We start from the raw sequence: 57213 nt of genomic DNA, 5'->3' as shown, positions 1-57213 counted from the left end.
CTCACCCCCAGCGAGCGGAAATAGGCGAGCCCGTTGATGCGGTCCAGTTCATCGACCTGCTCCTCGCCGAAGCGCATGCCGCGCCAGCCGGTGGGCAGCATGGTCAGGTAATCCTGCATGCCCAGGCCGGGCGCGCCGAGGATGCTGGGACCGAGGCTGAGCGGCGCCGGCAGCGGGTAATGGCGCAGTACCGTGGGCTTGGGCTTGCTCGCCAGCGTCAGCACCTTGCCGGGCTGCCAGCAAATCAGGTCGCGCGTGCCGAGCCGCTCGAGCAGCGCCAGCATGTTGTGGTATTCGGAATGGAAGATGTGCGGGCCGATATCGACCACGTCGCCGGTCACGCGGTCGCGCCAGCAGCTTGCCCGCCCCCCGAGCCGGTCGGCACGTTCGACGACCGTCACCGCGATGCCATGATCCGCCAGCGCGACGCCGCACGCCAGTCCCGCCAGCCCTCCTCCCACCACCGCTACCTGAGTCATCCGTTTGCTTCCCTGGTTGCCGCATATGCGTGTCCCGCAAGTGTAGGGAAGCGGGCGCTGCCATCGGTTAGCGCACGCACATAGGGGGCGGATTCACGCACGCCCTATCGCAGGTAGGGCATGACGTTGCCGGCGACGCGCGCCGCCTCGGCATCGGTGAGCGGCAGGCCGCGGAAGGCCGCCCAGGCCTCCCCCGGCCGCACGTCCGCGCCGGCAGCGGCATCGGAGCCGTACAGCACCCGCTCCATGCCGACCTGGCGCAGCCTGCGCACCAGCTTGCGCGCCTCGGCCGGCGACAGGCCCGGGCGGGCGAACGAGGCGACGTCGAACCAGACCTGGCGCATGCGCGGGTCCTGGCGCGCGGCGGCGTCGGCCAGCACGGCCAGCGCGGCAATCTGGCGCGCGCTGTCGCCCTGCGCCGCCCCGGAGTACGCCACCTGCACCGGCACGTCGGGCGCGTGCGGCAGCAGTTGCTCGATCAGCAGGCGCGCCTGGCGCGGACCGGTCTCGCGCAACTGCAGCACGATGGCCATGCCGCGCGCGTTTGCAGAACGGAACACGCGCTGCACGCGCTCCAGCTGTTCCGGGTCGTCGGAGCGGATGCCGCCCGGCCCCGGATGCAGCTTGATGCCGCGCCCGAACTCCTCGCTGGCGGCGCAGCGCGCCAGTTCGGCCAGCGCGTAGTCCTTCAGCGGGTCGACGCTGCACAGCGCGACCAGCCGGTCGGGAAACTCGGCCGCCTGCCGCGCCGCCCAGTCGTTCTCGGCGCGCACCCGGGCATATTCCTCGCCGGCGGAATTCTCCGGCAAGCCATACACATGGGCCACCGACAGCACGGCGGCGCGCGCGATGCCGGCGGCGTCGAGTTGCGGGATCAGGTCGCGCGCCGATACCGGCCGCAGGGTTGCCGTCGCCGACAGGTAGGCCGCGGCGGCCGGGCTGTACAGCAACTGGTGGTGGTCGGCGACCGGCACGGTCGCGACCGGCGCCGCGACCGCCACACTGGCGGCACCCAGCACCATGGCGGTGCACAGCAGAACGGGAAGACGCCTCATACATACACCTCGAACGCGAAAATGAGCCGGCCTGCGGGGCCGGGCAAAACGCCATGTTAGCGCATTGGCGGCAAGACCTGTCAAGATTGCATCCTGCGTGCCGCTGGCGTGGATTACAAGCCGCTCACGCTACGGTAAGATGACGGGATTCCCAAGCAGCGAGTCCCCCATGCAAGTCACCCCGAGTCCAGAGTCCCAAGCCGCGCGCGCACTGCAGGTCGCGCAGCGCGTCCACGCCATCGAACCTTTCCGCGTCATGGAAATGGTGAAAGCCGCCGGCGAAATGAAGCGCAGCGGCATCGATGTCATCAGCATGAGCGTCGGCGAGCCCGACTTCACCGCGCCCGACATCGTCGCCCACGCGGCGATGGATGCCATCAAGGGCGGCCTCACCCAGTACACCGATTCGCTCGGCCTGCGCGAACTGCGCGAAGCGATCGCCGGCCACTATGCGGCCGTGCACGGCCTGGACATCGACCCGCGCCGCATCGTGGTTACGGCCGGCGCCTCGGCCGGCCTGCTGCTGGCCTGCGCCGCGCTGGTGGCCGAGGGCGACGAAGTCCTCATGCCCGACCCCTGCTATCCCTGCAACCGCCATTTCGTCTCCGCCTTCGGCGGCAAGCCGGTGCTGGTGCCCGCGTCGAGCGAAGATCGCTACCAGCTGAGCGCCGCCCACGTCGAAGCCAACTGGACCGCGCGCAGCCGCGGCGTGCTGGTGGCCTCGCCTTCGAACCCGACCGGCACGTCGATGACCCCGGAGCAGTTGCGTGCCATGCTGGCCGCCGTGCGGGCACGCGGCGGCTTCGCCATCATCGACGAGATCTACCAGGGCCTCTCGTACGACCACCAACCGGTCAGCGCGCTGGCGCTCGACAGCGATGTCATCACCGTCAACAGCTTTTCGAAATACTTCAGCATGACGGGCTGGCGCCTGGGCTGGCTGGTCGTACCCGAGGCGCTGGTGCCGACCTTCGAGAAGCTGGCGCAGAACCTGTTCATCTGCGCCCCCACCGTCGCGCAGCAGGCGGCGCTGGCCTGCTTCACGCCGGAAGCGCTCGCCATCTACGAGGCACGCCGGCGCGAGTTCCAGCGCCGCCGCGACTACCTGGTGCCGGCCCTGCGCGAACTGGGCTTGCAGGTCCCGGTGATGCCGGACGGCGCCTTCTACGTGTATGCGGATATCGGCGAACTGGCGCACAGGGATCGCGGCGACAGCACCGCCTTTGCCTGGTCGGTGCTGCGCGACGCCCACGTGGCGATCGTGCCGGGTGACGATTTCGGGTTTGCCGCGCCGGCGCGCCATGTGCGTTTCTCGTACGCGACGAAGCTGGAACGCATCGAGGAAGCGGTCGGCAGGCTTGCGCGCCTGCTGGGCTGAATGCCGAGGCTTCAGCGGCCCTGGCGTACCTCGCGCGCTTCGCCGACCAGTTCGAGCAGGGTGTCCGGGGCGGCCGGCTTGACCAGGTAGCGGTCGAAGCCGATGTCCAGGGCGCGCTCGCGGTCTTCGCTCTGGCCGTATCCCGACAGCGCGATGGCGAAGGGGCCATGGTGCGGCTGCTCGCGGCGCAGCCGCTGCATCACTTCCAGCCCGTCCATGCCGGGCAGGCCGATGTCGCAGATGATGATGTCGTAGGGACGGGCCTGCGCCGCTTCCAGTCCCGTGGGGCCGTCGTAGGCAACCGCCACCTCGTGGCCGGCCAGTTCGAGCAGGGTGCGCAGGGTGTCGCAGGCGTCCACGTTGTCCTCGACGAGCAGGATGCGGCAGGCGCCTTCCGCCGCGCTCGGGCCTGCCGGCGCGGCAAGCGCCGGCGCGCCCGAGCACGACAGCGGCAGGCGCACCGTGAAAGTGCTGCCCTTGCCTTCGCCGGGACTCTCGGCGGTCACCGTCCCGCCGTGCATGCCGACCAGGTTGCGCACCACGTTCAGGCCGATGCCCAGGCCGCCTTCGGAGCGCGCCAGCGAACGCGGCGCCTGGATGAACAGGTCGAACACCTGCGGCAGCATGTCGGGAGCGATGCCGGCGCCGGTATCGCTGACCTCGACCACGACTTCATCCACGACGCGCCACGCGCGCAAGCCGATATGGCCGCCGTCCTGCGTATATTTCGACGCATTGCCGAGCAGGTTGGTAAAGACCTGGGTCAGGCGTACCGGGTCGCCTTCGATGGTCAGGGATTCGTCGGGCAGCTCGACCTTCAGGTGCTGGCCGCGTTCGCGGATGCGCGGCGCGATGGTTTCGACCGCCTGGTCGAGCGCACCGGCCAGCACCATCGGCCGCACCGACAGCCTGATCTTGCCGCTGCTGATGCGTGCGGCATCGAGCAGGTCGTCGAGCAGGCGCGCCATGTGGTCCACCTGGCGCCGCACCACGCCGGCGACGTGCGACAGCCTGCCGTTCGAGTCGGACAGGCTTTGCAGCAGGCTGGCCGACATGCTCAGCGGCGCCAGCGGGTTGCGCAGCTCGTGCGCCAGCATGGCGAGGAATTCGGTCTGGCGGCGGTTGGTGGCTTCGGCCAGGTCGCGCAAGGACTGGGCGCTGACGGTGGCCATCACGAGGTTCTCGTTGGCCTCGCGCAGCTGGCCGACCTGTTCCTCGAGGCGGTCGCGCTCGCGCGCCAGGATGCGGGTGTGCGACAGCTCGGCTGCGAGGGCGGCGATGCGCTGCTGGAGCTGTTGTTCCCGAAGCATGGCCGGCAAGCCGCCCTCCTCCCCCATCAGGGAACGTTGCTCGGAGCCGGTAGTCGATTCGTTGAACGTTCCCATTGCTACCTCATTTACCCGAGGTGACGCTGTCGACGCGGCCGTACAGCACGCCGTTCACCATGGCCGGAATGGGCTCGATCTCGATGCCGCTGTCGGTGATCCGGTATTCGCGCACGTCGCTGCTGTGGCTGGAGCCGCGCACCTTGACCACCGAAATGAAGCGCTTCACCACGCCGTCGACTTCCGCGTAGCGCATGGCCACGATCGCATCGGTCAGGTAGGCCATGTCGGCGCGCGCATGGTTCATGTCCGTCGCCCCGTCCTCCAGGCCCGCCGTCACCAGCGCCGAGACGCCGCGCTTGGCCAGGCTGCTCAGGATGCGGAACACCCCTTCGCGCAGGTCCCTTCGGCACTCGGGCGCCAGGTACAGGCTGAACTCGGAGAGCGAATCGATCACGACGCGCCGTGCGCCGGTACGCTCGATGGTGGCCAGCAGTTCGTGCTCGAACTCTTCGACCGTGAGGTCGATCAGGCGGCTCTCGACCACGCTGACGTTCCCGGACTGGACCAGCTCGGCGAATTCCGCGTTGCGCAGCCGCGCCGTGCCCTTCTCGAAACACAGCATGACGCCCTTCTCGCCCAGTTCCACGCCCGCGCGCAGGAAGCTCGAGCCGAGGATGGTCTTGCCGCAACCCGTGGGCCCGACCGCCAGCAGCGAGTGCCCCTGCGGCAGGCCGCCGTGCAGCATGTCGTCCAGGCCCGCCGCGCCGGTCGGGATGCGGCGCGGCTCGCGGTCCACCGGCACACCCGGGATGCGGTCCGCCGCCAGCGGCGGCAACAGGCGCGGAAACACCTGCAGTCCGTCGTCCGAGATCCGGAAGGTGTGCGAACCGGACATGTGGGCCTGGCCGCGCATCTTGACGACGCGGATCTTGCGCACCACGGCGTTGTGGTCGTGCAGCTGGCTCATCGACACCATGCCGTCGGCCACGGTCGTGATCGGATTGGCCTCGACTTCGCTGTGCTGGTATTCGCCGATCAGGAAGGTGGTCGCCATCCAGCTCGTCATGCGGGTGCCGAGTTCCTGCACGAAGAACTGCAGGTCGTTCATACCCTCGATGCCCGGCTTGCCGGTCTGGATCACGGAACGGAAGGAATCGACGAAGACCAGGCTCGGCGCGAAATCCTCGACTTCGCGCGTGATGCGCTCGAGCACGCCGCTGTAGTCTCCCGCGCGCAGGTCCGCCGCCAGGTTGACGTAGCGGATCACGGTGCCGACCTTTTCCATGTCGAAGAACGAATACTGCTGCTGGTAGCGCAGCATCTTCAGCGGCGGCTCGCCCAGCACCGTGAAGAACAGCGCGCGGCAGTCGGGCGCCGCCAGCGAGAACATGATCTGGTGTGCAAGCGTGGTCTTGCCACAGCCGGGAGCACCGGTAATGAGGTTGAACGAGAACTCGTTCAAGCCGCCGCCCAGGAGAATATCGAGCCCTGGTACACCGGTGGCCAATTTCCCCAAGCTTACTTTATCGGACATTTATTTCTGCTCCTGTGCATTCTTCTGCTGGCCTGGCGCCGTATCCGCAGTCGCCGTCGCCGTCGCCGTCGCCAGCAACTGCTGTGTCAGTCTCTCTCCGATGAGTGCGGCGAGTAATTGGGTAAAGGTGCGTAGTAATGCGTCGCTGGCGGCCACCGCGCGTTCTCCGTCGACGAGCGCCATCCGCTCTTCGAGCGAGTTGAATAGCTGGTCGGGCGAACGGCAGGGATGTTGGGGGGCCAGCCAGGCATGGTCCGGACCGATCACGTGCACGGCCCGGCCGAACAGCGCGCAAAAGCCGCTCTCCCCGATCAGCGGGCAGAGCTGGGTGGCGATCCGCCGCCAGGGATGCAGCAGCTCGCCGCTTCCAGCTGTCGGTTCCGGTGCGCCCGTCGTGTTCGTCATATCTTCGTCGTTGAGCAATGAATGCCGCTGAGAGTTGTCTGGGTCTACTGGACCGGCGCTAGTCCACGGCAGGGGAGACCGCAGGCGGCTCCCGATGCAGCGGGCATTATAGCGTGCCATTCCAGCAAACTGATGTTTCCGCCAACGATCTTTCTGAAACATTTCCGGTAGTGTCAATTCGGCACTTAGCCGCTAAGATACATATCGCCAAGCAACATTGGTCCAATGTTGCCCGACGTGCCAATTGGAGGGCGGGAAGACCATGAATAAAAAACTGGGTGCCGTCGCGACGACGGCCTGTGTACTGCTGAGCCTTGCGAGCGTGCCCGCGGGCGCTGCCCCAAAGCCCACGGCCGGCGCCACCGCCGCTGCCGCGACGAGCGCGGACACGCGTTTCAAGTCAATTTACACCAAAGAGTGGAAATGGCGCGTCACGCAGCGGCTTGCCCGTGCCGAAGGTGAGCGCGGCGTCAGCCCGGTGCTGGCGCGCGTCGATGCGCCGGCGCAGGAAGCGCGCCGCCAGTATTGGGAAGGCATCCTGAAGGAACTCGACACGATCCGGCCGGCCGAGCTGTCGCCCGCCGAACGCGTCAACTTCGCGGTGTACCGCGCCCAGATCGCGGCCCTGCTCGACGCCCAGCGCTTCCGCGAATACGAGCAGCCGGTCAATGCCGACAGCGCGTTCTGGACCGACGTCACCTTCGGCGCGCGCCGCCCCTTCACCACCGCCGACGACTACCGCAACTACCTGAAGCAGCTGGCCGCCCTGCCCGACTATTTCGAGCAGGAGACCGCGAACATGCGCGCCGGCCTGGCGCGCGGCTTCACGCCGCCGCAGGTGACCCTCAAGGGCCGCGACGTCGCGCTGGCCTCGATCGCCGACGCCAGGGCGCCGCAGGACGTCGTGTTCTACACGCCGTTCAAGGCGATGCCCGCCTCGATCCCGGCGGCCGAGCAGGAAGCCATGCGGGCCCAGGCCGTCAAGCTCATCCGCGAGCAGGTGCAGCCGGCCTACGCAAAGGTATTGGACTTCTTCCGCAACGAGTACGTGCCGAAGGCGCGCACCACGCTGGCCGCCGAGAGCATGCCGGGCGGGAAAGCCTACTACCAGTCGAAGATCGTCGAGTTCACCACCACCGACCTGACGGCCGAGCAGATCCACGCGATCGGCCTGTCCGAGATGGCCAAGATCCGCGCCGAGATGCACGAGGTGATGAAGCAGGTGGACTTCAAGGGCGACCTGCCGGCCTTCCTGCGTTTTCTCCGTACCGATCCCCAGTTCTATGCCAGGACGCCGAAAGAGCTCTTGATGCACGCTGCCTGGACCGCCAAGAAGTTCGACGCCAAGGCCGACCAGTACTTCGGCTACCTGCCGCGCCGCCGCTTCGCGATCATCCCGGTGCCGGACGACCAGGCGCCGTTCTACACGGCCGGCCGCGGCGGGCCGGGCGCCTACTGGGTCAACACCTACAACCTGCCCGCGCGCGCGCTCTACAGCCTGCCGGCGCTCACCTTGCACGAATCGGCGCCGGGCCATGCCTTCCAGCTGCCGATAGCGCAGGAACAGAAAGGCGTGCCACCCTTCCGCCGCGCCTACATCTCGGCCTTCGGCGAGGGCTGGGCGCTGTATTCGGAACGCCTGGGGGTCGAGATGGGCATCTACGAGACGCCCTACGAGCACTTCGGGATGCTGAGCTACCAGGCCTGGCGCGCCTCGCGCCTGGTGGTCGACACCGGCATCCACGCCAAGGACTGGACCCGCGAACAGGCGCAGGCCTACCTGATGGAGAATACGGCGCTGGCGCAGCACGAGGTGGAGACCGAGGTGGACCGCTATATTTCGTGGCCGGGACAGGCGCTGTCGTACTACCTGGGCCAGATGGCGATCCAGGAAGCACGGGCGCGGGCGGAAAAGGCGCTGGGGCCGAAGTTCGACATCCGCAACTTCCACGATACCGTGCTGCAGCTGGGGTCGGTGCCGCTGCCGGTGTTGCAGCAGCGGATCGACGCGTTCATTGCGGACGGGGGGAAGTCGCCGTATCCGAAGGATTCGTGAGCTGACGCTGCTCGGCCAAACCTGGGTTCCCGCCTTCGCGGGAACGACGTTGGCATGGTTTGCAGTAGCGCTACCGCTAATGATTACCAACAGGCTCGAAACCGTCGCTCCCGCGCAGGCGGGAGCCCGATCTTGCCTGTACTATTCGAACAGCTTGAACTTGAGCTGGAACGAAATACCGCCATACAAGCGATCCTTGTAGGTCGGAATGATCCCCACATTCACACCGACGCGCTTGTAGTCATAGGTCAGCGTCGGAATCGCCGCCGGAAACCAGCCGCCGTCGCGCATGTTCGGGTAGCCGTCGAAGGCTGCCACGGCCAGTCCCACGCGCACCGGTCCCACCGCATACGGCTGCCAGATCACGCCGGCATAGTTGGACCACTGCCGGTCGCTGTTGTAGAAACGCCCGGCGGTGGCGGCCATCGTGCCGCTGAAACGGTATTCAAGGCCCAAGCCCTTGTTGGCGCCGTTCAGGTCCTTGTCGCTGTCGAAGTGGGCCGTCGCGAAACCGCTGTCGAGCCAGAATTCGCTCTTCGGCGCCGAATCGATTTTCGTGAACCAGTCGCCGGCCTGCGCCATTGGCGAACAAAGCAGCAGGAAAGCAGGAATCAAGGATACGCGCATCAGTCGTCGGCCTTCGGGTCGAGATCGGGGAACATCACTTCGGTGAAGCCGAAGCGGGAAAAGTCGCGGATGCGCATCGGGTACAGGATGCCGTTCAGGTGGTCCACTTCATGCTGCACCACGCGCGCATGGAAGCCCTCGGCATCGCGCACGATGCGCTTGCCGAACTGGTCGAAGCCTTCGTAGCGCAGCCTCGTGTAGCGCGGCACGCTGCCGCGCAGGCCGGGGACCGACAGGCAGCCTTCGAAGCCTTCTTCCATCTCCTGCGCCAGCGGCGTGAGCACCGGATTGATCAAGACCGTCTCCGGCACCGGCGGGGCGTCCGGATAACGCTGGTTGCGCCCGAAGCCGAAGATCACGAGCTGCAGGTTGACGCCGATCTGCGGCGCCGCCAGGCCCGCGCCCTTGGCGGCGTGCATGGTCTCGAACATGTCCGCGACCAGCGCGTGCAGCTCGGGCGTATCGAACGCGGCGACCTGTTCGGCCACGCGCAGCAGGCGCGGGTCGCCCATGCGCAGGATCTCGCGGACGGCCATGCCTACCTCCCCTATTCCAGCAAGGCGGCAAGGCTGGCGCGGAAGCCCTCGGCGGTCTCGGGATGCTTCAGTCCGATGGCGGCGGTGGCCTGCAGGTAGCCCAGCTTGGAGCCGCAGTCGTAGCGCTGGCCGTCGTAGCGGTAGGCCAGCACGCGCTCGGCCTGCATCAGCGCGGCGATACCGTCGGTGAGCTGGATCTCGCCGCCGGCGCCCGTGCCCAGGTTCTCCAGGTAGCCGAAGATCGATCCCGAAAGCACGTAGCGGCCGACCACGGCCAGCGTGGACGGCGCCACTTCCGGCGCGGGCTTCTCGACGATGCCGGAGACCAGCTCCAGGTTCGGACGGTAGGACGAGGCGCTGACGATGCCGTACTGGCGCGTGTTCTCGCGCGGAACGTCCTGCACCGCCAGGATGCTCGAGCGTTCGTACGCGTACAGGTCGGTCATCTGCGCCAGCACCGGCTTGTGGCCGGGCGCGGTGTCCATGAAGTCGTCGGCCAGCAGCACGGCGAAGGGCTCGTCGCCCACGACCGGCCGCGCGCACAGCACCGCATGGCCCAGTCCCAGCGGCGCCGACTGGCGGATGTAGATGCAGTTGACGTTCTTCGGAATCACGCCGCGCACCACGTCGAGCAGCGCCTGCTTGCCGGCCGCCTCCAGCTCGGATTCGAGCTCGTAGGCCTTGTCGAAATGGTCTTCGATGGCGCGCTTGTTGCGGCCCGTGATGAACACCATCTCGGTGATGCCGGCGGCAACGGCCTCTTCGACGGCATACTGGATCAGCGGCTTGTCGACGATCGGCAGCATCTCCTTCGGCTGCGCCTTGGTGGCGGGCAGGAAGCGGCTGCCGAGGCCGGCCACGGGGAATACGGCCTTGCGAATCAGGGTCATGGGGTTTCCTTTCATTTTCCCAGCTTATTTTCCAAGAAGCGCCAGCAGGCCTGCTTCATCGAGGATGGCCACGCCCAGCTCCTCGGCCTTGGCGAGCTTGCTGCCCGCCTCGGCGCCGGCCACCACATACGAGGTCTTCTTCGATACCGAACCGGACACCTTGCCGCCCGCCGCCGCGATCATCGCGCCGGCGGCGTCGCGGCTCATGGTCGGCAGGGTCCCGGTCAGCACGAAGGTCTTGCCGGTCATGGGGCCCTCTGCAGCGACGGCGGCTTCCGGCAACTGGGCCAGCAGTTCGGCGCGCAGCCTCGCCAGCGCCGCCAGGCGATCGCGGTTGCCTGGCGTTGCCATCCATTCTTCCAGCGCGGCTGCCACGTTCGCCGGCAGGCCGAAGACGCCGAACACGTTCAGGTGCGCGAGCGAGTCGAGCGTCTGTCCGGCGCCCAGCAACTGGCGCGCGCGCGGCTCGGTCAGTTTCGGGATGCCGAGCGCGGCGAGCAGGTTGACTTCCTCCAGCTTCTCGCGCAGTTGCGCCCTGGGCGGATGCTCGCCCTGCGGCGCCACGCCGGCCGCGAGCAGCGCATCGATCTCGCGCTGGTTCTTCTCTTCCGCGAAGAACTCGGCAATCGCCTCGGCCACGGTGCCGCCGATGTCGGGCAACACCCGCAGCAACGCCGCAGGGGCCTGGCGGACCAGCTCGAAGCGGCCCAGCCAGTCGGCCAGGGTCTTGGCCGTCGATTCGCCCACGTGGCGGATGCCGAGCGCGAACAGCAGGCGCTCGATCGGCGGATGCTTGCTGGCGGCAATCGCCCCCAGCAGGTTCTCGGCCCACTTGGTGGCCACCTTCCCGCCCTTGACGGTTTCGGGGGTGGTGCCGTCGCGCTCGTCCGCCAGCCGCTTCATGGCGAGCAGGTCGTCGAGCGTGAGCCTGTACAGGTCGGCCACGCCATGGATCAGGTTGCACTCGACCAGGCTGTCGATGTAGCGGTCGCCCAGGCCTTCGATGTCCATCATGCGGCGGCCGGCGAAGTGGCGGATCGCTTCCTTGCGCTGGGCCCCGCAGGTCAGGCCGCCCGAGCAGCGCGCCACCGCCTCGCCCTCTTCGCGCACCACGTGCGAGCCGCACACCGGGCAGGTCTTCGGCAGTTCATAACGCATCGGCTCCGGGGACGGACGGCGCTCCAGCACCACCGAGAGCACTTCCGGGATCACGTCGCCGGCGCGGCGCACGATCACGGTGTCGCCCACGCGCACGTCCTTGCGCAGGACTTCGTCTTCGTTGTGCAGGGTGGCGTTGGTGACGGTCACGCCGCCGACAGACACCGGATGCAGGCGCGCCACGGGCGTGATGGCGCCGGTGCGGCCGACCTGGACGTCGATCGCCTGGACCGTCGTCAGCGCTTCCTCGGCCGGGAACTTGTGGGCCAGCGCGAAGCGCGGCGCGCGCGACACGAAGCCGAGCCGGGCCTGGTCGGCCACGCGGTCGACCTTGTACACCACGCCGTCGATTTCGTAGGGCAGGCTGCTGCGGCGTTCGCCGATGTCCCGGTAATAGCCGAGCAGCCCTTCACGGCCTGTCACCACCGCGCGCTCTTTCGACACCGGCAGGCCGAGACGGTCGAACCAGTCGAGCACCGCCGAGTGCGACTCCGGCAGCGCGGCGCCCGCCAGGCTGCCGATGCCGTAGGCGAAGAAGCGCAGCTTGCGCTGGGCCGTGATGCGGGCATCGAGCTGGCGCAGGCTGCCGGCGGCCGCGTTGCGCGGATTGGCGAACTCCTTCTGGCCAGCATCGCGCTGGCGCTGGTTCAGGCGCGCGAAATCGTCCTTGAACATCAACACTTCGCCGCGCACTTCCAGCACCTCCGGCACATCCTCGCCGTGCAGGCGCAGCGGAATGACCTTCACCGTGCGGATGTTGGCTGTCACGTCTTCGCCGGTATAGCCGTCGCCGCGCGTAGCGGCCTGCACGAATACGCCGTTCTCGTAGCGCAGGCTGATCGCCAGGCCGTCGAACTTCAGCTCCGCCGAGTAGGCGACCTGCCTCGCTTCCAGCCCCTCGCGCACCCGGCGGTCGAAATTCTCGACGTCGTCATCGCTGAAGCCGTTGTTCAGCGAGAGCATCGGCACCGAATGCGTGACCTGCCGGAATTCGGGGATCGGCGCGGCGCCCACGCGCGAGGTCGGCGAGTCGTTGCTCACCGCCTGCGGCCAGGCGGCTTCCAGCTCCTGCAGTTCCTTAAACAGGCGGTCGTACTCGGCGTCCGGAATGGTCGGCGCGTCCAGCACGTGGTAGTTGTAGATGTGGTGGTTCAGCTCCTTGACCAGCCACGCCATGCGCTGCTGCACATCCTGGGGGACCGTCATGCCCTCTCCTCAGACGAACAGGCGCAGCGCGCGGGTCGAGCCGGCCGGGATGTCGGAGGCTTCCATCTCCTGGTAGAACTCCTGGACCTGGCCCTTGATCTCTTCCAGCGCCGCGTCCGACAGCGGCTGCTCGAAGTCGTCGACGATGGTGGCGTCCAGGCGCAGGGTCAGCTCCTTCGCGCACTTGACCATCGCCCCAAAACCGTCGCGCGCCGGGGCCACGCACGGCACGTCCAGCAGCAGGGTCAGGCGCGAGGTGGTCTCGGCGCCCAGGGTGACGTTGGTGGAGAGCGTGAACAGCACGCCGCCAGGGTTGCCCGTGCCCTCTTCCTTGTCGGGCATCGAGAAACGGCCGTCCGGGCGCACGTCGAAGCCCTGGCTCTCCAGCGCGCCGATCAGGGTCGAGATCGCCCAGGGGGCGCCGTTGGCGGCCAGGTTAACGCCCAGCTGGGCGTCGTGGCCGGCGACGAAGCGGTGCAGGGTGCGCGCTTCGCTCATCACCTCGATCATGTCCGGCACTTCCGGCTCGGCGCCGATCTCGTCGGCGACGGCGCGCAGGCGCGTCACCAGCTCCGAGTATTCGATCTCGTTCAAGGCGGTGGTGCGGGTCGCCAGCTGTACGCCGGCCTGCAGCCTGGTGTACACGCCGCCATGGACGATCGGCTCCCAGTCGCCGTTGACGGCAACGCCGATGTAGTGGATCGGCTTGTTGCCGACGCGGCGCAGCTTCTGCAGGGCCGGCAGGATCTTGTCGCCGCGGACCGCGCCTTCGAAATTCAGCGGGATGATGCAGTCGATCAGCGGGTCGACCAGGCTCTCGGCCAGTTCGGACGGCGGCGTGTCGGGCTTCGTGCCCGGCAGGGACGCGGCCGGAGAAAGGGACGCAACGGTCGTCGGGGCGCGCGGGCCGGCCGCGGGCGCCGGGGCCGAAGCCACGGCGCCAGGCGCCTCCACGTCCAGCTTCGATTCGCCCGGCTCCACGTCGAGCGGTGCGATCGGGCTTTCCGCGCCGATGTCGAGCACGGGCTCCTGCCGCTCCACGGCCGTCTCGCCGCTGCGCATCAGGACGTCGTCGTGGTCCGATGCGAACGCGCGCTCGACGCTCTTGCGGGCCTTGTACTCCTGCCACTTGTTGTAGGTGATGACGCCGACGACGAACACGCCGCCCGCCGCGATCAGGCTCATTTGGAAATCAGTCATGCTGCTTGTGCCTCAGTAGCGAAATGTGCGGCGGACTCCATGTCCACCGCCACGATGCGCGATACGCCCTGCTCCTGCATCGTCACACCGATCAGTTGGTTGGCCATCTCCATCGCAATCTTGTTGTGCGAAATGAAGAGGAATTGGGTATGGTCCGACATGCGCTTGACCATGCGGCAGAAGCGCTCGGTATTGGCGTCGTCCAGCGGCGCGTCTACCTCGTCGAGCAGGCAGAACGGCGCAGGGTTCAGGCGGAACATCGAAAACACCAGCGCCGTCGCCGTGAGCGCCTTCTCGCCGCCCGACAGCAGGTGGATGGTCGCGTTCTTCTTGCCCGGCGGCTGGGCCATGACCTGTACGCCGGAATCGAGGATTTCGTCGCCGGTCATCACCAGTTTGGCTTGCCCACCGCCGAACAGGATCGGGAACAGCTCCGAGAAATGGGTGTTGACGCGGTCGAACGTGTCCTGCAGCAGGTCGCGCGTCTCGCGGTCGATGCGGTGGATCGCGTCTTCCAGCGTGGCGATGGCCTCCTGCAGGTCGTTGTTCTGCGAGTCCAGGTAGCGCTTGCGCTCGGTGGCCTGGGCCAGCTCGTCCACCGCGGCCAGGTTCACCGCGCCGAGCGCGCCGATGGCGTTGGTCAGGCGCGTCACCTCGGCCTGCAGGTACTGCGGCTTCAGGTCCGGGTCCAGCTTTGCGGCCAGGTCGGCCTCGTCGGCGCCGGTCGCCGCCAGCGCCTCGGCGAACTGCTCCTGGTTCAGGCGCGCGGCCTGCTCCTTGAGCTGCATCTCGGTGATGCGGTCGCGCTGCGGCTGCAGGCTGCGCTCGTTGCCCATGCGCGCCTCCTCGAGCTGGCGCAGCTGCTGGGTGATCTGGTCCAGTTCGTGGCGCGCGTCGGCCAGCGCCTGTTCCTGGGCGCTGCGGCGCTCCAGCAGCGCCTGCAGGCCTTCGTGCGCGGTGCCCGCTTCCAGCGCTTCGAGTTCCAGCCTGCCGGCGCCGAGGCTGGCCGCGACCTGGTCGGCCTGCTGGCCGGCGGTGGCGATGTTGCGGCGCAGTTCCTCGATCTTGCTGCGCTGCGAACGCTCGGCGAACTGCGCCTCCTGGGCGCCGCGCTCCAGCGCGCGCAGCTTCTCGCGCGCCTCGGCCAGGGCCCGCTCCTTGTCGAGGAAGGCGTTCTGGCCGTCTTCGTGCGCGCCCTGCAGTTCGGCCAGTTCCATGTCGAGCTGCTCGAACTCTTGCTCCGCCTCGGCGGCCAGCTGGCGCTGCTCGGCTTCCTGGGCTGCGATTTCGGACAGGTCGGCCGCGATCTGGCCGCTGCGCTGGTTGAAGCGCGCCTCGATCTCGCTCTGTTTCAGCACCTCGATCTGCAGCGCATGCACTTCGCGGGTCAGCGTCCCGACACGCTGGCGCGCATCCTGCAAGCGGCGCGTCAGCTCGCCCATGGCGGCATCGGCACGGGTGGCGCGGCTCTTCGCTTCATCGAGCAGCAGGGCCTGGGCGCGCAGTTGCTTCGCCGTATTGTCGATCTCGTGCTGGCGCGCCAGCATGCCGTCCTGTTCGGCGTCCAGCGCGTGGAAGCGCACGCTCGACTGCGTCACCAGGTGGCCCTGGCGGGTCACGAAGGCGCCGCCGTGCGGCAGGCGCGCCCGGTTGGCAAACGCCTCGGCCGCATCCTGCGCCACGTACACGAGGCGCAGCCAGTCGTTCAGCACGCCGCGCAGGCCCGGGTCGTTCAGGCGCAGCAGGCCGGCAAAGGGTGTCAGTCCAGGCGTATCCGGCGCCGCCGGCGCGGCCGGCTGCGGCGCGTACAGCGCCAGGCGCGCCGGCGGCGCATCGTTGAAGAAGGCCTTGGCCCAGTCGATGTTCGAGATTTCGAGCGCGGCCGAGCGTTCGCGCAGCACCGCCTCCAATGCGGTTTCCCAGCCTTCCTCGATGTCGAGCTTCTGCCACAGGCGCGGCAGTTTGGCCAGTTCGTGCTTCTCCAGCCAGGGCTGGACCTTGCCCTGGGTTTGCACGCGGTCCTGCATCTGGCGCAGGGCTGCAAGGCGCGCTTCCAACTGGGCGGCCGCGCCCGACTCCTGCTGGACCTGCGCGTGCGCGTCCCTGCGTTCCTGCTCGACCGCTTCCTGGCGCGCCGTCGCTTCGTCGAGCAGCATGGCCTGCTCTTCCAGCGCCAGCTGCCGTTCTTCCAGCTGCATGCGCAGGTTGTCGAGGGTGGCGCTGTCCGGCAGGTTCAGGCCGCTGCGTTCCTGCTGCAGGCGCTCGCGCCGGCTCGCCAGGTTCGCCAGGATGCCGGCGGCGTTGCGCTGGTGGGCGCTGGCCAGTTCGATGCGCTGCTGCACCTGCATGATGCGGGCGCGCGATTCGCCGGCAGCCTCCTGGGCCTGGCGCCAGGCGGCTTCCAGTTCCGGCACGTGCTCGCCGTGTGCTTCGACCGCGATCTGGGCGCCCTCGGCGCGCGCGCCCAGTTCCTCCAGCGTGAACTCGGCTTCTTCCAGCTGCTCCTGGTATTCCTGGCGCTGCGCCAGCCACCCGTCGCGCTGCGCCGCCAGGGTGCCGAGCTGGTTCTGCAGCCGGGTGCGCGACTCGACCACGAACTTGATCTGCGCCTCCAGGCTGCCGATTTCGGAATTGGTCTGGTACAGGGCGCCTTGCGCCCCGTGCAGGCGGTCGCCGATGGCGAAGTGGGACTGGCGCATGTGCTCCAGGTCCAGCTCGACGCTGCGCAGTTTCGCGGTCTGCGCCTCGAGGCTCGTCTGCGCCTCCTCCATCTCGCGGAACCAGCGTGCCTGTTCGGCCTTGGCCTCGTTCTTGCGCAGCAGCCAGAGCAGCTTCTGCTTTTCTTCCTGGTCTGCCTGCAATTGGTGGAAGCGCCGGGCCACCGCGGCCTGCGCCTCGAGCTTTTCCAGGTTGGCGTTCAGTTCGCGCAGGATGTCCTCGACCCGCAGCAGGTTCTCGCGCGTGTCCGACAGGCGGTTCTCGGTTTCGCGGCGGCGTTCCTTGTACTTGGAGACGCCGGCCGCCTCTTCCAGGAACACGCGCAGCTCTTCCGGGCGCGACTCGATGATCCGGGCGATCATGCCCTGGCCGATGATGGCGTAGGCGCGCGGCCCCAGGCCGGTGCCGAGGAAGATGTCCTGGATGTCGCGCCGGCGCACCGGCTGGCCGTTGATGTAGTAGGTGGAGGTGCCGTCGCGCGTGAGGGTGCGCTTGACCGCGATCTCGGCATACTGGCCCCACTGGCCGGATGCCTTGCCGTCGCTGTTGTCGAACACCAGCTCGACCGAGGCGCGCCCGGAGGGCTTGCGGTGGGTGGAGCCGTTGAAGATCACGTCCTGCATCGACTCGCCGCGCAGCTCGGACGCCTTGGATTCGCCCAGCACCCAGCGCACGGCGTCGATGATGTTCGACTTGCCGCAGCCGTTCGGGCCGACCACGCCGACGAGCTGGCCGGGCACCTGGAAATTGGTGGGATCGACGAAAGACTTGAATCCCGACAATTTAATGGAGGAGAGGCGCACGTTTGCTTCGGATGGCAGGGAGTCGTCAAAGGCCCAATCATATCATCTGTTGCTTGCCTATCGGCCAATATGCACCTAACAAGCTCGCCCCGCGGCGCATCCGTCCCGCACATTGCTTCCTGCAAGTAATGTGCGATGAGCCCGCCCGACCGATGCTATGCTCGCCGGGACCTGCAACCCGTCGTGAAAGGAGTGGCATGAACGGAGAGATCGTGGTGATCACCGGTGCGAGCGCCGGCGTGGGGCGCGCTGCGGCGCGCGCGTTTGCCGAGGCTGGCGCCGGCTGGGTCGTCCTGCTGGCCCGCGATGCCGACCGGCTGCAAGACACCTGTGCCGAGATCGAACGCTGCGGCGCGCGGGCGCTGGCGATTGCGCTCGACGTGGCCGACGCGGCAGCCGTCGAGGCCGCGGCCGAGCGCGTGGAGCGCGAACTCGGCCCGATCGCTGTCTGGGTCAACAATGCGATGGCAACCATCTTCGCTCCGGTCGAGGACATCTCGCCCGAGGAATTTGCCCGCGTCACCCAGGTTACCTATCTCGGCACCGTATACGGCACCATGAGCGCACTCAGGCGGATGCGCGCACGCAACGCCGGTACCATCGTGCAGGTCGGCTCTGCCCTTGCCTACCGCGCGATTCCGCTGCAGTCGGCCTACTGCGGCGCCAAGCACGCGGTGCGCGGCTTCACGGATTCCATCCGCTGCGAACTCATCCATGACAAGAGCGCCGTGCGCATCACCATGGTCCAGCTGCCGGGGGTGAACACCCCGCAGTTCGAATGGTGCCGCACCTCGCGGACCCACCATCCCCAGCCGGTCGGCACGGTCTACCAGCCCGAGGTGGCGGCCAGGGCCATCGTGTTCGCGGCCACGCACGACCGCCGCGAGGTACAGGTCGGGTTGCCGTCAGTGATGACGATCCTGGGCAGCAAGGTGGCGCCCGGCCTGCTCGACCGCATGCTGGCGCAGCGCGCCTACGAGCAGCAATTCACGGCAGAGCCGATTCCCCGGGACCGACCGGACAACCTGTTCCAACCGGTGCCTGGCGGCTTCGGTGCGCACGGATGCTTCGGGGAGCGCGCGAAGAACGCCAGCCCCCAGCTATGGACCTCGATGCACCGTGATGTCCTGGTGCCGGCCCTGGCGGTGGCCGGCGTCTCGGCCTTCGCCTGGCTGATGCGCCGGCCGCGCCGGCGCGCCCTGCCGCCGCGCCGGTGACGGCAGGGCCGCCGCACGGCCCGGCTCAGGGCCCGGCCCGATCGCCGAAGCCGCCCGGCAGGGTCAGCGGAATCTTCAGGCAGGTGCTCTGGGCCGGCAGGAAACCGCCCCATTTGTCGATCAGGGTGCGATAGGCTTCGCCCACCGGGCGGATCTTGCGGTCGAGATCGAACAGGCCGAGCGGATTGACCCGGTCGTTCTTTTCGCGCAGCGCGACGTCCCAGTCGATCTGGTCGGTCAACGAATACCAGGTGAAACCGAGCACCGGGATGCCGCTGTCGTGCAGTTCGCGTACCGACAACCACTGGCGCTGCAGCCACTCGGTGTCGGGGATGGGGCCGAGCGCCTCGTTCAGGTTGGTCTCGGTATGCAGCATCGGCAACCGGTAGCGCTCGTAGTACTGGCGGCCGATGAGGCAGTAGCCGAACACGTCGCCTGCCGCACTGGTCGTGCCGTCCGCATGCACGTGATGCTCGTTCGTCATGTAGTAGTCGGTCCCGAGGATGCAATGCTGCTTGAACGAGTGCTGCATGAAGAAATCGTATTCGTCCGCGCTCATGCCGTTGTCCATCAGGTAGCGCAGCATGTCGGCACCGACCTCGCGGCCGTAGTTCAGGTCGAGCGACAGGAAGCGGCGTGCGTTCATGAGGCAGGCGTCGGCCACGACTTCAGGCTCCCAGGCGTGATAGAACTCGGTCGATTCGCTCTGCACGAACAGCGCATCGGGCCGCACGCGCAGGATGCTCCTCATCGCCAGCACATTGGCCTTGACGATATGCTTGAGCGCCGTGACGAAGCCGCGGTCGCTGGCCAGCTGCTCGTTCCACCAGCCGTACAGCGCCGAGAATTTCGCACACACGTACATTTCGTTGATCGGCGTGTACAGCTGGATCCACGGAAAACGCTGCGCGAAGGCGTCGGCGTATTGCGCGAACAGGTCCGGGAAGTCGGGATTCTGGAAGTTCCCGATCCAGTCCGGCACGCCGAAGTGGCACAGGTCGACGATCGGCACGATGTCGAGCCGGCGCAATTCGGCGAACGTGGCGTCGGCAAATTCCCAGTCGTAGCGGCCCGGCCCGATGAAGGTGGTATGGAGCGGCGGTCCGTAGCGCAGGAAGCGGATGCCCAACTGCTTGACCAGCGCGAAGTCGGTGCGCCAATGGCGGTAGTGCCCGCATTCCTCCATCTGGTCGCGCCGCAGCTTCCCGTGGTGGATCGTCGGGATGCTCGATTCGATGCCGGTGGCGAAAATAAATTCCGGCGGCCTGATCCTGTGGTCCATTTGTGTCATTGCGCCTCCTTGCAGCCGGGCTCGCGGCGGTCGCGTGCCGGCTGCACGGACGGCGCCATTGCGGCGGCCAGGTCGGCCGCGCGCACCCGAACCTGCATTGTCCATATTGATCCGCTTCACGGGCGCACGGCAAGGCCATCCGGTCGGTCGCGGCCCGCGGATGGCGGTACCGGGCCAGAATGGGCGGCAATGGACGGCGAGCCGCCCGGCTCAGGATCGGGCGGCAGCGGGGCCCGCGTCGTTCTGCGCGCCGCGCGCGACTGCTTCGCCCAGCACGCGGCCGACCACACCCTCGGGCGCGAGCACCCTGATGCTGCCGCTGCGGAAGGCTTCGGCGAGACGCTCCGCGGGAAGCGAGAATGCTTCCTGGCGGCCGGCGCCGGAAAAGATGAACAAGGTGCGCAGTGGGCTGATCCAGGCCAGCTTGACCTTGCGTACGCCCGTGGCGCCGGTGAATTCGACGCGCATGCCGCGTTCGAGCGTCGCCAGCGACGCCGTCACCGGGTCCCGCACCGCCGCCGCCTCGGCCGCCCGCACCTGTTCCTGCTCCAGGGCAATGCGGCGCATCGCATCCTGCTGGGCCGCTTCCACGGCCAGTTCCAGCTGGCGCTCGGGCGAGAGATCGATCGGCGCGCGCACGATGGCGGCATGGCATTCGGCCAGTTCGGCAAAGAACTGCAGGCGCTCGGCATCCTGCCACCTGACCGCGTCGAGCCATTTGTTCAGTGTCGTGAGCAGCGCAGGCAGGCGCGAGATCAAGGCCTTGCGCTGCTCCTGCGTGGCCTTCGGCTTGACGCTCCAGATCAGGTCGTCCATGGCGCGGGTGGCGTTGTCCACCGCGCCCGGCTTGCTGTCCTCGATGGTATAGGCGAGCGTGAGCACCGGCGTCCAGCGCTGCTCGAGGAAGGTGCCGACCAGGGCCACCACCTGCTCGCCGGCCAGGCGGGCCGACACCGCCTGCCTGGCCGAGCGCTGGGCCGCGAATTGCCTTTCCTGGCGCGTGGCCTGCGCGATCGGGCCGGCGATGGCGGCCTGCTCGGCCATCTCGCGCTCGGCGATGCTGGCTTCGAGGTCGGCGACCGCGGCGGCGAAGGCGACCACGCAGTCATCGGGCGCGGCCTCGCTGCGCACCTTGTCCACGCCGCGCCGCATCGCGCGGTAGACCGGATCGTCCCGGCTTTCGGCCTGCTCCCAGCCCCTGCTGGCCAGCAGGTCCAGCATGCGCCGCGCCGGATGGCTCTCCTCGAAGAAAAAGCTGCGGTCGCGCAGCGCCGCCTTGAGCACCGGCACCTGCAGGAAGGCGATCAGTTCGCGCGTCTCCTGCGGCAGCGAGTCGTCGAGCAGCACGGTTTCGAAGATGCGCGACAACAGGTCGATCGTGGTCTCGTCGCCGCGCGACAGGCTGCCCTGCGGCAGGCTTTGCTTCAGGCGCGGCAGGTAGGACACCTCGTGGGCGCGGGCGCCGCCCGTTACCGGGGCTGGGGCTGGGGCCGCGGCCGCCGGCGCACCGGCCGCCAGCCTGTCGAGCATGTCGATCAGGGGCGCGGGCATCGCTGCGGCCTGCAGCGCCACGCCCTGCTCCGGCGTTGCTGGTCGGGCGCAGGCCATCACGCCGCCTGCAGCGGCTGATGCGGCGACAGATGCGGCAACAGATGCGGCAACAACGCCGGGGACGGCAGCGAAGCCGGATGCGGTACTCGGCCGCCAGCCGCCGCTGCCCTGCGGCAGGTCCGGAATCATGGGAACATCGAGGTCGGCAACGGGACTGGACTCGGCAGCGCCGAACAGCCGGCGCAACTGCTGCGACACGGCCGCGTCGCGGCGCGCCCGCGCCGCCCTGGCACTGGCGCTGTCGTCGGTCTTCGCGAAACGTTCGTCGCCGCCCGCGCGTGCCGGCTTGAGCCGGTCGTTCAGGGCCTCCAGCAGCGGGCCGAAATCGAACACGATCCCGCTGCGCAGCAGCGGCACGACCAGCGCGTGCGCCGCCTCGTCGGGCTCGAACTCGCGCCAGGCTTCCTCCAATGCGCGCAGGAAGACTTCGGGGCGGAACGGGTTGTGGCCGGCCCGTACCAGTTCGCGACCGAGCAGCACGCCGAGGCGCGCGCCCAGGCTGGCCAGCCGCTCGGCATGCTGGAGGTCGAAGGGACGGCTGATGGCGGCGAAAGCCAGCTGGTTATCCATCTCCTCGAGCGGCACCAGGCTCAACACCAGCGGCTGTGCAGGCAGCGCGGCCGGCCTGGACGCCGGCGCGAGCCGGGCCGCTTCCTTGCGCAACGCCCGTTCGATGCCGGTCGATGCCAGGTGGACGAAGGCGTAGGCGTTGTCTTTCAGGAGGTTGCCGGCACGGATGCGGTGGCCGGCCTGTTGCGGGTCCGGTCCCGCCGTGGTCATGTCGAGCAATGCTGCCGCCATGCGCCCGGCAATCTCCGGCAGCTGGTCGCCCGCCTGCCGCGACGCGATACCGACGAGCTCGTCCAGCGTCGCCTGCTGCGCGGCGGCGGCCTTGCGAACGGCTGGTGTCTGGGCAGTGCTGCTGGCCATGGGCTCGGAAAAGTGGGCGTGTTAGCGCATTTTGCCACATTATTTCTACATGGCAATAGAAAAGGCGCAGGAACCCTCCATTCGCCTGTGTTCAGGCGTGACTGCCGCACGCGAAATAATGCCTTGAGAACGTCGGGGTCTGTCCTACACTGGTTCACGCCGTGATCCGATACCGGTTCAGCAGTACGAAACGCATGATGGCTCGGCCGGAAATGTCGCGGTATCGCTCCACGGCCCGGCAACAAGGGCATTTTCCCCACAGTGAAAGGAAATATCATGGCCTCGAATCAAGGTAAATCGACCCGCGGCGGCAGCTCGCAGCAGCATGCGGAAGCCGGCCGCCAAAGCCACAAGAACGACGGCAACAAGCAGTCGGGTTCGGGCTCGGGTTCGCGCTCGGGCAGCGGCGGCGGCACCCGCGGCGGCACGCCGGAGCAGCACGCTGCGGCCGGCCGCCAGAGCCACAAGAACGACAAGAAGCGTTGACCGCGGGCGGCCCGGTCCGCCCAGGCAACGACTGTCGCAAGCCCACCGCCCGCACGGTGGGCTTTTCTTTTCCTGGCCAGGGAGATGGTGCCCGCGCATGCGGGCCTGGGACCAGGGGCGAAGGCCGCACGCCGCGCCCGCCCCATCCCTAGATATTGCGGAGCATGCCGCCCTTGGGCGGCCGGAAGTCGCGGATGTCGTTGACCAGCCCGGCGATCTTCGCGTCGCGCGAGTTCAGGTGCAGGTCGGAGTACTGGTGGATGGCCCATTGTTCCGGTGTCAGCTCGATGCACTTGCGCAGGATCGATTCGGTGCGCGCGTCGTCGGCGCGCAGGCCCTCGACAATGATGTTGAGCGCATCCGGACGCGAGCCGGGGGACGCGGTCGCGTGGGATTTGTGAATCATGAAACGCGCGGTCTCGCTGCAATAGCGCTCGGTACCCGCCAGGTACAGGGTGACGGCGATCGAGGCCACCGCGCCGCCGTTGTACATGATGAACTTGATCGGCGAATTCGCCATGAAGTTGTACAGGCACAGGCCGTCGCTGACATAGCCGCCGTTGGACTGCACCAGCACGTGGGCCGTCTCGATGCCGTCTTCGGTCATGGCCGAGACCGCTTCAAACACACGGTGCACCATGTCGCTGTTGACGTCGCCAGACAGCGTGAACCAGGCTTCCTTGACTTGTTGTCCTTTGTCTTCGCTCATAGTCTTTTCCCACTGCAAAGTGTGTGGAATAAGTTTAGCAAAACACGCCACAAAGCCCGGGGCCGTTCCGCACCAATGGTGTGCAGCAATGGTTTAAGGCAAGACGCCGCCCGCCCGCCCCCTTCCCTCGGTTGACAGTATCCCGTCGCTGACATATTCTCCACAGTCTTGACCGGGAGAGCGCAGGCCCACCTGCCGCCGAAGGGGCACCACCCACAAACTCTCAGGCAAACGAACCGGTCAGGGGGCGGCAGCGCAAGGCGCGGCGGCTCAACTCTGGAGAGCGGCCGCTGCTCATACCTAGCAGGCGGCCCACCGAAGGGGCAGGCGGCCATGCCGCTATCTCTCAGGTACCAAGGACAGAGGGGATACATGCACCCGCAAGGCGTGCCGTTACCCCTATTCGTATTCCGATTACTGTCTACTGTCCTGAGGATTCCATGACGCTCAAAGCGACCCCGCTCAATTCCGCACACCGCGCCCTCGGCGCCAAGATGGTCGACTTCGGCGGCTGGGACATGCCGGTCAACTACGGCTCCCAGATCGAGGAGCACAATGCCGTCCGTCTCGATGCCGGCATGTTCGACGTGTCGCACATGTGCGTGGTGGACCTCAAGGGCGCCAACGTGCGCGCCTTCCTGCGCGGCCTGCTGGCCAACAACGTCGACAAGCTGCAGGTGCCGGGCAAGGCGCTCTATTCCTGCATGCTCAACCCTGAAGGCGGCGTGATCGACGACCTGATCGTCTATTACTTCAGCGAAGACTGGTTCCGCCTGGTCGTCAATGCCGGCACCGCCGAGAAGGACCTGGCCTGGATCACCCAGCACAACGACGCCACCGGCGCCAGGCTCGCCATCACGCAGCGCCGCGATGGCAACGACCCGATCGCCCTGGTCGCCGTGCAGGGCCCGAACGCCCGCGCCAAGGTCTGGCAGGTGCTGCCGTCCACCCAGGCCGCATCCGAGCCGCTCAAGCCTTTCAATGTCGTGATTGTCCCGGACACCCCGTTCGGCGAAGTCATGGTGGCCCGCACCGGCTACACCGGCGAAGACGGCTTCGAGATCGGTGTCCCGGCATCGCAGGTGGAAGCGCTGTGGAACGCCTTCGTGGCAGCCGGCATCAAGCCGGCCGGCCTGGGCGCGCGCGACACGCTGCGCCTGGAAGCCGGCATGAACCTGTACGGCCAGGACATGGACGACAACGTCAGCCCGCTCGACGCCGGCCTGGCCTGGACCGTCGACCTGGTATCGGAACGCGACTTCGTCGGCAAGGCCGCCCTGCAGGCAAAAGGCCAGCAGGCGAACTTCGTCGGCCTGATCCTGCGCGAAAAAGGCGGCATCCTGCGCGCGCACCAGAAGGTCGTGGCCGCTTCCGGCAATGCCGGCGAGATCACCAGCGGCACCTTCAGCCCGAGCATGCAGCAGGCAATCGCCCTGGCGCGCGTGCCGATGGACGTGGCGATCGGCGACACCGTGCACGTCGAAATCCGCGACAAGAAGCTGGCTGCCAGCGTGGTGAAGCTGCCGTTCGTGCGCAACGGCAAAGTGCTCGCAGCCTGATCAAGAAAAACCAAAAACAAGCCTTATACTACCGCCTCACCCTCTACTGGAGCCTTACCATGAACATTCCAACCGACCTGAAATACACCGAGTCCCACGAGTGGGTGCGCCGCGAAGCCGACGGCACCCTGACCGTCGGCATCACCGAGTACGCGCAGGACGCACTCGGCGACATCGTGTTCGTCGATCTGCCGCAGGTCGGCAAGGCATTCACCGCCGGCGACGACGCCGCGGTGGTCGAGTCGGTCAAGGCCGCCAGCGACATCTACGCCCCGGTGTCGGGCACCGTCACCGCCGTGAACCAGTCGGTCGCGGACGCGCCGGACTCGATCAACCAGGATGCCTACGGTGCCTGGCTGTTCAAGCTTGCCCCGGCTGACGCCGGCGCGATCGACAAGCTGCTCGATGCCGACGCGTACGGCAAGACCACCGGTAACTGATCCGTAGGCGGCGCGGCATCGTTGAACGCGTCGCCACAGTGCATCCGTGACTTGAACGCGTGGGCGGCACAGCCGCCCACCCTACAGTTAGCTGTACCACTTGCAGCAGCGTAAGCAGCCCCCATCTCCAATACCCCGGCGCTACCCGCGCCAGCTCCTTCTCTTGGCCATTACCATGACCCGCACCAGCCTCACCCAACTCGAAGCGCGCGATTCGTTCATCCCGCGCCATATCGGCCCGTCCGAAACCGAACAGGCAGCCATGCTGTCGACCCTGGGCTACGCCTCGCGCGCCGCCCTGATCGATGCGGTCGTGCCTGCGAACATCCGCCGCCAGGACACGATGGACCTGGGCCAGTTCGTGGAACCGCGCAGTGAAGAAGAAGCGCTGGCCACCCTGAAAGCGCTGGCCTCGAAGAACAAGGTCATGAAATCGATGATCGGCCAGGGCTACTACGGCACCCACACCCCGAAGGTCATCCTGCGCAACATCTTCGAGAACCCGGCCTGGTACACCGCCTACACTCCGTACCAGCCTGAGATCTCGCAGGGCCGCCTGGAAGCGATCCTGAACTTCCAGCAGATGATCACCGACCTGACCGGCATGGGCATCGCCAACTCGTCGATGCTGGACGAAGGCACTGCCGCCGCCGAAGCCATGACCCTGCTGCAGCGGGTCGGCAAATCGGCATCGAAGGTGTTCTACGTCGCCGACGACGTGCTGCCGCAGACCCTGGAAGTGGTGCGCACCCGCGCCGAGCCGATCGGCGTCGAAGTGCGCGTGATCGCCGCCGCCGAGGTTGAAAAGCTCGAAGAGACCTGCTTCGGCGTGCTGCTGCAGTACCCGGGCGTGAACGGCGAAGTGCGCGACTACCGCGCCGCCGTGGAACACCTGCATGCTGCGGGAGCAATGGTCGTCGTCGCCGCCGACCTGCTGGCCTTGAGCCTGCTGGAAGCGCCGGGCGCCTGGGGCGCCGACGTGGTCGTCGGCAATAGCCAGCGCTTCGGCGTACCGCTCGGTTTCGGCGGCCCGCACGCCGGCTACCTGGCCACCCGCGACGAATTCAAGCGCAGCATGGCGGGCCGCCTGGTCGGCGTGACCGTGGATGCGCAGGGCAACCAGGCCTACCGCTTGGCGCTGCAGACCCGCGAGCAGCACATCCGCCGCGAAAAGGCGACCTCGAACATCTGTACCGCCCAGGTGCTGCTGGCCGTGATGGCCGGCATGTACGCGGTCTATCACGGCCCGCAAGGCCTCAAGCGCATCGCCCAGCGCGTGCACCGCCAGACCGCCATCCTGGCCGCCGGCCTGAAGCAGCTCGGTCACGACGTGCTGAACAAGACCTATTTCGACACCCTGACCATCCGTACCGCGGATGCCGAGGCACTGCACGCGAGCGCCACCGCCCAGGGCGTCAACCTGCGCCGCATCGACGCCAGCCACGTCGGCGTGTCGCTGGACGAGACCACCACCCGCGACGACCTGGCCCAGCTGTTCTCGATCTTCGGCAACGGGAAGACCGTCGATATCGACGCGCTGGATTCGGACGCCCAGGACGCCTACCCGGCGGAACTGGCCCGTACCACGGCCTACCTGACCCACCCGACCTTCAACCGCTACCACGCCGAGCACGAGATGCTGCGTTACCTGCGTAGCCTGGCGGACAAGGACCTGGCGCTGGACCGCACCATGATCCCGCTGGGTTCGTGCACCATGAAGCTGAACGCGACCTCGGAGATGATCCCGGTCACCTGGCCCGAGTTCTCGAACATCCACCCGTTCGCGCCGGAAGACCAGACCGTCGGCTACCGCGAGATGATCGCCCAGCTGGAAGCCATGCTGTGCGCCGCCACCGGCTACGCCGCGATCTCGCTGCAGCCGAACGCCGGCTCGCAGGGCGAGTACGCTGGCCTGCTGGTGATCCAGAAGTACCACCAGTCGCGCGGCGAAGGCCACCGCAACATCTGCCTGATCCCGTCGTCGGCGCACGGCACCAACCCGGCGTCGGCCAGCATGGTCGGCATGAAGGTCGTGGTCACCGCCTGCGACGAGAACGGCAACGTCGACCTGGCCGACCTGAAGGCCAAGGCCGAGCAGTACTCGAAGGACCTGGCCTGCGTCATGGTCACCTATCCGTCGACCCACGGCGTGTTCGAGGAAGGCATCCGCGAACTGTGCGAGATCGTGCACCAGCACGGCGGCCAGGTCTACGTGGACGGCGCCAACATGAACGCGATGGTCGGCGTGGCCGCGCCGGGCGCCTTCGGCGGTGACGTCAGCCACCTGAACCTGCACAAGACCTTCTGCATCCCGCACGGCGGCGGCGGCCCGGGCGTCGGCCCGATCGGCGTCGGCGCCCACCTGGCCCCGTTCCTGCCGAACCAATTGTCGACGGGTTACATCCGCAACGAGGCCGGCATCGGCGCGGTGAGCGCGGCGGCCTACGGCTCGGCTTCGATCCTGCCGATCTCGTGGATGTACATCGCGATGATGGGCGCCTCGGGCCTGACCGCGGCGACCGAAGTGGCGATCCTGAACGCCAACTACATCGCCCGCCGCCTGGCGCCGCACTACCCGGTGCTGTACACCGGCCACGACGGCCTGGTCGCGCACGAGTGCATCATCGACCTGCGTCCGCTGCAGGACAAGACCGGCATCTCGAACGAGGACGTGGCCAAGCGCCTGATGGACTTCGGCTTCCACGCCCCGACCATGAGCTTCCCGGTGCCGGGCACCCTCATGATCGAGCCGACCGAGTCGGAGTCGAAAGCGGAGCTGGACCGTTTCATCGAAGCGATGATCACCATCCACGCCGAGATCGTGAAGGTCGAGCGCGGCGAGTACGACAAGATGGACAACCCGCTCAAGGGCGCCCCGCACACCGCCGAGGTGGTGACGGCCGACGAGTGGGCCCACACCTACTCGCGCGAAGTGGCGGCCTTCCCGGTGGCCTCGCTGCGCAAGAAGAAGTACTGGCCGCCGGTCGGCCGTGCTGACAACGTGTACGGCGACCGCAACCTGTTCTGCGGCTGCGCCCCGATCAGCGATTACGAGTGATGCGCGACCGCTCGCTGAGCGCGATACCGGCTTGACCTATTTGCGGCTCGACGCGAGCCGCAAATGGGCGCGGTCGTGACGGCGGCGCTCCCTGGGCAGATCCCGGGGGGCGCCGCTTTCCTTTTGCTCGGGCGGCGCGGCCCTGGCCGGCGCCGGCGCCGGCGGCACGGATTCGTCCAGGCGGAACGCCTGTACCGTGCGCGAGAGCGCCAGCGCCTGCATCTGCAGCGTGCGCGCCGCCGCCGCCGCTTCCTCGACCAGGGCGCAGTTCTGCTGGGTCACCTCGTCCATGCGCACGATCGCCTGGTTGACCTCCTCCAGGCTGCTTCCCTGCCCCTTGCTGGCCGTGCCGATACGGTCGACGATCCCTTCCACTTCGCGCACCGAACTGGCCACGTGCGCCATGCCGTTGCCGGCATCGAGCGCCCAGGCGGTGCAGCCCTCGATTTCCGAGATCGATTGCGCGGCCAGTTCGCGCACTTCGCGCGCGGCGCTTGCCGCCCGCTGCGCGAGCGCGCGCACCTCGGCGGCCGTCTCGGCGAATCCGGCTGCGAACGCGCGTCCGCCCTCGCCGCTGCGGGCCGCCTCCATCGCGGCGTTCAACGCCAGGGTGCCGGCCTCGCTGGCAAACGCATCGATGACGGCCGCCACTTCCGCCGCGCGCGCGGCGTCCTCCTTGACCGCGGCCATGGTCGCTGCCATGCGCTCGATGCTCAGGCTGCTCGCCCGGGCCATGCTGGACGCCGACTGCGCCAGCCGGTTGGCAGCCAGCGCGCTGTCGGTCGTCGCCGTCACGTTCTCGGCCAGTTCCTGCATCGAGGCCGCCGTGTCCTGCAGCGTGTGGCCGCGGTAGACGGCGCGGCTATGCATGCTCAGGTTGCCGAAACTGATGTCGCGCGAAGCGCTGCCGATCTTGCTTGCCGACTCGAGCACGGTACGCAGCGTGCCGTTCAGGTTGCGGATACCGGCATCGAGCGCGCGCGAGGTCTCGCCGATCTCGTCGTCGCCGTATTCGCGCGCCTGGATCGTCAGGTCGCCGCTGGCCAATCCCTGCGCGGCGGCGCCGATGGCGCGGATTTCGAGCAGCAGCACACGCCGCACCGCGACCGTGATGGCCAGCGACACCGCCACGGCCAGCAGGATCACGACGGGCATCAGGCCGCTCGTGACGCGGAAATCAGCCGCCGCGCTGTCCGACGCTTGCTCGGACAGCGTGCGTTCGAGCTGCGCCAGCATCGTCATCCGGTTCGCCATGACGGCAAACGCGGCTTCGGGCTTGATCATGGCGCTCGCGCCGACGGTCTGGTCGGCATGCGCCAGCTCGATGACTTCGCGCGCCTCCCGCACGTAGGCACGGTGGGATTGCGCAGCCTGCTCGACATGGCGCCGTTCGGCGCTGTCGGGCGGCGTCAGGCGCGCCAGCTCGCCGAACGCCCGCTCGATGGCGCCGTGCTGCCGGTAGATGTCCGCAATCAGCGTTTCGATGCGGGCGCGCGAGAAGCTGCCGCTGATCCAGGTGAGCAGCTTGTAGGTGTCCGCGTGCACCCGCTGGGCCTGCGTCACCAGTTCGGTAGCGCTGCGCATCTGGACCGCACGGGGACCGACGATGGTCTGCAGCGACTGGTGCTGCCGGACCATCGCATAGTAGGCGCCGCTCGATAGCATCACCAGCAACAACAGGACGACGCCGGGGGCGAGCAGCAGCTTGGGGCCGATCTTCAGGCGCGACAGCATGGGTCAGGCGTCCTGCAAGGCGGCGGGGAAAGTCATGGAAGCGTGGGAAATGGTGCGGTGGTCCTGCATGCTACCTCCCTGTGGAATACGTTTAATTTCTTAGACGCATTCAATGAATCTACGCGGTCCGGCAGGGGCAAGGTTTGCGCTGGCGCAGACCGGCCATATCTGTGTGGCCCCGGGAACACGCATATGTATTGTGAAACAGCTGCTTACCAATTTGATACATTTGGCAGGAAGACACGTTGTATCCTTCCGCCCGAGCCGATCATTCATTTCAGGAAGGAACAAGCATGAACGCCAGAGGCATCGTTATCGCCGCAGCACTCCTTGCCGCCGCCAGCGCGCAGGCACAACTGCTCGACACCTCAACGTCGCGCCTCGGAGCGCAGACGCTCCCAGGGTACGGACCGCTGGCTTCCGGGTTCAAACGGTATTCGCCGGTCTATGGCGGCAACGAAGCGGCCAATCCCAACGACCGCCAGTTCAAGGAGTTCCGCACCGATCCGCGACTGGTGCTCGGCTATGCGTTCAACCCGCACTTCGCGCTGGAAGCGGGCTATTCCCACCTGTTCGACGAAGGCTTCCACAAGATCAATCCCTACCAGCCCACGGAACAGGCCATCGCTGCCGGCGCACTGGGCGTCAAGAGCTATACCGTCCATGCCGCCGCCAAGGTTTCGCTGCCGCTGAGCGAGCGCCTGTCGGCCTACGGCAAGCTCGGCATCGCGCACAGCCAGCTGAAGGACGACGGCACGCTGGGCGCCATGCAGGAAGCGCCGACCGCCCGTGGCGTGGCCGTCGGTACGTCCGACAAGGGACCGTTCGGCGCCGTCGGCGCGAAGTACAAGCTCAACGACCGTGCCACGGTCAGCGGCGAATACCGGATCAACGGCAGCGCCAGCAAGTTCGGCAACGCATCGAACGCCAGTGGCGTGAGAGGGAGCATCGGCGTCGGGTTCTGAGTCGGCGCCGATGAAGGGAGGGCTGCCGGCGCCGGCTGGGAGCGCCGGCGCAGCCGATATGCCCGCGCGAGGCGGGCCGGGACGCCGGCTTACGCCAGCTTGGCCGCGTGCTCGCGGGTCGCGTGGAAGGTCAGCTTCGGCCAGCGTTCCTGGGTCAGGCGCAGGTTGACGCCGGAGGTGGCCAGGAAGGCCAGGTTGCCGGCCGCATCGTAAGCCACCTGGTGGCCGAGCTGGTTCTCGAAGTCCGACAGGGCTTTCTTGTCGTCGCTCGACACCCAGCGCGCGCTGCTGATGCTGCTGCTCTCGAACACCGCGTCCACGCCGTATTCATTCAGCAAGCGGCTCGCCACGACCTCGAACTGCAGCACGCCCACCGCGCCCAGGATCAGGTCCGAGCCCAGCACCGGCTTGAACACCTGCACCGCGCCCTCTTCGCCCAGCTGCTGCAGGCCCTTGTGGAGCTGCTTCACCTTCAGCGGATTGCGGATGCGCACCGTGCGGAACAGGTCCGGCGCAAAGTACGGGATGCCGGTAAAGGTCAGCATCTCGCCTTCCGAGAAGCTGTCGCCGATCTGCATGTTCCCGTGGTTCGGCAGGCCGATGATGTCGCCGGCGTAGGCTTCTTCGACCTGCTCGCGGCTGGAGGCCATGAAGGTCACGACCGAGGACAGTTTCACTTCCCTGCCCAGGCGCAGGTGCTTGACCTTCATGCCTTTCTCGAAACGGCCCGAGCATACGCGCAGGAAGGCGATGCGGTCGCGGTGCGCCGGGTCCATGTTGGCCTGGATCTTGAAGACGAAGCCGGAGAACTTCGGCTCGGTCGGCTCGACCGCGCGCACGGTGGCGTCGCGTTCGCGCGGGGCCGGAGCCCAGTCCACCAGCGCCGACAGGATCTCGCGCACGCCGAAGTTGTTGATCGCCGAGCCGAAGAACACCGGGGTCTGCACGCCCGACAGGAAACGCTCCAGGTCGAACACGTGCGAGGCGCCGTGCACCAGTTCCACCTCCATCTTGAGCTGCTCGATCTCGAGCGGGAACATCTCGGCGAGCTTCGGATTGTCGATGCCCTTGACGATCTCGAAGGCGCCGTCGGCCTTTTCCTCGCCGGCCTTGAACAGCATGATCTCGTCCTTCAGCAGGTGGTACACGCCGCGGAAGTTCTTGCCCATGCCGATCGGCCAGGTCACCGGCGCGCACTCGATCTTCAGCACCGACTCGACCTCGTCGAGCAGCTCCAGCGGGTCGCGGGTTTCGCGGTCCAGCTTGTTCATGAAGGTGACGATGGGCGTGTCGCGCATGCGGCAGACGTCGAGCAGCTTGATGGTCTGCTCTTCCACGCCCTTGGCCGCGTCGATCACCATCAGCGCCGAGTCCACCGCGGTCAGCACGCGGTAGGTGTCTTCCGAGAAGTCCTGGTGGCCCGGGGTGTCGAGCAGGTTGATGACATGCTCGCGGAACTCGAACTGCATCACCGAGGACGCGACCGAGATGCCGCGCTGCTTCTCGATGTCCATCCAGTCCGAGGTCGCGTGGCGGCCGCTCTTGCGGCCCTTGACGGTGCCGGCGAGCTGGATCGCGCCCGAGAACAGCAGCAGTTTTTCGGTCAGGGTGGTTTTACCGGCGTCGGGGTGGGAAATGATGCCGAAGGTGCGGCGGCGCGCCACCTCGCGCGCAATCACCGCGGCCGGTTTGCCCGCCGGGGCGGTATCAGGGGATTCAAGCGCAGCTGCTGCGCCAGGTAGTGCGATGTCGGATGCCATAGTCTCGGCCAGGTTCGTGTTCGTGCAAACCCGCGATTTTACCGGGTGCGGGCCGGCTTGTGTGAAAGCGGCGCAACGCCGTGATGGCCATTGCGCGCAACTGTCAGCATTTTGTCAGCTTTGATTCAGCAATTTGACAGCTTTGGTGTTTATACTGGGCAACATTTCTTGCACATCGAGGCCCTTTCATGCTCCCCTCCCCGTTCCGGCGCCAGCCTGGCTTCACCCTGGTCGAGCTGATGGTGGTCGTGGTCATCGTCGGTATCCTGGCGGCCATCGCCCTGCCCGCCTATTCCCAGTACCTGGTGCGCAGCAACCGCACCGCCGCGCAGGCCTACATGATGGAACTGGCCCAGGCCCAGATCCAGTTCATGGCCGACAGCCGCAGCTATGCCGCGACCGTCGATGAGCTGGAGCTGCCGGTGCCGGACCAGGTGGCCGCCAAGTACACGATCGAGATCGACCTGGAAGACGGTCCTCCCCAGCGCTTCACCATCACCGCCACCCCGAAAGCCGGTTCCACCCAGGCGGACGACGGCGTGCTGGGCATCGACAACGCCGGCACCCGTACGCCGGGCGACAAATGGTAAGGCGCGGCCCGCCGCGCCAGCGTGGCGTCACCCTGCCCGAGCTGTTGGCAGTGCTGGCCATCATGGCCATCCTCGCCTCGCTGGCCGCCCCTGCCTACGGCAGCTGGGTCGCCACCATGCGCGGACGCGGCGCCGCCACCGATCTCGCCACCTCGCTCAGCCTGGCGCGCAGCGAAGCGATCAAGCGCAACGGCGAAGTCACGCTGGCACCGGCCGACAGCGGCTGGCAGGCCGGCTGGCGCATTGCCGCCCCCGGCGACGCCGAGCGCCTGCTCGACGACCACCCGGCCGTGCAGGGCGCCGTGATCGACGGTCCCGCCAGCGTCACCTACCTTTCCAACGGCCGCATCAAGGGCACCGAACTGCCGCGTTTCGACATCAGCGTCGCCGGCCACGACGGGGAGCGCTGCGTCTTCGTCGACCTGTCCGGGCGTCCGGCCCAACAAGCTTCCGCGTGCTGACACCATGACTTCATCGACTTCCTCCCTGCACCTTGTCCGCCGGGTAGGCCGCGAGCGCGGCGTCAGCCTGGTCGAAGTCCTGGTCACGGTGGTCGTGGTCGCCTTCGGCCTGCTCGGCCTGGCCGCCTTCCAGGCCAAGGCCCACGTCGGCTCGATCGAGTCCTACCAGCGCGCCCAGGCGGCCGTCCTGCTGCAGGACATGCAGGCCCGACTGGCCGGCAACAGCGGCCACGCGGGCGACTACGTCACCGGCGCACCGCTCGGCACCGGCAGCGAACTGGGCCAGGACTGTGCGGCCGAGCCGGCCGGCAGCGCGCGCGACCTGTGCGAATGGAGCGCCGCCCTGAAGGGCGCGGCCGAGCGGCGCGCCGACGGCAACAACGCCGGCGCCATGCAGGATGCGCGCGGCTGCGTCACCCAGGTGCGCGCCATGAACGACGCGCCCGGGGTGTGCATCCCGGCCGTCTACCTCGTCACCGTCGCATGGCAAGGCATGCACGCGACGCGGGCGCCGGCGCAGGCCTGCGGCCGCGACCAGTACGGCCCGGACACCCACCGGCGCGCGGTCTCGGTGCGGGTAGCCGTCGGCCTGCCGGGCTGCACCTGATGCGCCCGATGCACACCTTGCAAGTACAGGAAAGCGCGATGCGAACGATTCCCCCTTCCTTCCCTTCCGGCCTGCGCCGCGCCGGCGGCTTCTCGCTGGCCGAGCTGATGATCGCGGTCGCCATCGGCCTGTCGATCCTTGCCGGGCTGTCGCTCATGTTCGTCAAGAACACCCGGGCGCAGGCCGAGATCGAGAAAGCCCACCGGCAGGTGGAGAACGGCCGCTATGCGATCGACCTGCTCGGCGTGGACCTGCGCAACGCCGGCTACTATGCCGAGTTCGAACCCAGCGTGCTGGCCGACCCGGCCGCATTGCCGGCCCTGTGCGCCAGCAGCCTGGACGAGATCAAGGCCGGCCTGGTCCTGCCGGTCCAGGGCCTGGACGACGGCGCCGCGAGCCCGGCCTGCCTGCAGGACCGGCGCGAGGGCACCGACGTGCTGGTCCTGCGCCGCACCGCCACCTGTATCGCCGGCGTCGGCAACTGCGCACCGACCTCGGCGGGCGGCCCCTTCTTCCAGGCCTCGCTGTGCAGTAACGCCAGCGAGCTCGATTCGCCCAACGTTGCGGATTTCTACGCGCTCAGCCTGTCGACCGCCAACCTGAACCGCCACAAGCGCGACTGCACGTCGTCGCCGGGCAGCGGCACCCCGGCCGACGTGCGCCGCTACCTGACCCACATCTACTTCGTGGCCAACAACAACCGCGCGGGCGACGGCATCCCGACCCTGAAGCGCCTCGAACTGGGCAGCGACGGCAGCACCCCGACCTGGACCGTCGTGCCGCTGGCCGAAGGAATCGAGAACCTCCAGCTCGAGTACGGCCTGGACCTGGCCAGGGACGGCGTGGCCGATACCACGACCGCCGACCCGGCCACCGCCAACGACTGCGGCGACGCGGCCTGCGCGGTCGCCAACTGGCGCAGCGCGGTCGCGGTGCGCGTGCACCTGCTGGCGCGCAACACCGAAGCCACGCCCGGCCATGCCGACACCAAGCGCTACACCCTCGGCCTGGATGCCGATGGCGACGAACACGTCATCGAAGCGGCGGGCGACGGCTACAAGCGCCACGTGTTCCAGGCCCAGGTGGCCCTGCCCAATCCGGCCGGAAGGAGACTGCCATGACCGATGCACGCTACCGCCGCCAGCGCGGCGTGACCCTGATCAGCGCCCTGATCATGCTCGTGCTGCTGACCCTGGTCGCCCTGACCACCTTCAACGTCGGCAAGTCCAACATGCAAATCGTCAGCAACATGCAGCAGCGCGACGAGGCCGCGGCCGCGGCGCGCGAAGTGATCGAGGAAGCGATCAGCAACACGCGCTTCACCACGGCCCCCGACCACGTGCTGGCCAACCCCTGCGGCGAGGACAACGCCCGCTGCATCGACACCAACGGCGACGGCCAGGACGACGTGCGGGTGAGAATCACGCCGCGTCCGGCGTGCGTGATGGCGCCGGTGATCAAGAACACCGCGCTCGACCTGGCCAAGCTCGAGGACCAGGTCTGCAGCATGGGCAGCTCGCAAAGCTTCGGCGTGGCCGGCGCCGTGGACGGCAACTCCGCCTGCGCCGACAGCGTCTGGGAAATCAGCGCCGAGGCGACCGACATGCAGACCGAGGCCCAGGTGCAGGTCACCCAGGGCGTGGCCGTGCGTGTGGCGCGCGACGACGTCACCAACAATTGCCCGACCACTTGAACACTTGATTACCGAGCGAAGGATTTCCGCCATGTTCCGCAGCACGCGCATCACTTTCCGCCGCACGGGCGCCTTGTTCCTGGCCCTGGCAGGCGCCACGGCCCTCCTGTCGCTGCCGGCCGGGGCCGACGACATCGACATCTTCACCGGCGCCTCTGCCGGCGCCACCGACAATCCGCGCATCCTGATCGTGCTCGACAACACCTCGAACTGGGCGCGCCAGAGCCAGAAGTGGCCGGGCGGCGTCTCCCAGGGCCAGTCTGAAGCGAACGCGATCAAGCGCGTGCTGTCCGAAGTCGACGGCTCGATCAGCATGGGCCTGATGGAATTCGTCACCGGGGGCAATGCCAACCAGGATGGCGGCTTCATCCGCTATGCGATCCGGCCGATGGACGCCACCAACAAGGCCGCGCTGGGAAACCAGCTGACCACGATCTACAACAACATCAACAGCCCCGACGAGAAGCGCAACTCGAACACGCCCTACGGCAACCTGATGTACGATGTGTACAACTACTTTGCCGGCGAGCTGTCCTACTCGCCCTCGGCAGTCGTGTCGAGCAAGGCGGACGGCGGCGGCTACACCACCCCCTGGACCCGCTTCAAGTCGCCGCATACCCACGACAATATCTGCGGCAAGACCTACGTCATCTTCATCGGCAACCCGAACTCGAGCGGCCCGTCCTCGGACACGCCGGCCAACACGGCGCTGCTCAACGCGCTCAACAACAACAGGAACGCCAACGGCGCCCTGGTTCCGGTCACCCAGCTCGGCCTCCCGAACTTCAGCAGCAAGAGCGTCAGCACCTCGACCACCGTGGGCACCACGAGCGCCTGCTATGCCAGCCCCACCGCGGCGGCGGCCGCCCTGCCCGCGTTCGCCGCCACCTGCGAAGGCTATACCGACGGCTGCAAGATCGGCACGGCGGTGCCCAGCCCGGCGGGTGTCTGCACGACCGGCAACAGCCAGTACAGCGTGGTGGCGACCGACACCATCATCACCAACGTGCCCACCGGGACCTACAGCACCGATACCGGTCCCCGCAATGCCGACGAATGGGCCCGGCTGATGCACGACCGCGGAGTGCCGATTCCGAACAGTACCGGCACCGGCGCCATCCGTTCGAACGTGACGACCTACACGATCGACGTCTACAACGCCCAGCAGAACGGCGAACACACTTCGCTGATGCTGAGCATGGCCCGCGCCGGCGGCGGCAAGTATTTCGCCGCGAAGAACGAAGAAGCGATCGTCGATGCGCTCAAGGAGATCCTGATCGAGATCAAGGCCGTCAACACGACCTTCGCCTCCACCAGCCTGCCGGTGAACGCCACCAACCGCTCACAGAACGAGAACCAGGTCTTCATCGGCATGTTCCGCCCGGACCCGGGCGCCAAGCCGCGCTGGTTCGGCAACCTCAAGCGTTACCAGCTGGTCGACAACAAGGGCAGCATCGAGCTCGGCGACGCCGCCGGCAAGCTGGCCGTCAACTCGGTGACCGGCTTCGTGACGCCCTGCGCCACCAGCTACTGGAGCAGCGACAGCGGCACCTACTGGAGCGGCATGGGCTTGACGCCCGACCCGGCCGGCGACTGCACGACCAGCGGATTCAACAAGTATTCGGATGCCCCCGACGGGCCATTCGTGGAAAAAGGCGCGGCCGCCCAGATCCTGCGCCAGGGGAACGCGCCGGCCGGCACCACCACCTCGCACGCCGTCAATCGCACCGTCCTGACCCATGTCCCCGGCATCGGCCTGACCCCGCTGACCGCCGCCAACAGCGGCATGGACAGCACCCTTCTCCGCTTCGTCCGGGGCGAAGACACCGAGAACGAGAAGGGCAGCGGCGCGTCCAGCACGACCCGGCCGTCGATCCACGGCGACGTCATCCATTCCCGCCCGCTGCCGGTGAACTACGGCAGCGCCAAGGGCGGCGTCACCGTGTTCTACGGAGCCAATGACGGCACATTCCGCGCACTGGACGCCGCGACCGGGGTCGAGCGCTGGGCCTTCGTCGCGCCCGAGTTCTTCCCGCGACTGTCGCGCCTGAAGAGCAATACGCCGCTGGTGGCGTATCCGGGCATGCCGGACGTGGACCCGGCCCCGACCCGGAAGGATTATTTCTTCGACGGTTCGACCGGCGTGTACCAGAACGCCGACAGCTCGGCCGTCTGGATCTACCCGACCATGCGCCGCGGCGGGCGCATGATCTATGCGCTCGACGTCAGCAATCCCGCCAACCCGCAGTTCAAGTGGAAGGCGGGCTGCCCGAACCTGGACAACGACACCGGCTGCACGCCGGGAATGGCGGGCATCGGCCAGACCTGGTCGACGCCGGCCGTGGCCTTCATCAAGGGCCACGAGGGGGGCAAGAAGCCGGTGCTCGTGGTGGGCGGCGGCTACGACCGCTGCGAGGACGACGACACCCGGGCCCCGAACTGCTCCGCCACCAAGGGCGGCGTGGTCTACGTCCTCGACGCCTTCACCGGCGCGATCCTGCGTAGCTTCCCGACCGAGCGCGCGGTGGCGGCCGACATCGCGATGGTCGACATCGACAACGACGCGATGCCCGACCATGCCTATGCCGCCGACACCGGCGGCAACCTGTACCGGCTGGACTTCGTGAACAACGGCCGCGTGGCGCAGCCGAGCGGATCCTGGACCCAGCGCAAGGTGGCGCAGACCGGCAGCGCCGGCCGCAAGTTCCTGTTCGCGCCAGCCCTGCTGGCCAGCCAGGGCCAGGTCTATGTGGCGATCGGCAGCGGCGACCGCGAGCATCCGCTGGAAGCCCACTACCCGTACAAGGTCGTGACCAACCGCTTCTACGTCTACAAGGACAACCTGTCCAGCCCCCAGGATGCGAAGGCGGTCGACCTCGACCAGCTCGCCAACTACACGGCCGGCAACTTCAATACCTGCGCGAACACGGCGGTGTACCCGAACAGCAGCCTGCAGGGCTGGTTCATGGACCTGAACCAGTACGGACGCGGCGAGCAGACCGTGACCTCGGCCCTGATCGCCGGGGGCATGGTGACGTTCAGCACCAACCGTCCGATCCCCGCCCTGGCCGGCACCTGCTCGACCACGCTGGGCGAGGCGCGCGGCTACTGGGTCAACCTGCTCAACGGTTCCGGCGCGATCGGCGTGGCCGGCACCTGTGGCGGCGACCGCTCCTCGCCTTTCGTGGGCGGCGGCCTGCCGCCCTCGCCGGTGCTCGCCACCGGGGTGCCGGTCGACGGCAAGGCCACCACGGTGGTGATCGGCGCAGTGCAGAAGGACAAGGGCGCCAGCGTCCCGATCGCCCCGCAAAAGATCCGCCCGGCCATCAGCTCCAAGCGCAAGCGCAGCTACAGCTATACCTCCGGCGCCGACTGATCCCTGGGGAAGCGGACCGCGATGCGCGTGCCGCTTCCCGCCACGCCGTTCTCCCCTTCACCGCCTGCATCGCCCAGCTCCACCCGGGCGCGATGCGCCTCGGCGATCTCGCGCACGATCGCCAGGCCCAGGCCGCTGCCCTCGGTCTTGTCGTCCAGCCGGACGAAACGCTCGAACACGGCGGCGCGCCGCTCGGGCGGGATGCCGGGCCCGCTATCCTCGACCACGAACAGCGTGCCGGCCCCTTCCGTCCCGGTCGACACCGTGACCCGGCCGCCGCGCGGCGTGTAGCGCAGCGCATTGTCGACCAGGTTGTCGATGAGGTCGCGCAACAGGTAAGGGTCGCCGGCCAGCGGCGCGGGGGCGAGCTCGAAGCCGAGGTCGATGTCCTTGCGCACCGCCCCTTCGACGAAGGACTGGACCGCCTCGGCCACCAGGGCGGCCAGGTCGAGCGGCGCCAGGCGCGCGCGCGCGAAGCGGTCCGGGTCGGCCCGCTCCAGCGACAGCAGCTGGTTGGCCTGGCGGATCATGCGTTCGTTGGCGCGCAGCAGCAACTCGACGACGCGCTGCGTGTCGGCGTCGTCGCGGTGGCGGGCGGCGAGCCATTCGAGCTGCAGGCGCAGGCCCGCGAGCGGCGTGCGCAACTGGTGCGCGACATTGGCGCGGAACTCGTCCTGGGCCCTGGCGCCGGCGGCGATGCGCCCGAGCAGGTCGTTGAAGGCCGCGACCAGCGGCAGCAGTTCGCGCGGCATGCCGGCATCAGGGAGGGCCGCCAGGTCGCCGCTGCCGCGCGCGTCGAGCCGGGCGCGCAGGCGCGCCAGCGGCGCCAGCCCGTTGCCGACCGAGAACCAGATCAGGCCGACCAGGGCCAGGCTGAACAGTACCTCGAGCAGCACCAGGGCGCGCACGATGGCGGCGCGCACCTGCTGCCGTTGGCGCAAGGTACGGGCGACGCCGACCTCCAGCGGTCCGGCCGCGGTCGGCACCATGAGCGTTGCCGCGCGCACCGGCTGGCCGTGCATGACGGCGTCCCGCACTTGCTGGCCCTCGATGCGTGCCGGAAAGCCCGGGTCGCCGGCCAGCAGCCGGCCGCTGCCGTCGCGCACCACGAACCAGCTGGCGTCGGGCGCCGCGGCGCCCAGCACGCGCGCAGCCGCCTCCGCGCCGTCCGAGCGTGCCGGACCTTCCGTCCGGATCCGGGCGGCCAGGCCGGTTGCGGCGTCGAGCAGGCCCTGGTCGAAGGCCAGCTGGGCCGGCGTCCAGGCCAGCAGGTAGGTGAGCGCGGCGGCGGCGAGATTGAAGACGAGGATCGGCAGCACCAGCCACTTGAGCAGGCGCAGGCGGATGCTGCTCATGCCGGCGTTGGCTGCAGCCCGCTCATGCCGGCGCTTGCGCTTCGAGCAGGTAGCCGAAGCCGCGGATGGTGCGGATGGCCACGCCGGCGCCGTCGAGTTTCAGGCGCAGGCGCGAGACGTAGACCTCGACGGCATTGAGCGTCAGGTCTTCGCCCCAGGGGGCGATGGCGTCGACGATCTGCTGCTTGGAAACAACCCGTCCGCCATGTTTCAGCAGATATTCGAGCACGCCCCACTCGCGGACCGACAGGTCGAGCATGCGCTCGCCGATGCGGGCGCGGCGGGTGGCGGTATCGAGCACGAGCCGGCCAAGCGCGAGCTGGTCCGCCGGCGGCGCGTGACGCCGCGCCAGCGCGCGGATGCGGGCGACCAGTTCGGCCGTGGCGAAGGGCTTGACCAGGTAGTCGTCGGCGCCCGTTTCCAGGCCGCGCACCCGGTCCTCGACCGCGTCGCGGGCAGTCAGCAGCAGCACCGGGATGGCGCTGCCGCGTGCGCGCAGGCGCCGCACGACCTCGAAGCCGTCGATGCCGGGCAGGCCGATGTCGAGCACGATCACCGAGGGGAGCGGCCCGCCCTGCAGGCGCTGGTCCGCCAGCAGCCCGTCCCGCACCAGTTCCACCTGCATGTCCTGCGCCGCAAGCGTGCGCACCAGCCCGTCGGCAAGCACAGCATCGTCTTCGACCAGCAGAATGGGCAGGGGCATCGTGGTTTTCGGGGCGTTGGGATGGGCCCCATTATGCGGGATTTTGTTTCCGCAGCCAAAGAAAAAGGGCGAAAAATCCCGTTTCCTCCAGTAGGACTGGACTGACAAAACCGGATGCGCCAAGCCTACATGGGTGCGACTGCTAATCTTATGTTCGGCACCGGACTATAGCTTTAATGTACACACATCGCGATGAGGAAACGAAAACAAGCCTCACCAGTCGCCCCTGAAGCATGTTCGAGATAAGAGGACAACAAATGAATAACACTCAACTTGGTGGTACGCAAAAAGCGCAGCACAAGATCCCAGCCACGAGTGAGACTGTGAAATCCGCGTCCCGCCCCGTTGTCAGCTATAGCGGCACGCAGCAGAACGAACTGCTCGGAGCCCTGCCTCGCCAAGACCTGGAAACCCTGTTTGAGCACCTGGAACTTGTCCCTCTGCCATTTGGCAAGGAGTTGTTTGAGTATGGCAGCAAATTGGAATACGTGTATTTTCCGACGACGGCAATCGTGTCGCTGCTCTACGTAATGGAAGATGGCGCCACCACCGAGATCGCGGTGGTCGGCCATGAAGGCGCAGTCGGCGTGTCGCTGTTCATGGGCGAGCGCGCCACCTGCAGCGCCGTGGTCCAGAGCGCCGGCTACGGTTACCGCCTGAAGACCCAATACCTGCGTGACGCGTTCAACCGCGGCGGCGCCCTGCCGCAACTGCTGATGCGCTATACCAACGCCCTGTTCGCCCAGATGGCCCAGAACGCCGTCGGCGGCCGCCACAGCTCGATCGAGCAGAAACTGTGCCGCTGGCTGCTGGACCGCCTGGACCGCTCGCCGAGCAACGAGCTGAAAGTGACCCAGGAACTCATCTCCATCATGCTGGGTGTGCGCCGCGAGAGCATCACCGCCGCCGCCGGCAAGCTGCAGGATGAAGGCCTGATCCAGTACCGCCGCGGCAACATCACCGTTCTCGACCGCGCAGGTCTGGAAGAGTACGCCGGCGAATGCTACAAGGTCGCCAAGTCGGAATACGACCGCCTGCTCATGGATGTGGCGCGTTAAGATTCACCGAAGCGTTTGACGACGCCGTCTCCGGTAATGCCGGAGACGGCGTTTTTACTTCCGGGGCCAGCGCAGTCGGCGCGCCCGGGGTGCCGCCCTCCCCGCCCGGCGCGGCCGTAGGAATCCAGGCGCGGATACAGGTTCCCACGCCGTTGACGCCACGCTCGATCGCCAGGGTTCCGCCCAGCAGCAAGGCGCGCTCGCGCATGCCCAGCAGGCCATGGGATTTCGATTTCGCCATCGCATCGGCAGGAATGCCGATGCCGTCGTCGGTCACCTCGAGGCCCCAACCGTCCGGCTCGCGCGTCAGGTTGACGATGACCGTGCGCGCCTGCGCGTACTTGGCGACATTGTTCAGGGCTTCCTGGGTGATCCGGAACAGCGCAATGGCCTGCATCGGGCCGGCGGCATCCGCCTCGGCGTCGATCAGCGCGTCGCAGTCCAGCGCCGTGACGCGCGCGTAGTCGGCGCAATAGCTCTGCAGTGCAGCCGACAGGCCCATGTTGTCGAGCAGGCTCGGGCGCAGGTTCTCGATGATGCGGCGCTTGAGCTGGACGGTATCGACCAGGGTCTTGCGCGCCCGGCCGAGCTTGGATGCCAGCTCCGGATGGGTAGCGCGCAATTGTTCGCTCACCGTGGTGAGGTCCATGCCGATCGCCGTGAGGTTGGCGCCCATCTCGTCGTGCAGTTCGCGTGCCAGGCGCGACTTTTCTTCTTCCGACACCCGGATCAGGTGGCGCGACAGCACCGACAATTGCTCGGTGCGCTCGGCAACGATGCGTTCGAGGCCGTCGTTCGTCTCCTGCAGCGCCCCCTCGGCGCGCAGGCGCAGGCGGAAGCTGCGCTGCACCAGGCTGTGGAACAGCAGAATGACGAGGATCGCGGCCACATTGATTCCCACGCCGGACAGGACAGTCCAGCGCGACTGCTCATAGAAGTCCGCTGTGCGCGTGGCCAGCAGTTCGTTCTGTTCGCGCGTCATGATCACCACCTGCAGGCGGATCTCGTCCATCTCGCCGCGCTCTTCGGCTGCGGCGATGGCGACGATGTCGACCAGCCCGCCCTTCCGGTAGACCTCGAGCGCCTGGTGCATCAGGCCGAGCTTGCGCTGCACGAGCGAGCGCAACTGCGCCAGGTTCTTCGTCTGCGAGGGATTGTCGGCCAGTAAGACCCCAAGCGCGCGCAACTGGTTGTCGATCTGCTGGGGGGCCGCATGCAGGGGGCCAAGGTTCACTTCCGAGCCCGACAGGAAATAGCCACGCAATCCGCTCTCGGCATCGGTGACGAGCAGGTTCAGGTACTGGAGTTCGTCCGACACGCGCGCGGTCTGCGCCTGCAGGGTATTGGCGGATCTGAGGTCATCGAGGTTGCGGATCAGGAAAACCCCGTTGAGGACGAGGATGACCACGCACACTGCGCACAGCAAGGTCTTCGAGAGGGGCAGGCTGCGGACCGGCTTGCCATCATGGGCAGTGGAAAAGTTCATGAGCTTCCTTTCACGCAACTTGCGCCGTCCGGGGCGATTATAGTCGCGTCAGCGATATATTGCAGAGCATTATTGCTGCGGTGCGAGTGCTGAGTTGCGTGAGGGTTACAACTATTGCAGGAGCAGGCAAACACGGACTGCTCCAGGGCCCGCAACGGCGGGGTTTTCTGTGCCGTTGCAGCATACGGGTGTCAGTGTACGCGGAATCCTGGGATGTGCAATGGGCCTCGGCCGTGGTGCGTGGCCGGCGCTGCGATACAGGAAGACGGCATGGGTGGGCGCAGTCGCAGGCCCTGAAAATCAAAAGGCGCCACGAAGGCGCCCTGGTGCGGATGCGCCTTGCGCAGGCCGGATGAGGCTGCGCGGCGCGGCTGCCTGCCCGTTCAGTCGAGCAGGTTGTTCTTCATGGCGTAATAAGTCAGGTCGCTGTTCGACTGCAGGCCCATCTTCTCCATGATGCGGGTACGGTAGGTCGACACGGTCTTGATCGACAGCGACAGCGCGTTGCCGATGTCCGACACGGTGGCGCCCTTCGCCAGCCGCAGGAAGACCTGGAACTCGCGATCCGACAGCTCGGTGTGCAGCGCCGTATTCGGGTCGCGGTCGAAGCTCTGCGCGAGCAGCTCGCCCACGGTCGAGCTCACGTAACGGCGGCCCTGATACACGGTGCGTACGGCCGTCTTGAGCTCGTCGGCCTCGCATTCCTTGTTCAGGTAGCCGTTGGCGCCCATCTTGAACAGGTTGAGCGCGTATTGCTGCGCCGGATACCCCGACAGGATCAGCACCGGCAGGTTGGGCTGGCCCTGGCGGATGGTGCGCAGGATGTCGATGCCGCTTTGGTCCGGCATCGCGATGTCGAGCAGCAGCACGTCGCAGATCTCGCGGCGAGCGATATCGAGGGCTTCCCGCCCGGTGGCGCCTTCGGCGACGACTTCGAATTCGCCCGACGACGAGAAAATCTGTTTGAACCCTGCTCGAACTATTTGGTGATCGTCACAAATGGCAACGCGTATCATTGTCTTCCCTTAAATTTTCCTTTAGGCAGGAAAGTGCCGGGTCCGTCCAACGCCCCAGCTTGCATGCGTTGAAAAATCAGCATGACCGCAGGTGACATTCTAACACTCTGGCGCTGCGCATCAACAACACACACATGCTGAGTTATCCATCGCATGCGGGAATGCCTGAGCAGGCGTCGAACAGTAAGCGAATATGGGTGCTCGAATCGGTATGTCAATGACGAGTTGAGAACAGCAAGCACGACAGCGAGCGCATCAGGCGCGGGCAGCACATCCGCGGCACGGATGAACCAGCCCCGCTTACACGAGGCTGTTTCCGTGCTTGAGCAGTGCGAGGATCTCCAGCAGCTCGGCACGCACCATGTCGGCGTCGACGGCGGGTGCGGCTGGCGGCAGTTCGACCTCGGGCTCGTCGGCGACTGCGTGACCGCGGCCGTCGAGGCGGTTACGGGCGCCGCTGATGGTGAAGCCCTGCTCGTACAGCAGTTCGCGGATGCGCCGGATCAGCAGCACTTCGTGATGCTGGTAATAACGGCGGTTACCTCGGCGTTTGACCGGCTTTAGCTGAGTAAATTCCTGCTCCCAGTAGCGCAAGACGTGCGGCTTGACTCCACACAAATCGCTCACTTCACCGATCGTGAAGTAACGCTTCGCCGGGATCGGCGGCAGCACAACGGGTTCAGGCTTGTTCAGGCGGTCGGTCATTGATCACTCAGGCAGCACGCGCCAGCGAACTACTCGCAGGACTGGTCTCCTCGACCATTGCCTTGAGCTTCTGGCTCGCATGAAAAGTCACGACGCGGCGCGCCGTGATGGGGATTTCTTCCCCGGTTTTTGGATTGCGGCCCGGCCGCTGCGGCTTGTCGCGCAACTGGAAGTTGCCGAAGCCGGACAGCTTGACCGCTTCGCCGCGCTCGAGCGCGTTGCGGATCTCGTCGAAAAAGGTCTCGACCATGTCCTTGGCTTCGCGCTTGTTCAGGCCGACCTGCTCGAACAGCAGCTCGGCCAGCTCGGCCTTGGTCAGCGTCGGCAATTCCTTTTCCGCTTCCTTCCGCACCCGCGCGACCTGCATCGCGCGATGCAGGTCGGCTGCCAGTGCTTCCTGGAAAACAGCCGAGTCAACGTCGTTGTTATTAATTTTGAAGCCCTACCTTCAAGTGAAACGATGTTTTGGAATCGTGGTTCGGCCTGCGCGTTCGCGTACTGCCGGTACGCGCACTGCAAGGACGGTCACGCACGCAGCTTTGCGCCGACTTTTTCTTCTGCAACACGGGACAGCGCCGCCATGACGGCGTCCACCACCTCGTCCTGCAGCGTGGATTGAGTATCTTGCAAGCTAAAGCGGAAAGCAAGGCTTTTTTCATCCGTCTCCAGCCCCTTGCCGCGGTATTCATCAAACAAAACAACGGCTTGCACGATCTTTCCATTCGGATTGCCGGCAATCTCGGCCTGGAATGCGTCGAGCACATCCTGGGCTGCGACGCCCTGCTTGACCACCAGTGCCAGGTCGCGCGTGGCGCCCGGGAACTTCGAGATCTCGGTGTACGACGGCACGCCGCGCCGGCGCAGCGCCTCGGCATCGACTTCGAACAGCACCGGCGCCTGCGGCAGGTCGTACTTCTGCAGCCAGCGCGGGTGCAGTTCGCCGATGAAGCCGATTTGCTTGCCGTCCAGTTCGACGAAGGCGCTGCGGCCCGGGTGCAGCGCCGGGTGCTCGCCCTTCACGAAGCGCACGGCGCCTGGGGCGAACAGCGCCTCCAGGTCGGCCTTGACGTCGAAGAAGTCGACCGCGCGGGTCTTTTCGCCCCACTGCTCGTCGACAGACGGGCCGTAGGCGATGGCGGCGACGCGCTTGGGCTGGTCGTAGCCGGCGATCGACAGCGGGCCGTCGGCCGCAGCCGGATTGCGCTTGAACACGGCGCCGATCTCGAACGCTCGCACGCGGCCGGCCTTGCGGTTGACGTTGTAGCGCACGTTGGCCACCAGGCTGCCCACCAGGTTCGAGCGCATCACGCTCATCTGGCTGGCGATCGGGTTCTGCAGGCGGATCGGCTCCGCGTTGGCGGCGAAGTCCTGCTCCCACTGCGCTTCCACGAAGCTCATGTTGACGACTTCCTGGTAGCCCAGGTCGGCCAGCTGGTGGCGGATCGCGAACAGGGAGCGGGTGTTTTCCGGCTCGATCAGCATGCTGCTGGCCGCCACCGGCGGATTGGCCGGGATGTTCTCGAAGCCGTACACGCGCGCCACTTCCTCGATCAGGTCTTCCTCGATCTCGATGTCGAAGCGGTACGAGGGCGAGGTCACCTGGAACACGCCGTTGTCGAACGTGAACGGCAGCTGCAGGCGGGTGAAGATGTCCGCCACGAGCTCGTCGGTGAGCGGCACGCCGATCACCTTGGCGGCGCGCGCCGTGCGCATGCTCACCACCTTCGGCTGCGGCAGGTTCACGGCCTGGTCGTCGACCGGACCGACCCGGGTAGCGTCGGTGCCGCAGATCTCGACGATCAGCGCGGTGATGCGCTCGAGGTGATCCACGGTGGTGGCATAGTCCACGCCGCGCTCGAAGCGGTGCGCCGCGTCGGTCGAGAAGTTGTACTTGCGGGCACGGCCCTGGATGGCGTTGGGCCACCAGAAGGCCGCTTCCAGGTAGATGTCGGCGGTGTCCAGGGTGACGGCGGTCGAGTCGCCGCCCATGATGCCGGCCAGCGATTCGATCGCCGATTCGTCGGCGATCACGCCGACCCACTCGTCGACCTCGACCGTGTTGCCGTTCAGGAGCTTCAGGGTTTCGCCCTTCCTGCCCCAGCGGACATCCAGGCCGCCATGGATCTTGGCCAGGTCAAACACGTGCGACGGACGGCCGACTTCGAGCATCACATAGTTCGAGATGTCGACCAGGGCCGACACCGAACGCTGGCCGCTGCGCTCGAGTCGCTGGACCATCCAGTCCGGCGTGGCGGCGCGCGCATTCAGGCCGCGGATGACGCGACCCGAGAAGCGGCCGCACAGGTCCGGCGCGGAGATTTTCACCGGCAGGGTCTCGTCGAGGTTCACGGCGACCTGCTTCGTGGTCGGCACGTGCAGCGGGGTGCCGGTCAAGGCCGAGACTTCGCGCGCCACGCCCAGCACCGAGAGGCAGTCCGCCTTGTTCGGGGTCAGCTTGATGGTGAATTTCAGGTCGTCCAGGCCGAGGTAGTCGCGGATGCTGGTGCCGACCGGTGCGTCTTGCGGCAGTTCCATCAGTCCGCTGCCTTCTTCGCTGATCTTCAGCTCCTTGCTTGAACACATCATGCCCTGCGACTCGACGCCGCGCAGCTTGCCGACCTTGATTTCGAAAGGCTTGCCGTCAAGGCCCGGCGGCAGCACGGCGCCGGCCTTGGCGCAAATCGCCTTCATGCCGGCGCGCACGTTCGGTGCGCCGCAGACGATATTCAGGAGTTCGCCGGTACCGACGTCCACCTGGCAGACATTCAGGCGGTCGGCGTTCGGGTGCTTGGCCACTTCCTTGACCTCGGCCACCACCACGTTCGAGAACGGCGGGGCGACCGGCTCGATTTCCTCGACTTCCAGGCCGGACATGGTCAGCAGGTGGGACAGTTCACTTGAGGTCATTTTCGGATCGACCATGGAACGGAGCCAGTTTTCGGAGAATTGCATGTTCTTTTTACCTTGTAACCGCGTGACGGATTTATTACTGAGCGTACTGAATAGACGGCCTGATTAATTAAACTGCTTCAGGAAACGCAAGTCGCCTTCATAGAACAGGCGCAGGTCGTTGATCCCGTAACGCAGCATGGTCAGGCGCTCCAGGCCGGAGCCGAAGGCGAAGCCGATGAATTTTTCCGGGTCCAGCCCGAAGTTGCGCACGACGGTCGGATGCACCTGGCCGGCGCCCGAGACTTCCAGCCAGCGGCCCTTGAGCGGGCCGGAGCCGAAGGCGATATCGATCTCGGCCGACGGTTCGGTGAACGGGAAGTACGACGGACGGAAGCGCACCTCCAGGTCGTCGGTCTCGAAGAAGGCCTTGACGAAGTTCAGGTATACGCCCTTGAGGTCGGCGAAGCTGATGTCCTCGCCGATCCACAGGCCCTCGACCTGGTGGAACATCGGCGAGTGGGTGGCGTCGCTGTCGACGCGGTAGGTGCGGCCCGGCGCGATCACCTTGATCGGCGGGGTATGGGTGCGCGCATAGCGCACCTGCATCGGGCTGGTGTGGGTGCGCAGCAGCAGCGGTTTGCCGGTGCTGTCGTTGCCCTCGATGTAGAAGGTGTCCTGCATCGAACGGGCCGGATGGTTTTCCGGGCTGTTCAGCGCGGTGAAGTTGGTCCAGTCGGTCTCGATCTCGGGGCCGTCGGCCACGTCGAAACCGATGGAACGGAAGATCTGCTCGACGCGCTCCCAGGTGCGCATCACCGGGTGGATGCCGCCTTTCGCGCGGCCGCGGCCCGGCAGGGTCACGTCGATCGCTTCGGCATTCAGGCGCGCCTCCAGCTGGGCATTGGCCAGGGCATCGCGGCGGCCGGTCAGTGCGCTTTCGATTTTTTCTTTTGCGGCATTGATCAGGGCGCCCTGCGCCTTGCGCTGTTCGGGGTCGAGCTTGCCGAGGCCCTTCATCAGGTCGGTGATTTGCCCGGTCTTGCCCAGGTATTTGGCTTTGGCGTTTTCGAGCGCGGCGGCATCAAGGGCGGCGGCGAAATCAGCCTGTGCGGCGGAGACGAGATCTTCCAGCGATTGCATCTTTGTTCTTTTCCTGTATTGAGTGGCAGCGCTACAGGGTCTCACAGAAGCGTAGCGAGCGGCGGCAATGCTGGCCGAGAAGCGCAGGTGTACGAGCAGTACAGCAAGCATCGCAGGCCGGCAGTGCAACGCGCAGTAGCTTCTGCGAGGCCCCACCACAATCAAAAACGGGGCACAGGTTCTGCAACCGTGCCCCGCTCTTTTGCCCTAAGTTACCCCAGGACTGGTCTTGCTAGCTAACTGGCTGAATTAGGCAGCCAGCTTGGCCTTGGCGGCGGTGACAATCGCGGCGAATGCCGGCTTGTCGTGCACAGCCATGTCGGCCAGGACTTTACGGTCCAGTTCAATCCCGGACTTCTTCAGGCCGTTCATGAAGGCGCTGTAGGTCATGCCGTGCGAACGCGATGCTGCGTTGATACGGGTGATCCACAGGGCGCGGAAGACGCGCTTCTTGTTACGACGGTCGCGGTATGCGTATTGGCCAGCGCGCATGACTGCTTGCTTGGCGATACGGAATACCTTGCTGCGGCGGCCGCGGTAGCCTTTTGCAAGTTCAAGGACTTTCTTGTGACGGGCACGTGCAGTAACCCCACGTTTTACTCGAGGCATGGTAGCTCCCTTTGTATTAGATTAGTGAGATTAAGCGGAAGGCATCATACGCAGAACGCTCGTGACGTCCGACGCATTGATGTTACGGGTGCCGCGCAGCTGACGCTTGTTCTTGGTGGTCTTCTTGGTCAGGATGTGACGCTTGAACGCCATACCCGACTTGACGGTACCACCCGGACGCACGCGAAAACGCTTCTTCGCGGAGCTTTTGGTTTTCATTTTTGGCATAGTCATCTGCCCTTTTACGGACAGCCTCTATACGACAGGATTGCAGGTGGCGGCAACGCCGCTCTTGGATGCCTGCTTTCACTTGTCTTGCAGCCGACGCCACTACCTGCCGACTACAACCTGCTTGTCAAAAACAGGAACCGCAGATGATAGCACAGGTTTGCGTGGAATGGTTGGGGCCAGGAACGGGTTTTGCCGGCTGCGGTGCGCAGCGCCGACAAACCGCACAAACGAACGCAGGCCGGGCCGGGTGCAGCTTTCGCTGCAACCCGGACCCGGCCCGGCACGCTGACTCTTCGAAGAATTACTTCTTCTTCTTCGGCGCAACCACCATGATCATCTGGCGACCCTCGAGCTTCGGGAACTGCTCGACCTGGCCGAACTCCTCCAGGTCGCCGCGCAGGCGCTCGAGCATGCGCATGCCGATGTCCTGGTGCGCCATTTCGCGGCCGCGGAAGCGCAGCGTGATCTTGGTCTTGTCGCCGTCTTCCAGGAACTTGATGAGGTTGCGCAGCTTGATGCTGTAGTCGCCTTCATCGGTACCCGGGCGGAACTTGACTTCCTTGACCTGGATGATCTTCTGCTTCAGCTTGGCTTCATGCGCCTTCTTCTGCTCGGAGTACTTGAACTTGCCGTAGTCCATCAGGCGGCAGACCGGCGGGCTCGCGTTCGGCGCGATTTCCACCAGGTCGACGTTCTTTTCCTCGGCCAGGCGGAACGCCTCCGCCAGGCTCACGATGCCCAGCGGCTCGTTGTCCACGCCGTTCAGGCGCATTTCGGGATGGGTGATCTCGCCGTTGATGCGATGCTGTTTGTCAGTAGCTATGTCTATTCCTTTGAAAGTATGGTGTTTGGCCGCGGATTATTTTGCCTTGGCGGCGACTTCGCCCACCAGGCGCTCCACGAGCGCGTCGACGGACATCACGCCCAGGTCGACATTGCCCCGTGCACGCACGGCCACCGTATTCGCTTCACGTTCCTTGTCGCCGACCACCAGGATGTATGGCAGCTTTTGGACGGAATGCTCGCGAATTTTATAAGTAATCTTCTCGTTCCGCAAATCAGCGTGAACGCGCAGCCCAGCCGCGCGCAACTTGGCCTCGACCTGCTTGACGTAATCTGCTTGCGCATCCGAAATATTCAAGACCGCGACCTGCACTGGCGCCAGCCACAGCGGCAGCGCGCCGGCGTAGTTCTCGATCAGGATGCCGATGAAGCGCTCCATCGAGCCGACGATGGCGCGGTGCAGCATCACCGGCACCTTGCGGGTGTTGTCTTCCGCGACATACTCGGCGCCGAGGCGGCCCGGCATCGAGAAGTCGACCTGCATGGTGCCGACCTGCCATGGGCGGCCCAAGCTATCCTTCAGGTGGTACTCGATTTTCGGGCCGTAGAAGGCGCCCTCGCCCGGCAGCTCGGTCCACTCGACACCGCAGCCGCGCAGCGCCGAACGCAGCGCCTCTTCGGCCTGGTCCCACACTTCGTCGGAACCGATGCGGTTTTCCGGGCGCAGGGCGATCTTGACGTCGATGTTGTCGAAGCCGAAGTCCTCGTACACCTGCATCGCCTGGGCGTGGAAAGCCACCACTTCCGGCGCAATCTGGTCTTCGGTGCAAAAGACGTGGCCGTCGTCCTGGGTGAAGCCGCGCACGCGCATCAGGCCGTGCAGCGCGCCCGAGGACTCGTTGCGGTGGCACTGGCCGAACTCGCCGTAGCGCAGCGGCAGGTCACGATAGGAGCGCAGGCCGGCGTTATAGATCTGCACGTGGCCCGGGCAGTTCATCGGCTTGAGCGCGTAGGTGCGGCTTTCCGACTCGGTCGTGAACATGTTTTCACGATAGTTGTCCCAGTGGCCGGTCTTCTGCCACAGGGTCACGTCGATGATCTGCGGCGCCTTGACTTCGTTGTAGCCGGTGGCCTGGTAGGTCTTGCGCATGTACTGCTCGACCTGCTGCCAGATGGTCCAGCCCTTCGGATGCCAGAAGATCAGGCCGGGGGCTTCATCCTGGAAGTGGAAGAAGTCCAGCTGCTTTCCGAGTTTCCTGTGGTCGCGCTTCTCGGCCTCTTCCAGCATGTGCAGGTACTGCTCCTGGTCTTCCTTCTTGGTCCAGGCGGTGCCGTACACGCGCTGCAGCATCTCGTTCTTGGAGTCGCCGCGCCAGTAGGCGCCGGCCAGCTTCATCAGCTTGAAGACCTTCAGCTTGCCGGTCGAGGGCACGTGCGGGCCGCGGCACAGGTCGGTGAAACCGCCCTGCTCGTACAGCGACACGTCTTCGCCCGCCGGGATCGAGGCGATGATCTCGGCCTTGTAGTCTTCGCCGATGGATTTGAAGTAAGCGACGGCCTCGTCGCGCGGCAGCACCTTGCGGGCAACCGGCTGGTCCTTCTTGGCCAGTTCCTGCATCTTCTTTTCGATGGCCGCCAGGTCGTCCGGGGTAAACGGGCGCTTGTACGAGAAGTCGTAGTAGAAGCCGTTCTCGATGACCGGACCGATGGTGACCTGCGCTTCCGGGAACAGTTCCTTGACGGCGTGGGCCAGCAGGTGGGCGGTCGAATGGCGGATGACTTCCAGGCCGTCCGGATCGCGATCGGTGACGATCGCCAGGTCGGCGTCGTCCTCGATCAGGAAGGAGGTGTCGACGACCTTGCCGTTGACCTTGCCCGCCAGGGCAGCCTTGGCCAGGCTCGGCGCGATGTTCTGGGCCACCTGGGCGACCGTGACCGGCCCCTCGAATTGACGGCTGGAGCCATCCGGAAGTCGTACGTTCAACATGTTGATCTCCAATCGGCGCCGACGCGCCCGCTAAGATTGATAACTAGAAATTTAAAAACGATGGACGAAAAAAAACGCGCACCAGGCGCGTTTTCTTCAGTGTTGTCGAGATCCTTCGGACAAAAGGCCACCGTACCGCGTCTAGCGATTCCCCCACAACCAGGTTGTAGTTCGCGGTGTCATAACCGTTTGTGCCTTTCTCGCTCTTACTGACGACAAGAGCGGAAAACCGTAGTTCCCCGCGCTTGCCTTGATGTTCTGGTGGGCGGTGCAGAATTCGAATCTGCGACCCCTTGGATGTCGACCAAGTATTCTAACCAGCTGAACTAACCGCCCGATACGGTGCATTATAAGGAGCGCGCCCCTGATCCGCAAGGCTTGTCCAGGAAAAAGTTTTCCGGTGAGCTTGCCTGACTCCCGGAATCGCGTTTGCTTTACACTGGGAGGTTGTACAAACCATCATTTGCAACGATGCCTGCCCACCGAGCCGACCCTTCGTCCGCCCACCTGCACGCCCACCTCGACGGCGACGCGCGCCACGCCCATTTCATCGAGGCGCGCAGCCAGTCGACCCTGGCGATCGCGCTCGGGCTGACCCTGCTGTTCGCCGTGGTCGAAGTCGTCACCGGTTTCATTTCGAATTCGCTGGCCCTCATCGCCGACGCCGGCCACATGGTCACGGACGCGGCGGCGCTCGGCCTGGCCCTGCTGGCGCAGCTGATCGCCGCGCGCCCGCCGTCCGCGCGCCACTCGTTCGGCTTCGTGCGCGCCGAAGCGCTGGCCGCCTTCGTCAACAGCCTGGCCATGCTGCTGCTGGTCGGCTGGATCGCCTGGCAGGCTGGGCAACGCCTGCTGCACCCGGAGCACGTGCAGGGCGGCATTGTGCTGGTGGTGGCCGCCATCGGCGCCGGGATCAACCTGCTGGTGGCCTGGATCCTGTCGCGCGGCACCCAGAGCATCAACACCCGCGCGGCGCTGGTCAACGTGATGGGCGACCTGCTCGGCTCGCTGGCGGCGATCGCGGCGGGCGCCATCATCTATTTCACCGGCTGGGTGCGGGTCGACCCGATCCTGTCGATCTTCGTCTCGCTGCTGATCCTGCGTTCCACGATCGGCATCCTGCGCGAGTCCTACCACTTCCTGATGGAAGGGGTCCCCAGCCAGATCGACTACCTGGAGGTGGGCGCCAGCCTGAAATCCGTCGAGGGCGTGCTCGACGTGCACGACCTGCACGTGTGGGACATGTCGCCCGGCCACCCTGCCCTCATCGGCCACCTGGAGATCGCCAGCCTCGACCAGTGGCCCGCCGTGCTGGCGGCAGTGCGCGCCGTGCTGCGCGACAAGCATGGCATCGACCACGTGACGCTGCAGCCGGAGGCGGCCGGCGGCAAGTCGCTCTAGCCCCTTCGGCCCTTCGGCATGGGCAACTGCCTGTAAGCCGGGTCTTACCCGAGCAGGGTGCGCACGCCGACAGCAACCGTTCCGGCGACTCGGCATACTCCGCACATGGACTGCGATCGCACTGTTTTCGACACCCTCATCATCGGCGGCGGCCCGGCCGGCCTGACGGCCGCCGTCTACCTGCGCCGCTTCACGCGCCACATCGCGCTGGTCGACAAGGGCAACAGCCGGCTCTCCTGGATTCCCGTGTCGCACAACTATCCCGGCTTCCCGGAGGGCATCAACGGCGTGGAGCTGCTGGAGAACCTGCGCGCCCAGCTTGCCAACTACGGCGGACGGGTCATGCCGGGCGAGATCCTCGACCTGCGGCTGGAGGACGGCGTGTTCGTCGGCACCTACGCGCCAGCCGACGGCAACGGCGAAACCTGCGAACTGCGCGCCCTGACCGTGCTGCTGGCCACCGGCGTCGCCGACGGCGGCATGCCGGTCGAGCGCTGGGACGAAGCGGTCCGCTGCGGCGCGGTGCGCCTGTGTCCGGTGTGCGACGGCTGGGACGTGATCGACAAGCGCATCGGCGTGGTCACCTCGGAAACCAACCCGGTCGGGCACGCCCTGTTCATGCGCACCTTCAGCGCCGACGTACTGCTGTTCGAGCGCACGCCGGAATCGGCCCTGGGCGAGGAAGACCGCCAGCGCCTGGCCGCGGCGGGGGTGAAGCTGATCGAGTCGCCGCTGGCCGGCGTGACGATGAGCGACGACATGAAGCCCATCCTGCACACCAAGGATGGCGAAGACTACCGTTGCGACGTGTTCTACCCGATGCTCGGCGAAACCGCCCGCTCCGACCTGGCCAGCGCGCTCGGCGCCGACACCGTCGAATGCGACAAGCTGCCGGTGGACGACCACTGCCGCACCTCGGTGCCCGGCCTGTTTGCGGTCGGCGACGTCACCCGCGGACTGAACCAGATCGCGGTGGCCACCGGCCAGGCGGCGCTGGCCGCCACCACCATCCACAACATGCTACCGTGGGCGCTGCGGCCGGCGCTGGACACCGCTACCGAGCAAAGCTGAGATCAGGACCGCTTCAACTGCCCGATGACGCTCGCCACCTTGGTGGTAATCACGTCGACTGCCGGGCCATTCGCGCCGTGCGGCAAGATCACATCAGCGTGCCGCTTGGTCGGCTCGATGAACTGCTTGTGCATCGGGCGTACCGTTTCCAGGTACTGGTTGACGATGCTCTCCATCGAGCGGCCGCGTTCGGCAACGTCCCGTTGCATGCGGCGGATGAAGCGGACATCGGGAGCCGTGTCGACAAAGATCTTCAGCGACATCATGTTGCGCAAGTCTGCGTCATACAAGGCGAACAGGCCTTCGATCACGACGACCGGCGCCGGCTTGACGGGAATGGTTTTATTGGAGCGGTTGTCGATCGTGAAATCGTACTCTGGCATCTCGATCGCCTCGCCATTGCGCAAGGCCTGGACATGCTGGATCAGCAAGGGCCAGTCGAAGGCCTGCGGATGGTCGTAATTCTGCTTGCGGCGCACTTCCGGGGGAAGGTCGGACTGGTCGCGGTAGTAATCGTCCTGCATCACGACCGAAACCACATCGGCGCCGAACGACGCCAGCACTTGTTGGGACACCGTCGACTTGCCGCTGCCGCTTCCGCCGGCAACGCCAATGACAAACGGGGGGGTGGAAATCTGATTCATCCCCGAATGATACCGGAGCGGCGCGCGAACCGACAGGGGTGGGGCGGACCTCCGAAGCGTTTGGCTACCTACGGTGCTTGCATGAGCCTGTCCGTCAGGGCCTGCTTCAGGTTCCGTCTTCGTCTGGCGCGACAAACAGACGGCCCAAAGCAATGGGATGGACTCCTCCTCCCCCTAAGGGCACGTAAGTGCCAAACTGGAGTTTCCACACAACCGGTTTGGAAAGAAGGAGTCCGTCATGAAGCTTATCCGCGTTGGGGTCGATTTGGCAA

46 protein-coding genes, 1 tRNA gene and 2 riboswitches (1 of these 49 only partly in view) are annotated in these 57213 nt (G+C 66.6%); of the genes, 17 read left to right on the top strand and 30 right to left on the bottom strand.

Going from position 1 to position 57213, the window contains the following annotated elements; all coding sequences use genetic code 11:
* Positions 1-479, bottom strand: partial view of a hydroxysqualene dehydroxylase gene (locus ACFFJK_RS21855; protein WP_379681771.1) — the 5' portion only. The gene continues 949 nt to the left of window position 1, outside the view; 479 of the gene's 1428 nt are visible here — the first part of the coding sequence; the start codon lies at positions 477-479; its stop codon lies off the left edge, out of view.
* Positions 480-583: 104 nt separating this feature from the next.
* The gene (locus tag ACFFJK_RS21850) at positions 584-1534 is read right to left on the bottom strand and encodes an amidohydrolase family protein (RefSeq protein ID WP_379681770.1); all 951 of its coding nucleotides are present in this window, start codon (positions 1532-1534) and stop codon (positions 584-586) included.
* Between the two features lie 169 nt (positions 1535-1703).
* Between ACFFJK_RS21850 and ACFFJK_RS21845 the strand changes: the two genes are divergently transcribed.
* A complete protein-coding gene (locus ACFFJK_RS21845; RefSeq protein WP_379681769.1) occupies positions 1704-2912 on the top strand; it encodes a pyridoxal phosphate-dependent aminotransferase in 1209 nt (402 codons plus the stop codon).
* Between the two features lie 11 nt (positions 2913-2923).
* Here ACFFJK_RS21845 and ACFFJK_RS21840 read toward each other — a convergent pair whose 3' ends face one another.
* The 3 genes from ACFFJK_RS21840 to ACFFJK_RS21830 are packed head-to-tail and all read right to left on the bottom strand — an operon-like array spanning position 2924 to position 6179.
* Positions 2924-4297: a hybrid sensor histidine kinase/response regulator gene (locus ACFFJK_RS21840; protein ID WP_379681768.1), complete on the bottom strand. Its 1374-nt coding sequence runs from the start codon at positions 4295-4297 to the stop codon at positions 2924-2926.
* Between the two features lie 7 nt (positions 4298-4304).
* Positions 4305-5774, bottom strand: coding sequence for an ATPase domain-containing protein (locus tag ACFFJK_RS21835; protein ID WP_379681767.1), 1470 nt, complete (start codon positions 5772-5774; stop codon positions 4305-4307).
* The gene (locus tag ACFFJK_RS21830) at positions 5775-6179 is read right to left on the bottom strand and encodes a hypothetical protein (RefSeq protein ID WP_379681766.1); all 405 of its coding nucleotides are present in this window, start codon (positions 6177-6179) and stop codon (positions 5775-5777) included. It abuts the gene before it with no gap.
* Between the two features lie 262 nt (positions 6180-6441).
* Between ACFFJK_RS21830 and ACFFJK_RS21825 the strand changes: the two genes are divergently transcribed.
* Positions 6442-8235 carry a DUF885 domain-containing protein gene (locus tag ACFFJK_RS21825; RefSeq protein ID WP_379681765.1) on the top strand — a complete coding sequence of 598 codons (1794 nt, stop codon included), beginning with the start codon at positions 6442-6444 and terminating at the stop codon, positions 8233-8235.
* A 141-nt stretch (positions 8236-8376) separates the two neighbouring features.
* On the opposite strand, the gene ACFFJK_RS21820 is transcribed toward ACFFJK_RS21825, so the two are convergent.
* Genes ACFFJK_RS21820 through smc form a run of 6 tightly spaced genes read right to left on the bottom strand, consistent with a single transcriptional unit; the run spans position 8377 to position 17373 of the window.
* Positions 8377-8862 carry a hypothetical protein gene (locus ACFFJK_RS21820; RefSeq protein WP_379681764.1) on the bottom strand — a complete coding sequence of 162 codons (486 nt, stop codon included), beginning with the start codon at positions 8860-8862 and terminating at the stop codon, positions 8377-8379.
* Entirely contained in the window at positions 8862-9398 is a 537-nt protein-coding gene (gene def / locus ACFFJK_RS21815) for a peptide deformylase (protein WP_379681763.1), read from the bottom strand. Before def ends, ACFFJK_RS21820 begins: the two co-directional genes overlap by 1 nt.
* An 11-nt stretch (positions 9399-9409) precedes the next feature.
* On the bottom strand, positions 9410-10288 hold the full coding sequence (galU, locus tag ACFFJK_RS21810; protein ID WP_379681762.1) for a UTP--glucose-1-phosphate uridylyltransferase GalU: 879 nt from the start codon (positions 10286-10288) through the stop codon (positions 9410-9412).
* A gap of 24 nt (positions 10289-10312) precedes the next feature.
* Positions 10313-12652, bottom strand: a complete 2340-nt coding sequence (gene ligA / locus ACFFJK_RS21805; protein WP_379681761.1) for an NAD-dependent DNA ligase LigA — start codon at positions 12650-12652, stop codon at positions 10313-10315.
* Between the two features lie 9 nt (positions 12653-12661).
* Positions 12662-13852, bottom strand: coding sequence for a cell division protein ZipA C-terminal FtsZ-binding domain-containing protein (locus tag ACFFJK_RS21800; protein WP_379681760.1), 1191 nt, complete (start codon positions 13850-13852; stop codon positions 12662-12664).
* Positions 13849-17373: a chromosome segregation protein SMC gene (smc, locus tag ACFFJK_RS21795; protein WP_379681759.1), complete on the bottom strand. Its 3525-nt coding sequence runs from the start codon at positions 17371-17373 to the stop codon at positions 13849-13851. The genes ACFFJK_RS21800 and smc overlap by 4 nt, the downstream gene beginning before the upstream one ends.
* A 197-nt stretch (positions 17374-17570) precedes the next feature.
* Between smc and ACFFJK_RS21790 the strand changes: the two genes are divergently transcribed.
* Complete coding sequence (locus tag ACFFJK_RS21790; protein WP_379681758.1) at positions 17571-18590, top strand: SDR family oxidoreductase; 1020 nt, start codon at positions 17571-17573, stop codon at positions 18588-18590.
* A gap of 25 nt (positions 18591-18615) precedes the next feature.
* On the opposite strand, the gene ACFFJK_RS21785 is transcribed toward ACFFJK_RS21790, so the two are convergent.
* The gene (locus tag ACFFJK_RS21785) at positions 18616-19881 is read right to left on the bottom strand and encodes a family 1 glycosylhydrolase (protein WP_379681757.1); all 1266 of its coding nucleotides are present in this window, start codon (positions 19879-19881) and stop codon (positions 18616-18618) included.
* 210 nt (positions 19882-20091) lie between these two features.
* Positions 20092-22422, bottom strand: a complete 2331-nt coding sequence (locus ACFFJK_RS21780) for a DUF1631 family protein (protein ID WP_379681756.1) — start codon at positions 22420-22422, stop codon at positions 20092-20094.
* Positions 22423-22698: 276 nt separating this feature from the next.
* Between ACFFJK_RS21780 and ACFFJK_RS21775 the strand changes: the two genes are divergently transcribed.
* Positions 22699-22908 (top strand): hypothetical protein, encoded by a 210-nt coding sequence (locus ACFFJK_RS21775; protein ID WP_379681755.1) that lies wholly within the window; start codon positions 22699-22701, stop codon positions 22906-22908.
* A 148-nt stretch (positions 22909-23056) separates the two neighbouring features.
* Here the strand turns inward: ACFFJK_RS21775 and ACFFJK_RS21770 are convergent, their stop codons facing one another.
* Entirely contained in the window at positions 23057-23617 is a 561-nt protein-coding gene (locus ACFFJK_RS21770) for an ATP-dependent Clp protease proteolytic subunit (RefSeq protein WP_379681754.1), read from the bottom strand.
* Between the two features lie 163 nt (positions 23618-23780).
* Positions 23781-23866, top strand: a riboswitch (glycine riboswitch).
* A 17-nt stretch (positions 23867-23883) separates the two neighbouring features.
* Positions 23884-23990: riboswitch (glycine riboswitch) on the top strand.
* Between the two features lie 67 nt (positions 23991-24057).
* Here ACFFJK_RS21770 and gcvT point away from each other — a divergent pair.
* The 3 genes from gcvT (at position 24058) to gcvP (ending at position 28674) form a co-directional block, all read left to right on the top strand.
* The gene (gcvT, locus tag ACFFJK_RS21765; protein ID WP_379681753.1) at positions 24058-25176 is read left to right on the top strand and encodes a glycine cleavage system aminomethyltransferase GcvT; all 1119 of its coding nucleotides are present in this window, start codon (positions 24058-24060) and stop codon (positions 25174-25176) included.
* A gap of 59 nt (positions 25177-25235) precedes the next feature.
* A complete protein-coding gene (gene gcvH / locus ACFFJK_RS21760; RefSeq protein WP_379681752.1) occupies positions 25236-25616 on the top strand; it encodes a glycine cleavage system protein GcvH in 381 nt (126 codons plus the stop codon).
* 175 nt (positions 25617-25791) lie between these two features.
* On the top strand, positions 25792-28674 hold the full coding sequence (gene gcvP, locus ACFFJK_RS21755; RefSeq protein WP_379681751.1) for an aminomethyl-transferring glycine dehydrogenase: 2883 nt from the start codon (positions 25792-25794) through the stop codon (positions 28672-28674).
* A 36-nt stretch (positions 28675-28710) separates the two neighbouring features.
* On the opposite strand, the gene ACFFJK_RS21750 is transcribed toward gcvP, so the two are convergent.
* On the bottom strand, positions 28711-30408 hold the full coding sequence (locus ACFFJK_RS21750) for a methyl-accepting chemotaxis protein (protein ID WP_379681750.1): 1698 nt from the start codon (positions 30406-30408) through the stop codon (positions 28711-28713).
* A gap of 293 nt (positions 30409-30701) precedes the next feature.
* Between ACFFJK_RS21750 and ACFFJK_RS21745 the strand changes: the two genes are divergently transcribed.
* The gene (locus ACFFJK_RS21745; protein ID WP_379681749.1) at positions 30702-31373 is read left to right on the top strand and encodes an outer membrane beta-barrel protein; all 672 of its coding nucleotides are present in this window, start codon (positions 30702-30704) and stop codon (positions 31371-31373) included.
* 89 nt (positions 31374-31462) lie between these two features.
* Here ACFFJK_RS21745 and ACFFJK_RS21740 read toward each other — a convergent pair whose 3' ends face one another.
* On the bottom strand, positions 31463-33133 hold the full coding sequence (locus ACFFJK_RS21740; protein WP_379681748.1) for a peptide chain release factor 3: 1671 nt from the start codon (positions 33131-33133) through the stop codon (positions 31463-31465).
* A 188-nt stretch (positions 33134-33321) separates the two neighbouring features.
* Here ACFFJK_RS21740 and ACFFJK_RS21735 point away from each other — a divergent pair, with 188 nt between their 5' ends.
* Genes ACFFJK_RS21735 through ACFFJK_RS21710 form a run of 6 tightly spaced genes read left to right on the top strand, consistent with a single transcriptional unit; the run spans position 33322 to position 39860 of the window.
* Positions 33322-33723 (top strand): type IV pilin protein, encoded by a 402-nt coding sequence (locus ACFFJK_RS21735; RefSeq protein ID WP_379681747.1) that lies wholly within the window; start codon positions 33322-33324, stop codon positions 33721-33723.
* Positions 33717-34184, top strand: a complete 468-nt coding sequence (locus tag ACFFJK_RS21730) for a GspH/FimT family pseudopilin (protein ID WP_379681746.1) — start codon at positions 33717-33719, stop codon at positions 34182-34184. The genes ACFFJK_RS21735 and ACFFJK_RS21730 overlap by 7 nt, the downstream gene beginning before the upstream one ends.
* 4 nt (positions 34185-34188) lie before the next feature.
* Positions 34189-34791 carry a prepilin-type N-terminal cleavage/methylation domain-containing protein gene (locus ACFFJK_RS21725; protein WP_379681745.1) on the top strand — a complete coding sequence of 201 codons (603 nt, stop codon included), beginning with the start codon at positions 34189-34191 and terminating at the stop codon, positions 34789-34791.
* Positions 34792-34829: 38 nt separating this feature from the next.
* Positions 34830-35912 (top strand): PilW family protein, encoded by a 1083-nt coding sequence (locus tag ACFFJK_RS21720; RefSeq protein ID WP_379681744.1) that lies wholly within the window; start codon positions 34830-34832, stop codon positions 35910-35912.
* On the top strand, positions 35909-36484 hold the full coding sequence (locus ACFFJK_RS21715; protein WP_379681743.1) for a hypothetical protein: 576 nt from the start codon (positions 35909-35911) through the stop codon (positions 36482-36484). The genes ACFFJK_RS21720 and ACFFJK_RS21715 overlap by 4 nt, the downstream gene beginning before the upstream one ends.
* A 31-nt stretch (positions 36485-36515) precedes the next feature.
* Positions 36516-39860 (top strand): pilus assembly protein, encoded by a 3345-nt coding sequence (locus tag ACFFJK_RS21710; RefSeq protein WP_379681742.1) that lies wholly within the window; start codon positions 36516-36518, stop codon positions 39858-39860.
* On the opposite strand, the gene ACFFJK_RS21705 is transcribed toward ACFFJK_RS21710, so the two are convergent.
* Both ACFFJK_RS21705 and ACFFJK_RS21700 read right to left on the bottom strand, forming a co-directional pair.
* Positions 39839-41215 carry a sensor histidine kinase gene (locus ACFFJK_RS21705; protein WP_379681741.1) on the bottom strand — a complete coding sequence of 459 codons (1377 nt, stop codon included), beginning with the start codon at positions 41213-41215 and terminating at the stop codon, positions 39839-39841. The two genes, ACFFJK_RS21710 and ACFFJK_RS21705, sit on opposite strands and share 22 nt — an antisense overlap.
* 22 nt (positions 41216-41237) lie before the next feature.
* Positions 41238-41918: a response regulator transcription factor gene (locus tag ACFFJK_RS21700; protein ID WP_379681740.1), complete on the bottom strand. Its 681-nt coding sequence runs from the start codon at positions 41916-41918 to the stop codon at positions 41238-41240.
* A gap of 257 nt (positions 41919-42175) precedes the next feature.
* Between ACFFJK_RS21700 and ACFFJK_RS21695 the strand changes: the two genes are divergently transcribed.
* Positions 42176-42976 (top strand): Crp/Fnr family transcriptional regulator, encoded by an 801-nt coding sequence (locus tag ACFFJK_RS21695; protein ID WP_379681739.1) that lies wholly within the window; start codon positions 42176-42178, stop codon positions 42974-42976.
* Here the strand turns inward: ACFFJK_RS21695 and ACFFJK_RS21690 are convergent.
* The 11 genes from ACFFJK_RS21690 to ACFFJK_RS21640 form a co-directional block, all read right to left on the bottom strand.
* Positions 42957-44462: a CHASE3 domain-containing protein gene (locus ACFFJK_RS21690; protein ID WP_379681738.1), complete on the bottom strand. Its 1506-nt coding sequence runs from the start codon at positions 44460-44462 to the stop codon at positions 42957-42959. The two genes, ACFFJK_RS21695 and ACFFJK_RS21690, sit on opposite strands and share 20 nt — an antisense overlap.
* Before the next feature lie 383 nt (positions 44463-44845).
* The gene (locus tag ACFFJK_RS21685) at positions 44846-45478 is read right to left on the bottom strand and encodes a response regulator (RefSeq protein WP_027865355.1); all 633 of its coding nucleotides are present in this window, start codon (positions 45476-45478) and stop codon (positions 44846-44848) included.
* 300 nt (positions 45479-45778) lie between these two features.
* Positions 45779-46183, bottom strand: a complete 405-nt coding sequence (locus ACFFJK_RS21680; protein WP_379681737.1) for a MerR family transcriptional regulator — start codon at positions 46181-46183, stop codon at positions 45779-45781.
* Positions 46184-46190: 7 nt separating this feature from the next.
* Positions 46191-46550, bottom strand: a complete 360-nt coding sequence (locus ACFFJK_RS21675) for an integration host factor subunit alpha (RefSeq protein WP_379681736.1) — start codon at positions 46548-46550, stop codon at positions 46191-46193.
* A 158-nt stretch (positions 46551-46708) separates the two neighbouring features.
* Entirely contained in the window at positions 46709-49135 is a 2427-nt protein-coding gene (pheT, locus tag ACFFJK_RS21670; RefSeq protein ID WP_379681735.1) for a phenylalanine--tRNA ligase subunit beta, read from the bottom strand.
* 63 nt (positions 49136-49198) lie between these two features.
* Positions 49199-50215 (bottom strand): phenylalanine--tRNA ligase subunit alpha, encoded by a 1017-nt coding sequence (gene pheS, locus ACFFJK_RS21665; protein ID WP_379681734.1) that lies wholly within the window; start codon positions 50213-50215, stop codon positions 49199-49201.
* Positions 50216-50464: 249 nt separating this feature from the next.
* The gene (gene rplT / locus ACFFJK_RS21660) at positions 50465-50824 is read right to left on the bottom strand and encodes a 50S ribosomal protein L20 (protein ID WP_027865360.1); all 360 of its coding nucleotides are present in this window, start codon (positions 50822-50824) and stop codon (positions 50465-50467) included.
* 30 nt (positions 50825-50854) lie between these two features.
* Positions 50855-51052 (bottom strand): 50S ribosomal protein L35, encoded by a 198-nt coding sequence (gene rpmI, locus ACFFJK_RS21655; protein WP_057262756.1) that lies wholly within the window; start codon positions 51050-51052, stop codon positions 50855-50857.
* Positions 51053-51356: 304 nt separating this feature from the next.
* The gene (infC, locus tag ACFFJK_RS21650) at positions 51357-51884 is read right to left on the bottom strand and encodes a translation initiation factor IF-3 (RefSeq protein ID WP_379681785.1); all 528 of its coding nucleotides are present in this window, start codon (positions 51882-51884) and stop codon (positions 51357-51359) included.
* Between the two features lie 30 nt (positions 51885-51914).
* On the bottom strand, positions 51915-53825 hold the full coding sequence (gene thrS / locus ACFFJK_RS21645; RefSeq protein WP_379681733.1) for a threonine--tRNA ligase: 1911 nt from the start codon (positions 53823-53825) through the stop codon (positions 51915-51917).
* A gap of 259 nt (positions 53826-54084) precedes the next feature.
* Positions 54085-54161, bottom strand: a tRNA-Val gene (locus ACFFJK_RS21640).
* A 135-nt stretch (positions 54162-54296) separates the two neighbouring features.
* On the opposite strand from ACFFJK_RS21640, the gene ACFFJK_RS21635 reads away from it, so the two are divergent.
* On the top strand, positions 54297-55226 hold the full coding sequence (locus tag ACFFJK_RS21635; RefSeq protein ID WP_379681732.1) for a cation diffusion facilitator family transporter: 930 nt from the start codon (positions 54297-54299) through the stop codon (positions 55224-55226).
* A gap of 105 nt (positions 55227-55331) precedes the next feature.
* Complete coding sequence (locus ACFFJK_RS21630; RefSeq protein WP_379681731.1) at positions 55332-56297, top strand: NAD(P)/FAD-dependent oxidoreductase; 966 nt, start codon at positions 55332-55334, stop codon at positions 56295-56297.
* A 2-nt stretch (positions 56298-56299) separates the two neighbouring features.
* Here the strand turns inward: ACFFJK_RS21630 and udk are convergent, their stop codons facing one another.
* Entirely contained in the window at positions 56300-56941 is a 642-nt protein-coding gene (gene udk, locus ACFFJK_RS21625; RefSeq protein WP_379681730.1) for a uridine kinase, read from the bottom strand.
* Positions 56942-57213 lie beyond the last annotated feature (272 nt).

The organism is Massilia consociata, assembly GCF_042432755.1.
Classification (GTDB): Bacteria; Pseudomonadota; Gammaproteobacteria; order Burkholderiales; family Burkholderiaceae_D; genus Telluria; species Telluria consociata.
This window is presented reverse-complemented; position numbering and strand designations above follow the sequence as displayed.

Excerpts from the sequence above, each read along its gene's own strand:
- ACFFJK_RS21850 (WP_379681770.1), bottom strand. The coding sequence starts at position 1,534 with ATGAGGCGTCTTCCCGTTCTGCTGTGCACCGCCATGGTGCTGGGTGCC.
- ACFFJK_RS21845 (WP_379681769.1), top strand. The coding sequence starts at position 1,704 with ATGCAAGTCACCCCGAGTCCAGAGTCCCAAGCCGCGCGCGCACTGCAG.
- ACFFJK_RS21840 (WP_379681768.1), bottom strand. The coding sequence starts at position 4,297 with ATGGGAACGTTCAACGAATCGACTACCGGCTCCGAGCAACGTTCCCTG.
- ACFFJK_RS21835 (WP_379681767.1), bottom strand. The coding sequence starts at position 5,774 with ATGTCCGATAAAGTAAGCTTGGGGAAATTGGCCACCGGTGTACCAGGG.
- ACFFJK_RS21830 (WP_379681766.1), bottom strand. The coding sequence starts at position 6,179 with ATGACGAACACGACGGGCGCACCGGAACCGACAGCTGGAAGCGGCGAG.
- ACFFJK_RS21825 (WP_379681765.1), top strand. The coding sequence starts at position 6,442 with ATGAATAAAAAACTGGGTGCCGTCGCGACGACGGCCTGTGTACTGCTG.
- ACFFJK_RS21820 (WP_379681764.1), bottom strand. The coding sequence starts at position 8,862 with ATGCGCGTATCCTTGATTCCTGCTTTCCTGCTGCTTTGTTCGCCAATG.
- def (WP_379681763.1), bottom strand. The coding sequence starts at position 9,398 with ATGGCCGTCCGCGAGATCCTGCGCATGGGCGACCCGCGCCTGCTGCGC.
- galU (WP_379681762.1), bottom strand. The coding sequence starts at position 10,288 with ATGACCCTGATTCGCAAGGCCGTATTCCCCGTGGCCGGCCTCGGCAGC.
- ligA (WP_379681761.1), bottom strand. The coding sequence starts at position 12,652 with ATGACGGTCCCCCAGGATGTGCAGCAGCGCATGGCGTGGCTGGTCAAG.
- ACFFJK_RS21800 (WP_379681760.1), bottom strand. The coding sequence starts at position 13,852 with ATGACTGATTTCCAAATGAGCCTGATCGCGGCGGGCGGCGTGTTCGTC.
- ACFFJK_RS21790 (WP_379681758.1), top strand. The coding sequence starts at position 17,571 with ATGAACGGAGAGATCGTGGTGATCACCGGTGCGAGCGCCGGCGTGGGG.
- ACFFJK_RS21785 (WP_379681757.1), bottom strand. The coding sequence starts at position 19,881 with ATGACACAAATGGACCACAGGATCAGGCCGCCGGAATTTATTTTCGCC.
- ACFFJK_RS21780 (WP_379681756.1), bottom strand. The coding sequence starts at position 22,422 with ATGGCCAGCAGCACTGCCCAGACACCAGCCGTTCGCAAGGCCGCCGCC.
- ACFFJK_RS21775 (WP_379681755.1), top strand. The coding sequence starts at position 22,699 with ATGGCCTCGAATCAAGGTAAATCGACCCGCGGCGGCAGCTCGCAGCAG.
- ACFFJK_RS21770 (WP_379681754.1), bottom strand. The coding sequence starts at position 23,617 with ATGAGCGAAGACAAAGGACAACAAGTCAAGGAAGCCTGGTTCACGCTG.
- gcvT (WP_379681753.1), top strand. The coding sequence starts at position 24,058 with ATGACGCTCAAAGCGACCCCGCTCAATTCCGCACACCGCGCCCTCGGC.
- gcvH (WP_379681752.1), top strand. The coding sequence starts at position 25,236 with ATGAACATTCCAACCGACCTGAAATACACCGAGTCCCACGAGTGGGTG.
- gcvP (WP_379681751.1), top strand. The coding sequence starts at position 25,792 with ATGACCCGCACCAGCCTCACCCAACTCGAAGCGCGCGATTCGTTCATC.
- ACFFJK_RS21750 (WP_379681750.1), bottom strand. The coding sequence starts at position 30,408 with ATGCTGTCGCGCCTGAAGATCGGCCCCAAGCTGCTGCTCGCCCCCGGC.
- ACFFJK_RS21745 (WP_379681749.1), top strand. The coding sequence starts at position 30,702 with ATGAACGCCAGAGGCATCGTTATCGCCGCAGCACTCCTTGCCGCCGCC.
- ACFFJK_RS21740 (WP_379681748.1), bottom strand. The coding sequence starts at position 33,133 with ATGGCATCCGACATCGCACTACCTGGCGCAGCAGCTGCGCTTGAATCC.
- ACFFJK_RS21735 (WP_379681747.1), top strand. The coding sequence starts at position 33,322 with ATGCTCCCCTCCCCGTTCCGGCGCCAGCCTGGCTTCACCCTGGTCGAG.
- ACFFJK_RS21730 (WP_379681746.1), top strand. The coding sequence starts at position 33,717 with ATGGTAAGGCGCGGCCCGCCGCGCCAGCGTGGCGTCACCCTGCCCGAG.
- ACFFJK_RS21725 (WP_379681745.1), top strand. The coding sequence starts at position 34,189 with ATGACTTCATCGACTTCCTCCCTGCACCTTGTCCGCCGGGTAGGCCGC.
- ACFFJK_RS21720 (WP_379681744.1), top strand. The coding sequence starts at position 34,830 with ATGCGAACGATTCCCCCTTCCTTCCCTTCCGGCCTGCGCCGCGCCGGC.
- ACFFJK_RS21715 (WP_379681743.1), top strand. The coding sequence starts at position 35,909 with ATGACCGATGCACGCTACCGCCGCCAGCGCGGCGTGACCCTGATCAGC.
- ACFFJK_RS21710 (WP_379681742.1), top strand. The coding sequence starts at position 36,516 with ATGTTCCGCAGCACGCGCATCACTTTCCGCCGCACGGGCGCCTTGTTC.
- ACFFJK_RS21705 (WP_379681741.1), bottom strand. The coding sequence starts at position 41,215 with ATGAGCAGCATCCGCCTGCGCCTGCTCAAGTGGCTGGTGCTGCCGATC.
- ACFFJK_RS21700 (WP_379681740.1), bottom strand. The coding sequence starts at position 41,918 with ATGCCCCTGCCCATTCTGCTGGTCGAAGACGATGCTGTGCTTGCCGAC.
- ACFFJK_RS21695 (WP_379681739.1), top strand. The coding sequence starts at position 42,176 with ATGAATAACACTCAACTTGGTGGTACGCAAAAAGCGCAGCACAAGATC.
- ACFFJK_RS21690 (WP_379681738.1), bottom strand. The coding sequence starts at position 44,462 with ATGAACTTTTCCACTGCCCATGATGGCAAGCCGGTCCGCAGCCTGCCC.
- ACFFJK_RS21685 (WP_027865355.1), bottom strand. The coding sequence starts at position 45,478 with ATGATACGCGTTGCCATTTGTGACGATCACCAAATAGTTCGAGCAGGG.
- ACFFJK_RS21680 (WP_379681737.1), bottom strand. The coding sequence starts at position 46,183 with ATGACCGACCGCCTGAACAAGCCTGAACCCGTTGTGCTGCCGCCGATC.
- ACFFJK_RS21675 (WP_379681736.1), bottom strand. The coding sequence starts at position 46,550 with ATGCAGGTCGCGCGGGTGCGGAAGGAAGCGGAAAAGGAATTGCCGACG.
- pheT (WP_379681735.1), bottom strand. The coding sequence starts at position 49,135 with ATGCAATTCTCCGAAAACTGGCTCCGTTCCATGGTCGATCCGAAAATG.
- pheS (WP_379681734.1), bottom strand. The coding sequence starts at position 50,215 with ATGCAATCGCTGGAAGATCTCGTCTCCGCCGCACAGGCTGATTTCGCC.
- rplT (WP_027865360.1), bottom strand. The coding sequence starts at position 50,824 with ATGCCTCGAGTAAAACGTGGGGTTACTGCACGTGCCCGTCACAAGAAA.
- rpmI (WP_057262756.1), bottom strand. The coding sequence starts at position 51,052 with ATGCCAAAAATGAAAACCAAAAGCTCCGCGAAGAAGCGTTTTCGCGTG.
- thrS (WP_379681733.1), bottom strand. The coding sequence starts at position 53,825 with ATGTTGAACGTACGACTTCCGGATGGCTCCAGCCGTCAATTCGAGGGG.
- ACFFJK_RS21635 (WP_379681732.1), top strand. The coding sequence starts at position 54,297 with ATGCCTGCCCACCGAGCCGACCCTTCGTCCGCCCACCTGCACGCCCAC.
- ACFFJK_RS21630 (WP_379681731.1), top strand. The coding sequence starts at position 55,332 with ATGGACTGCGATCGCACTGTTTTCGACACCCTCATCATCGGCGGCGGC.
- udk (WP_379681730.1), bottom strand. The coding sequence starts at position 56,941 with ATGAATCAGATTTCCACCCCCCCGTTTGTCATTGGCGTTGCCGGCGGA.